The sequence below is a fragment of the Thioclava dalianensis genome, from assembly GCF_000715505.1.
GTDB classification, from domain to species: domain Bacteria; phylum Pseudomonadota; class Alphaproteobacteria; order Rhodobacterales; family Rhodobacteraceae; genus Thioclava; species Thioclava dalianensis.
The window spans coordinates 166,956-223,655 of the sequence record NZ_JHEH01000002.1; the positions used below are offsets into that span (position 1 = coordinate 166,956).

The 56,700-nt window shown below is 62.8% G+C and carries 54 protein-coding genes and 2 tRNA genes (1 of these 56 cut by a window edge); 22 read left to right on the top strand and 34 right to left on the bottom strand.

Going from position 1 to position 56,700, the window contains the following annotated elements; translation table 11 throughout:
* Positions 1-143: 143 nt before the first annotated feature.
* The 3 genes from DL1_RS02480 to DL1_RS02490 all read right to left on the bottom strand — a co-directional run bounded on the left by DL1_RS02480 (position 144) and on the right by DL1_RS02490 (position 2,254).
* The gene (locus DL1_RS02480; RefSeq protein WP_038061959.1) at positions 144-638 is read right to left on the bottom strand and encodes a hypothetical protein; all 495 of its coding nucleotides are present in this window, start codon (positions 636-638) and stop codon (positions 144-146) included.
* A gap of 355 nt (positions 639-993) precedes the next feature.
* A complete protein-coding gene (locus DL1_RS02485; protein ID WP_038061963.1) occupies positions 994-1,485 on the bottom strand; it encodes a hypothetical protein in 492 nt (163 codons plus the stop codon).
* 430 nt (positions 1,486-1,915) lie between these two features.
* Complete coding sequence (locus tag DL1_RS02490) at positions 1,916-2,254, bottom strand: hypothetical protein (protein WP_038061966.1); 339 nt, start codon at positions 2,252-2,254, stop codon at positions 1,916-1,918.
* Between the two features lie 274 nt (positions 2,255-2,528).
* On the opposite strand from DL1_RS02490, the gene ettA reads away from it, so the two are divergent.
* Entirely contained in the window at positions 2,529-4,184 is a 1,656-nt protein-coding gene (gene ettA / locus DL1_RS02495) for an energy-dependent translational throttle protein EttA (protein WP_038061970.1), read from the top strand.
* Positions 4,185-4,269: 85 nt separating this feature from the next.
* Here the strand turns inward: ettA and DL1_RS02500 are convergent, their stop codons facing one another.
* From DL1_RS02500 to DL1_RS02510, 3 genes are all read right to left on the bottom strand, one after another.
* Positions 4,270-5,607, bottom strand: coding sequence for an 8-oxoguanine deaminase (locus tag DL1_RS02500; protein WP_038062218.1), 1,338 nt, complete (start codon positions 5,605-5,607; stop codon positions 4,270-4,272).
* A gap of 69 nt (positions 5,608-5,676) precedes the next feature.
* Positions 5,677-6,495, bottom strand: coding sequence for a histidinol-phosphatase (hisN, locus tag DL1_RS02505; RefSeq protein ID WP_038061973.1), 819 nt, complete (start codon positions 6,493-6,495; stop codon positions 5,677-5,679).
* 119 nt (positions 6,496-6,614) lie between these two features.
* On the bottom strand, positions 6,615-6,977 hold the full coding sequence (locus DL1_RS02510; RefSeq protein WP_038061976.1) for a helix-turn-helix domain-containing protein: 363 nt from the start codon (positions 6,975-6,977) through the stop codon (positions 6,615-6,617).
* A 340-nt stretch (positions 6,978-7,317) separates the two neighbouring features.
* Here DL1_RS02510 and DL1_RS02520 point away from each other — a divergent pair, with 340 nt between their 5' ends.
* Complete coding sequence (locus DL1_RS02520; protein WP_038061982.1) at positions 7,318-8,274, top strand: NADPH:quinone oxidoreductase family protein; 957 nt, start codon at positions 7,318-7,320, stop codon at positions 8,272-8,274.
* Positions 8,275-8,287: 13 nt separating this feature from the next.
* Here the strand turns inward: DL1_RS02520 and DL1_RS02525 are convergent, their stop codons facing one another.
* Positions 8,288-9,139 carry a LysR family transcriptional regulator gene (locus DL1_RS02525; RefSeq protein ID WP_038061985.1) on the bottom strand — a complete coding sequence of 284 codons (852 nt, stop codon included), beginning with the start codon at positions 9,137-9,139 and terminating at the stop codon, positions 8,288-8,290.
* 111 nt (positions 9,140-9,250) lie between these two features.
* Here DL1_RS02525 and DL1_RS02530 point away from each other — a divergent pair, with 111 nt between their 5' ends.
* Together DL1_RS02530 and DL1_RS02535 are read left to right on the top strand one after the other, a co-directional pair.
* On the top strand, positions 9,251-9,484 hold the full coding sequence (locus DL1_RS02530; protein WP_038061988.1) for a DUF1127 domain-containing protein: 234 nt from the start codon (positions 9,251-9,253) through the stop codon (positions 9,482-9,484).
* 138 nt (positions 9,485-9,622) lie between these two features.
* Positions 9,623-10,381, top strand: coding sequence for a Bax inhibitor-1/YccA family protein (locus DL1_RS02535; RefSeq protein ID WP_038061990.1), 759 nt, complete (start codon positions 9,623-9,625; stop codon positions 10,379-10,381).
* Between the two features lie 82 nt (positions 10,382-10,463).
* Here DL1_RS02535 and DL1_RS02540 read toward each other — a convergent pair whose 3' ends face one another.
* The 4 genes from DL1_RS02540 to DL1_RS02555 all read right to left on the bottom strand — a co-directional run bounded on the left by DL1_RS02540 (position 10,464) and on the right by DL1_RS02555 (position 13,287).
* Positions 10,464-11,435, bottom strand: coding sequence for a type I glyceraldehyde-3-phosphate dehydrogenase (locus DL1_RS02540; protein ID WP_038061992.1), 972 nt, complete (start codon positions 11,433-11,435; stop codon positions 10,464-10,466).
* Positions 11,436-11,567: 132 nt separating this feature from the next.
* Positions 11,568-11,792, bottom strand: a complete 225-nt coding sequence (locus DL1_RS02545) for a hypothetical protein (protein WP_038061995.1) — start codon at positions 11,790-11,792, stop codon at positions 11,568-11,570.
* Between the two features lie 88 nt (positions 11,793-11,880).
* A complete protein-coding gene (locus DL1_RS02550) occupies positions 11,881-12,087 on the bottom strand; it encodes a cold-shock protein (RefSeq protein WP_038061998.1) in 207 nt (68 codons plus the stop codon).
* A 201-nt stretch (positions 12,088-12,288) separates the two neighbouring features.
* Positions 12,289-13,287, bottom strand: a complete 999-nt coding sequence (locus DL1_RS02555) for an MBL fold metallo-hydrolase (protein ID WP_038062001.1) — start codon at positions 13,285-13,287, stop codon at positions 12,289-12,291.
* A 224-nt stretch (positions 13,288-13,511) separates the two neighbouring features.
* Here DL1_RS02555 and efeU point away from each other — a divergent pair, with 224 nt between their 5' ends.
* The 3 genes from efeU to DL1_RS02570 are packed head-to-tail and all read left to right on the top strand — an operon-like array spanning position 13,512 to position 17,643.
* Positions 13,512-15,068, top strand: a complete 1,557-nt coding sequence (gene efeU, locus DL1_RS02560; RefSeq protein ID WP_051693255.1) for an iron uptake transporter permease EfeU — start codon at positions 13,512-13,514, stop codon at positions 15,066-15,068.
* 44 nt (positions 15,069-15,112) lie between these two features.
* Positions 15,113-16,315: an iron uptake system protein EfeO gene (efeO, locus tag DL1_RS02565; protein WP_051693256.1), complete on the top strand. Its 1,203-nt coding sequence runs from the start codon at positions 15,113-15,115 to the stop codon at positions 16,313-16,315.
* 20 nt (positions 16,316-16,335) lie between these two features.
* The gene (locus DL1_RS02570) at positions 16,336-17,643 is read left to right on the top strand and encodes a Dyp-type peroxidase (RefSeq protein ID WP_038062003.1); all 1,308 of its coding nucleotides are present in this window, start codon (positions 16,336-16,338) and stop codon (positions 17,641-17,643) included.
* A gap of 54 nt (positions 17,644-17,697) precedes the next feature.
* On the opposite strand, the gene DL1_RS02575 is transcribed toward DL1_RS02570, so the two are convergent.
* Together DL1_RS02575 and DL1_RS02580 are read right to left on the bottom strand one after the other, a co-directional pair.
* A complete protein-coding gene (locus DL1_RS02575; protein WP_038062005.1) occupies positions 17,698-18,813 on the bottom strand; it encodes a Gfo/Idh/MocA family protein in 1,116 nt (371 codons plus the stop codon).
* A gap of 11 nt (positions 18,814-18,824) precedes the next feature.
* Positions 18,825-19,538: a GntR family transcriptional regulator gene (locus tag DL1_RS02580; protein ID WP_038062008.1), complete on the bottom strand. Its 714-nt coding sequence runs from the start codon at positions 19,536-19,538 to the stop codon at positions 18,825-18,827.
* A 93-nt stretch (positions 19,539-19,631) separates the two neighbouring features.
* On the opposite strand from DL1_RS02580, the gene DL1_RS02585 reads away from it, so the two are divergent.
* The 4 genes from DL1_RS02585 to DL1_RS02600 all read left to right on the top strand — a co-directional run bounded on the left by DL1_RS02585 (position 19,632) and on the right by DL1_RS02600 (position 23,416).
* A complete protein-coding gene (locus DL1_RS02585; RefSeq protein WP_038062011.1) occupies positions 19,632-20,786 on the top strand; it encodes an LLM class flavin-dependent oxidoreductase in 1,155 nt (384 codons plus the stop codon).
* The gene (locus DL1_RS02590) at positions 20,786-21,679 is read left to right on the top strand and encodes an aldo/keto reductase (RefSeq protein ID WP_038062014.1); all 894 of its coding nucleotides are present in this window, start codon (positions 20,786-20,788) and stop codon (positions 21,677-21,679) included. Before DL1_RS02585 ends, DL1_RS02590 begins: the two co-directional genes overlap by 1 nt.
* Positions 21,676-22,200, top strand: coding sequence for a flavin reductase family protein (locus DL1_RS02595; RefSeq protein ID WP_245739549.1), 525 nt, complete (start codon positions 21,676-21,678; stop codon positions 22,198-22,200). Before DL1_RS02590 ends, DL1_RS02595 begins: the two co-directional genes overlap by 4 nt.
* A gap of 283 nt (positions 22,201-22,483) precedes the next feature.
* Entirely contained in the window at positions 22,484-23,416 is a 933-nt protein-coding gene (locus DL1_RS02600; protein WP_038062017.1) for a PHP domain-containing protein, read from the top strand.
* Positions 23,417-23,508: 92 nt separating this feature from the next.
* Here DL1_RS02600 and DL1_RS02605 read toward each other — a convergent pair whose 3' ends face one another.
* From DL1_RS02605 to DL1_RS02645, 9 genes are all read right to left on the bottom strand, one after another.
* Positions 23,509-24,162: a TetR/AcrR family transcriptional regulator gene (locus tag DL1_RS02605; RefSeq protein WP_051693257.1), complete on the bottom strand. Its 654-nt coding sequence runs from the start codon at positions 24,160-24,162 to the stop codon at positions 23,509-23,511.
* 19 nt (positions 24,163-24,181) lie between these two features.
* Positions 24,182-25,915 (bottom strand): aldehyde dehydrogenase family protein, encoded by a 1,734-nt coding sequence (locus DL1_RS02610; RefSeq protein ID WP_038062020.1) that lies wholly within the window; start codon positions 25,913-25,915, stop codon positions 24,182-24,184.
* A 1-nt stretch (position 25,916) separates the two neighbouring features.
* The gene (locus DL1_RS02615; protein ID WP_051693258.1) at positions 25,917-26,819 is read right to left on the bottom strand and encodes an AMP-binding protein; all 903 of its coding nucleotides are present in this window, start codon (positions 26,817-26,819) and stop codon (positions 25,917-25,919) included.
* An 11-nt stretch (positions 26,820-26,830) separates the two neighbouring features.
* Positions 26,831-28,477: a GMC family oxidoreductase gene (locus DL1_RS02620; protein WP_038062023.1), complete on the bottom strand. Its 1,647-nt coding sequence runs from the start codon at positions 28,475-28,477 to the stop codon at positions 26,831-26,833.
* Positions 28,478-29,089: 612 nt separating this feature from the next.
* Positions 29,090-29,166 (bottom strand) — tRNA-Arg (locus tag DL1_RS02625).
* A 41-nt stretch (positions 29,167-29,207) separates the two neighbouring features.
* Positions 29,208-29,666 carry a GNAT family N-acetyltransferase gene (locus DL1_RS02630; protein WP_038062025.1) on the bottom strand — a complete coding sequence of 153 codons (459 nt, stop codon included), beginning with the start codon at positions 29,664-29,666 and terminating at the stop codon, positions 29,208-29,210.
* Positions 29,667-29,783: 117 nt separating this feature from the next.
* The gene (gene catA / locus DL1_RS02635; RefSeq protein WP_038062028.1) at positions 29,784-30,707 is read right to left on the bottom strand and encodes a catechol 1,2-dioxygenase; all 924 of its coding nucleotides are present in this window, start codon (positions 30,705-30,707) and stop codon (positions 29,784-29,786) included.
* Between the two features lie 56 nt (positions 30,708-30,763).
* Positions 30,764-31,912 carry a muconate/chloromuconate family cycloisomerase gene (locus tag DL1_RS02640; protein ID WP_038062031.1) on the bottom strand — a complete coding sequence of 383 codons (1,149 nt, stop codon included), beginning with the start codon at positions 31,910-31,912 and terminating at the stop codon, positions 30,764-30,766.
* 134 nt (positions 31,913-32,046) lie between these two features.
* Positions 32,047-33,237: a BaiN/RdsA family NAD(P)/FAD-dependent oxidoreductase gene (locus DL1_RS02645; protein WP_038062233.1), complete on the bottom strand. Its 1,191-nt coding sequence runs from the start codon at positions 33,235-33,237 to the stop codon at positions 32,047-32,049.
* 98 nt (positions 33,238-33,335) lie between these two features.
* On the opposite strand from DL1_RS02645, the gene DL1_RS02650 reads away from it, so the two are divergent.
* The 3 genes from DL1_RS02650 to DL1_RS21140 all read left to right on the top strand — a co-directional run bounded on the left by DL1_RS02650 (position 33,336) and on the right by DL1_RS21140 (position 35,899).
* Positions 33,336-33,410: transfer RNA gene (locus tag DL1_RS02650), tRNA-Gln, on the top strand.
* A gap of 577 nt (positions 33,411-33,987) precedes the next feature.
* Positions 33,988-34,698, top strand: coding sequence for a sugar transferase (locus DL1_RS02655; protein WP_081856230.1), 711 nt, complete (start codon positions 33,988-33,990; stop codon positions 34,696-34,698).
* A gap of 13 nt (positions 34,699-34,711) precedes the next feature.
* Complete coding sequence (locus DL1_RS21140; RefSeq protein WP_038062033.1) at positions 34,712-35,899, top strand: polysaccharide biosynthesis/export family protein; 1,188 nt, start codon at positions 34,712-34,714, stop codon at positions 35,897-35,899.
* Between the two features lie 8 nt (positions 35,900-35,907).
* Here the strand turns inward: DL1_RS21140 and DL1_RS02665 are convergent, their stop codons facing one another.
* Both DL1_RS02665 and DL1_RS02670 read right to left on the bottom strand, forming a co-directional pair.
* Entirely contained in the window at positions 35,908-36,882 is a 975-nt protein-coding gene (locus tag DL1_RS02665; protein WP_038062036.1) for a glycosyltransferase family 2 protein, read from the bottom strand.
* A complete protein-coding gene (locus tag DL1_RS02670) occupies positions 36,879-37,937 on the bottom strand; it encodes a nucleotidyltransferase family protein (RefSeq protein ID WP_143081599.1) in 1,059 nt (352 codons plus the stop codon). The genes DL1_RS02665 and DL1_RS02670 overlap by 4 nt, the downstream gene beginning before the upstream one ends.
* A 406-nt stretch (positions 37,938-38,343) precedes the next feature.
* On the opposite strand from DL1_RS02670, the gene DL1_RS21490 reads away from it, so the two are divergent.
* The 6 genes from DL1_RS21490 (at position 38,344) to DL1_RS02695 (ending at position 44,067) form a co-directional block, all read left to right on the top strand.
* Entirely contained in the window at positions 38,344-38,484 is a 141-nt protein-coding gene (locus DL1_RS21490) for a putative RiPP precursor (RefSeq protein WP_143081600.1), read from the top strand.
* A 67-nt stretch (positions 38,485-38,551) separates the two neighbouring features.
* Positions 38,552-38,833, top strand: coding sequence for a PqqD family protein (locus tag DL1_RS02675; RefSeq protein WP_051693260.1), 282 nt, complete (start codon positions 38,552-38,554; stop codon positions 38,831-38,833).
* Positions 38,830-39,312 carry a lasso peptide biosynthesis B2 protein gene (locus DL1_RS02680; protein WP_051693261.1) on the top strand — a complete coding sequence of 161 codons (483 nt, stop codon included), beginning with the start codon at positions 38,830-38,832 and terminating at the stop codon, positions 39,310-39,312. The genes DL1_RS02675 and DL1_RS02680 overlap by 4 nt, the downstream gene beginning before the upstream one ends.
* The gene (locus DL1_RS02685) at positions 39,309-41,198 is read left to right on the top strand and encodes an asparagine synthase-related protein (RefSeq protein WP_038062039.1); all 1,890 of its coding nucleotides are present in this window, start codon (positions 39,309-39,311) and stop codon (positions 41,196-41,198) included. Before DL1_RS02680 ends, DL1_RS02685 begins: the two co-directional genes overlap by 4 nt.
* A gap of 59 nt (positions 41,199-41,257) precedes the next feature.
* Positions 41,258-42,193, top strand: coding sequence for a hypothetical protein (locus DL1_RS02690; RefSeq protein WP_038062042.1), 936 nt, complete (start codon positions 41,258-41,260; stop codon positions 42,191-42,193).
* Positions 42,190-44,067, top strand: coding sequence for an ABC transporter ATP-binding protein (locus DL1_RS02695; protein ID WP_051693262.1), 1,878 nt, complete (start codon positions 42,190-42,192; stop codon positions 44,065-44,067). Before DL1_RS02690 ends, DL1_RS02695 begins: the two co-directional genes overlap by 4 nt.
* A gap of 3 nt (positions 44,068-44,070) precedes the next feature.
* Here the strand turns inward: DL1_RS02695 and DL1_RS02700 are convergent, their stop codons facing one another.
* The 7 genes from DL1_RS02700 to DL1_RS02730 all read right to left on the bottom strand — a co-directional run bounded on the left by DL1_RS02700 (position 44,071) and on the right by DL1_RS02730 (position 52,244).
* The gene (locus tag DL1_RS02700) at positions 44,071-44,298 is read right to left on the bottom strand and encodes a hypothetical protein (protein WP_038062044.1); all 228 of its coding nucleotides are present in this window, start codon (positions 44,296-44,298) and stop codon (positions 44,071-44,073) included.
* Between the two features lie 138 nt (positions 44,299-44,436).
* Complete coding sequence (locus DL1_RS02705) at positions 44,437-46,791, bottom strand: Wzz/FepE/Etk N-terminal domain-containing protein (protein ID WP_162178730.1); 2,355 nt, start codon at positions 46,789-46,791, stop codon at positions 44,437-44,439.
* Positions 46,792-46,829: 38 nt separating this feature from the next.
* Positions 46,830-47,789 (bottom strand): glycosyltransferase family 2 protein, encoded by a 960-nt coding sequence (locus DL1_RS02710; protein ID WP_038062050.1) that lies wholly within the window; start codon positions 47,787-47,789, stop codon positions 46,830-46,832.
* Positions 47,789-48,766, bottom strand: a complete 978-nt coding sequence (locus DL1_RS02715; RefSeq protein ID WP_074854712.1) for a glycosyltransferase family 2 protein — start codon at positions 48,764-48,766, stop codon at positions 47,789-47,791. The genes DL1_RS02710 and DL1_RS02715 overlap by 1 nt, the downstream gene beginning before the upstream one ends.
* Before the next feature lie 21 nt (positions 48,767-48,787).
* Positions 48,788-49,945, bottom strand: a complete 1,158-nt coding sequence (locus DL1_RS02720; RefSeq protein WP_051693263.1) for a glycosyltransferase family protein — start codon at positions 49,943-49,945, stop codon at positions 48,788-48,790.
* A 227-nt stretch (positions 49,946-50,172) separates the two neighbouring features.
* Positions 50,173-51,486: an O-antigen ligase family protein gene (locus DL1_RS02725; protein ID WP_051693264.1), complete on the bottom strand. Its 1,314-nt coding sequence runs from the start codon at positions 51,484-51,486 to the stop codon at positions 50,173-50,175.
* The gene (locus DL1_RS02730; RefSeq protein WP_038062056.1) at positions 51,447-52,244 is read right to left on the bottom strand and encodes a family 16 glycosylhydrolase; all 798 of its coding nucleotides are present in this window, start codon (positions 52,242-52,244) and stop codon (positions 51,447-51,449) included. The genes DL1_RS02725 and DL1_RS02730 overlap by 40 nt, the downstream gene beginning before the upstream one ends.
* A gap of 201 nt (positions 52,245-52,445) precedes the next feature.
* Between DL1_RS02730 and DL1_RS02735 the strand changes: the two genes are divergently transcribed.
* The gene (locus DL1_RS02735) at positions 52,446-53,666 is read left to right on the top strand and encodes a glycosyltransferase family 2 protein (RefSeq protein WP_051693266.1); all 1,221 of its coding nucleotides are present in this window, start codon (positions 52,446-52,448) and stop codon (positions 53,664-53,666) included.
* On the opposite strand, the gene DL1_RS02740 is transcribed toward DL1_RS02735, so the two are convergent.
* The 3 genes from DL1_RS02740 to DL1_RS02750 form a co-directional block, all read right to left on the bottom strand.
* Entirely contained in the window at positions 53,660-54,400 is a 741-nt protein-coding gene (locus DL1_RS02740) for an anti-sigma factor (RefSeq protein WP_038062059.1), read from the bottom strand. The genes DL1_RS02735 and DL1_RS02740 overlap by 7 nt on opposite strands.
* Positions 54,397-54,927, bottom strand: a complete 531-nt coding sequence (locus DL1_RS02745) for a sigma-70 family RNA polymerase sigma factor (RefSeq protein ID WP_038062062.1) — start codon at positions 54,925-54,927, stop codon at positions 54,397-54,399. Before DL1_RS02745 ends, DL1_RS02740 begins: the two co-directional genes overlap by 4 nt.
* A 180-nt stretch (positions 54,928-55,107) precedes the next feature.
* Positions 55,108-55,926, bottom strand: coding sequence for a DUF4394 domain-containing protein (locus tag DL1_RS02750; protein ID WP_038062065.1), 819 nt, complete (start codon positions 55,924-55,926; stop codon positions 55,108-55,110).
* 280 nt (positions 55,927-56,206) lie between these two features.
* On the opposite strand from DL1_RS02750, the gene DL1_RS02755 reads away from it, so the two are divergent.
* Positions 56,207-56,700, top strand: the 5' portion of a protein-coding gene (locus DL1_RS02755; protein ID WP_038062067.1) for an aldo/keto reductase. The gene runs 460 nt beyond the window's last position; only the first 494 of its 954 coding nucleotides appear in the window; it begins with the start codon at positions 56,207-56,209; its stop codon lies off the right edge, out of view.

Consider the following 56,700-nt stretch of genomic DNA (forward strand, 5'->3'; position numbering starts at 1 on the left):
GTGGAGAGCCGACCGGCAGCAAGCGCGTGGCCCTGAATCTAGAAAGCGGCCCCCGGGGGGGACCGCTTTTCGGGCGCGCTACACTCGGATCCAACGGGGAGCCGACGCTGCGCCAAGGCACTGGTTACTCGGTGTGAGCGCGATCAGCTCGCAGTAGCGTTATCGATCACGTAGCTCACGTCAGTCATGTTGTCGTTTTGAGCCGACTGATTGATCCGCTCAAGCTGCGCTTGGGTGAAATCGGTCGGGTTCAGGTTCAACTCCTCAGCAAGCTGGGTTTTGCCCTGATTGGTTGCACCAACGCCGGGGCCACCGGGCAGACGGTTTTCGTGGTTGACGTAGAAGTTCACCTGCGAGATGTCGCCGTCGCGGGCGGCCCGGAGAATGTTTTGCAGCTCGTTCGCGCTGTAGCTGTCGGGGTTGATATTACCCAAACCTGCGAAGGTTTGCAGCTGAGCGGCCAGCTGGGTTTTGCCCTGATTGGTCGCGCCGAGCGTCGCGGTATCAGATGCAACCGAATGGACATACATGGGCGGAGCGATGACGCCATACTGGCTCGTTTCGGCAGATGCCACGCCAGCGGTGCCAGCGGCCAGAGCGAAAGCCGCGAGAGCGGTGTAAACAGAATTGCGGGTCATGATGACCTCCTTGGGTGATAGTTAAAATCTCGGCGGCGCTTCGTCGCCAGTGATCCTGATATAGGACAACAATTTCGATAGATAACCGCAAAAATAAACCAGAACTTGTGCGATAATGCGCATATATTTTGGGAACCAAATCCGACAGACGATTTGCGCTAAACCTCTGAAACGGAGCGCATTATCAGGAAACATCTTCGTCACGTCCGCGGCTCTGCGGACGCGGAACGCCCACTGTGCAAGGTGCGATGCCAAATAGTAGAAAGCGGCCCCGGATGGGACCGCTTTTCTGGTATGCCGTGCGTGGATCCGACAGGAGACGCAGGACATGTTTCGCTTGAGCTAGGCGCTACGATCAGATCGCGTTATTGCCGGTGAGCGCATAGCTGGCATCCGTCAAGTTGCTATGCATGGCCGAGTTATCTGCACGCCCGAGTTGGCTCATGGTGTAAGTCGTGGGCTGCAGTTTCATCTGATTCGCTAGCTGCGATTTGCCCTGATTGGTTCCACCGACACCGGGGCCACCGGGCAGACGGTCTTGATGCTGAACGTAGTAGCTCACTTGCGACGTATTCCCGACACGCGCAGCTTCCACGATGTTTTGCAGCTCGTTTGCGGTATAGTTGGCGGGATTGATGTTGCGCAGGCCCGGGAAGGTCTGAAGCTGTGCGGCAAGTTGGGTTTTGCCCTGATTGGTCCCGCCGAGCACCGTATCGCTGGCGGCAACCGAGTGGGCATACATCGGCGGTGCGATAACACCGAGCTGATCACCGGCCGAAGCCATGCCAGCGGTACCAGCGGTGAGGATGAAAGCGGCGAGAGCGGTATAAACGGAATTGCGGGTCATGATGACCTCCTTCGCATGAAGAATAACTATCTCGGCGGCATTTCGTCGCCAGTGATCCAAATATAGGCCTGCGATATCGGCAGATAACTGCCAGAAATGCCTCCGAATTGCGCTTTGACGCACATATTTCCCGGGAACTATTTTTAAGATCATTTTTCCGAACAAACATCTGATAATAAACAACTTAATCGGAACATCGTTACATCAGAAACAAGCTCCCACCGGATCGCCAGCCGATTGTTTCAAAAATTTCTGCACCAGTCGCGCGAATGCGACAGACCGTGTGCGATGCGATACCGGAGAAATGGGTGCAGCTCCGTTGCTTCAACGCGCCGCTTGACCGCAACACCGCAAAACTGGCCCGCAGCAGACATGGAAACGGCCCCCCGAAGGGAGCCGTTTCGTGCGTATAGTGCGAGACCCGTCTGGATCAGGCTTGCGAGCCGAGAACCGGCTGCGGAGCGACGTGAACCGGCACACGGTTGGTGTGGTTGATCACGTAGTTCGCCTCGGTGATGTTGTTGTTTTCAAGCGCACGCTGGATGCGGATCAATTCGGCTGCGGTGTAATCGGTCGCGTTCAGGCCGAGCTGAGCGGCGAGCTGCGATTTACCTTGGCTGGTTTGACCCAGACCCGCGCCTTCGCTGGGAGCCGAGATGGTGGCGTCCATCGACGGTGCGATCACGCCGAGCGCGTCGCTCGAAGAAGCGGCAGCAAACGAGGTGGACAGGGCAAGGGCAATGACGGAAGTCGTGATAAGCGTTTTCATATTTTCTCTCCTAAGAACCATACTGGTTAAACTGTGCTGCAGGCGGTGCGCCGGGGGAGGAGCGCCGTTGCTGCGAAGCGTGATAATCATCTAGGTTCGTTCATGTGTGCAGAAAACGGCAGCTTTACACAGCTTACTGTGCGCCATCGCGCAAAGTTTTTTTGACAGTTTTGCGAAGGCCCGACGTAGGCGGTTCGCAGATGCGACGCCCCCTTTCCCTGAGCCCGCTTTCCTAATAGAAGGCGCCAAATCCCAAATTCCCATGAGGTGCACGATGGCGTCCTATCAATATGTCTATCACATGGATGGTGTCTCGAAGACCTATCCGGGCGGCAAGAAATGCTTTGAGAATATCCGCCTGAACTTCCTGCCCGGCGTCAAGATCGGCGTCGTCGGCGTCAACGGCGCAGGTAAATCGACGCTGCTGAAGATCATGGCCGGCATGGACAAGGATTTTCAGGGCGAGGCTTGGGCTGCCAAGGGTGCCAAGGTTGGCTATCTCGCGCAGGAGCCCGAACTGAACGACGACAAGACCGTGCGTGAAAACGTCATGGAAGGCGTGGCTGCGAAAACCGCCAAGCTGGAGCGCTACAATGAGCTGGCGATGAACTACTCGGACGAGACCGCCGAGGAGATGGCCGCGCTGCAAGACGAGATCGACGCAGAAAACCTGTGGGATCTCGACAGCCAGGTCGATATCGCGCTGGAGGCTCTGCGCTGCCCGCCCGATGACGCCAATGTCGCCAATCTCTCGGGCGGTGAGCGTCGCCGCGTCGCGCTGTGCAAGCTGCTGCTGGAAGCGCCCGACATGCTGCTGCTGGATGAGCCGACCAACCACCTTGACGCCGAAACCATCGCTTGGCTGCAAAAGCACCTGATCGAGTATAAGGGCACGATCCTCTGCGTCACCCACGACCGCTACTTCCTCGACGATATCACCTCGTGGATCCTCGAGCTGGAGCGCGGCCGCGGCATCCCCTATGAGGGCAACTACTCCGCATGGCTCGAGCAGAAAGCCAAGCGGATGGAGCAAGAGGCCCGCGAGGACAAGGCCAAGCAGAAAGTGCTCGAAAAAGAGCTCCAGTGGATCCGTGCCGGCGCCAAGGCCCGTCAGGCGAAATCCAAGGCCCGGATCGCGGCCTATGACAAGATGGCCGATGAGGGGGTCAAGGATCGCGTCGGCAAGGCGCAGATCATCATCCCGAACGGCCCGCGTCTGGGCTCCAAGGTGATCGAGGTCGAGAACCTGACCAAGCATATGGGCGACAAGCTGCTGATCGAGGGGCTGAGCTTCTCGCTGCCGCCGGGCGGCATTCTGGGCGTGATCGGCCCCAACGGCGCGGGCAAATCGACGCTGATCAAGATGATCACCGGCGATGAGGCCCCCGATAGCGGCACCATCACCGTGGGCGACACGGTCAAGCTGGCCTATGTCGATCAGTCACGCGACGCGCTTGGCGCCAATCACAACGTCTGGGAAGAGATCTCGGGCGGGGCGGAAATGATCGATCTGGGCGATGCGCAGGTTGCCAGCCGCGCCTATGTCGGTGCGTTCAACTTCAAAGGCGCCGATCAACAGAAGAAAGTCGGTCAGCTCTCGGGCGGTGAACGCAACCGCGTGCATATGGCCAAGCTGCTGAAATCCGGCGGCAACACGCTGCTGCTCGATGAGCCGACCAACGATCTGGACGTCGAGACCCTGCAGGCGCTGGAAGCGGCGATCGAAGATTTCGCGGGCTGTGCGGTGATCATCTCGCACGACCGCTTCTTCCTCGACCGGCTGTGCACCCATATCCTCGCCTTCGAGGGCGATGCGCATGTGGAATTCTTCGAGGGCAACTTCGAGGATTACGAGGCCGACAAGATCCGCCGCCTCGGCCCTGATGCCGCCGAGCCCAAGCGCGTGAAGCACAAGAAATTCTCGCGCTAAGACCGACCTGTTCGACACAAAAACGCCCCGCAGCCACGTCAGACGCTGCGGGGCGTTTTCATATGCGGGCCAGGCTGTTTTAGGCCTAACCCATCAGAGCCCGCGCCAACCGGGTCTGCTCTTCGATCACGCGCGGCAGATCAATCGTGGTGATCTGGCCATCGCGCACGATCTGACGCCCCTCGACAAAGAGATCGCGCACGCGCGGCGGACCGCATAAAATCAAGGCGGCCACCGGATCCCAAGCGCCCGCCGCCTCCAGCCCCGAGATATCCCAGATCGCGATATCGGCGCGCTTGCCGGGCTCCAGCGTGCCGCAATCGGGCCGCCCGAGCACCTGCGCCCCGCCCAACGTCGCGATCTCCAGCGCCTCGCGCGCGGCCATCGCATCGGCGCCGTTTTGCACCCGCTGCAACAACATCGCCTGCCGCGCCTCGCCGATCAGCGACCCGGCATCATTGCTGGCAGACCCATCGACGCCCAGAGCGACCCGCACCCCCGCATCGCGCATCGCACGCACCGGCGCAATCCCCGACCCCAGCCTGCAATTCGAGCACGGACAATGCGCCACACCGGTTTTTGTCGCGGCAAAAAGATCGATCTCGACCGTATCGAGCTTGACGCAATGGGCGTGCCAGACGTCATCGCCCACCCAGCCCAGATCGCGCGCATATTCTCCCGGACGACAGCCGAACTGCGCCAGAGAATAGGCCACATCCTCATCATTCTCGGCCAGATGCGTGTGCAACATCACGCCCTTATCGCGTGCCAACAGGGCTGCATCACGCATCAACCCGCGCGAGACGGAAAACGGCGAGCACGGCGCCACGCCCACCCGGCACATCGACCCGTCCGAGGCATCATGGAAGGCATCAACCACGCGGATGCAATCCTCAAGGATCGCAGCCTCCCGCTCGACCAGACTGTCAGGCGGAAGCCCCCCGTCGCTCTCGCCAATGCTCATCGCGCCGCGCGTCGGGTGAAACCGCAGACCCAGCTCAGCGGCGGCGTGGATCGTATCCTCCAGCCTTGCACCATTGGGGTACATATAGAGATGATCCGAACTCAGCGTGCAGCCAGACAGGGCCAGCTCCGCCAGCCCGACCTGTGCCGAGACACGGATCTCCGCCGGCCCCATGCGCGCCCAGATCGGATAGAGCGTTTTCAACCAGCCGAACAGCAACGCATCCTGCCCGCCCGGCACCGCGCGAGTCAGGGTCTGATACAGGTGATGATGGGTATTCACGAGGCCCGGCGTGACGACACAGCCCGAAGCCTCGACGATCTCGCCCGCGCTCGCCAATCCGTGGCCCAGCTCAACGATCACACCATCGCGCATCCGCAGATCGGCCCCGGCCAACTCGCGCCGCGCGCCATCCATGGTAACCAGCACATCCGCGCCCCGGATCAAAATCTCTCGCATCATGCCCCCTTCATCTTGGCAAAAATACCTCGGGGTGAATTGGCTGCAAGGCCAAGAGGGGCAGCGCCCCTACCCTGCCAAAGCCGCCAATGCCTGCGCGTGAAGCTCAGGATTGGCCGCCGCCAAAACCTGCCCGCCACGATGGCAAGGCCCGCCCTGCCAGTTGGTGACGATGCCGCCCGCCGCCTCGATCACCGCAATCGGTGCCGCAATGTCGTAAGGATAAAGCCCCGCCTCGACGACCAGATCGATCTGACCTGCCGCCAGCAGCGCATAGGCATAGCAATCCATCCCGTAGCGCGTGAGCTGCACCTGCGCGGCGACGCGCCCAAAAGCTGTCCGCTCATCCGCAGAGCCCAGCTCGGGGAAGGTGGTGAACAAGGTGGCTTGGCCAAGCGTGGGCGTCGCGCGCGCGGCCAGCCTCCCTTTGCCCTGCGGTCCGCTCCAGTCGGCGCGCCCGAAGCCGCCCACGAAGCGCTCTCCGATATAGGGCTGGTCGATCACGCCCATCAGCGGCGCGCCCGGCCCGTCGGCCTCTTCATGGCACAGCCCGATCAGCACGCCCCATGTCGGTGTGCCCGACATATAGCCGCGCGTCCCATCAATCGGGTCAAGCACCCAAGTGAGCCCCGAGCTGCCCCGCGCAACACCGAATTCTTCGCCATAGATGCCATCTTGGGGACGCTTCGCCGTCAGGATCTCGCGCATTGCAGCCTCAGCGCCGCGATCTGCCTCGGTCACCGGATCAAAACCGCTCTCGAGCTTATTGGCCGCGCTGATCCCGCCCACGGGCCGGAAATGGCGCAGAGTGACCGCGCGCGCGGCATCGGCCAGTTCCTCGGCCAGAGTGAGCAATTCAAGGAATTGGGCTTGGTCAGGCGCGGACATGGCGGCCTCCTGTACTGCGCCCATCGCGGGCGATGCGTGGCGTCAATATGACAAGGGAGCGGTTAACCGCCCCCTTCGACCGGGTCAAGCTGCCCGGTTGTCTGCGCTGCACCGCCGCATCACGCCGCGCTGGACAACACCTTCGCCAATTCGAACAGGCGACGACGCTGCGCCTCGGGAATGGAATAGTAGGAGCGAACCAGCGCGAGCGCCTCTTTGTCCGACAGAATATCTCCAGCAACCTCGGGTTGAGCAGCGCTGCCCTCGGCGAGACCCTCGAAGAAGAACGAAATCGGCACTTCCAGTGCATCAGCGACATCCCAAAGACGCGACGCGGAGACCCGGTTCATCCCGGTTTCATACTTTTGGATCTGCTGAAATTTGATCCCAACATTCTCTGCAAGCTGCTGCTGGGTCATGCCAACCATCCAGCGCCGATGCCGAATGCGTTTTCCCACGTGTACGTCTACTGGATGTTTCATCTTTCGCCCTTTATTTTCGTGTCCCCAAGCGAAACTACCATGTGGCGAAGGTGGGCTTCCTTGAAAATCCGCAGACCTGTCCAAAAAGACAGGCTCGAAACCGGTCTCACTGACGTTTCCGTGAGCAATACGGCGATTTCACTGCTCTCCTTCTGCGTGTTTTTGCATTTTGCAATGCAGAATGCGGATGCCGTAGGGTTAGCGTTTTCAGGACGCAACCGGTAGGTAGTGTGTTTTGATTCGTACTCGCCCATTGAATTGAACGCTGCGGCTGCACGCTCCTTCGCTGGATCGACGCCGCCTGAGACGCTATCAAGGGGGAAAGTACAGAGGATACCCGATGCGCGCATACCGACTTCCCGAGGCCGACCGTCCCGCGGAGCTGACACAGATCCCGACCCCATCTCCCGCTTCGGGCGAATTGACGGTGGCGATCCGGGCCTGCGGTTTGAACTTCGCCGATCTGCTGATGATCGAGGGCAGCTATCAGGACACGCCCAAACGCCCTTTCACCTTAGGGATGGAATGGGCGGGCGAAGTGATGGCTGCGGACGATGGGAGCGATCTCGCGCCCGGAACGCGTGTGGCCGCCGTCACGGGTCAGGGTGGGCTGGCCGAGGCCATCACCCTGCGCGCAGATCGGTGCGTCGCTTTGCCGGAGTCGATGAGCTATGTGCAGGCGGCGGGCTTTCAGGTCGCCTATGGGACCAGCCACGTCGCCCTGAAGCATCGTGCAGCCCTGCGCCCCGGTGAGACCCTCGCGGTGCTGGGGGCCGCCGGTGGTGTCGGGCTGACAGCGGTCGAGATCGGCAAGGCGCTTGGGGCCCGGGTGATCGCCTGCGCGCGCGGCGCGGACAAGCTGGAGATCGCCCGCGCGGCTGGGGCCGATGAGGTGGTGGAGAGCGACACGCCAGACCTCAAGGCGGCGCTGCGCGCGCTTGGCGGGGCGGATGTCATCTATGATGCAGTGGGCGCCGAGGCCGGTGAAGCCGCGTTTCGCGCGCTCAAGCCCGGCGGGCGCTATCTGGCCATCGGATTTGCCGCCGGACGCCCGCCCAAGCTCCCGCTCAATCATGCGCTGGTCAAGAATATCTCGATCCACGGGGTCTATTGGGGCGGCTATGCAAAGCTTGACCCAGCGCTCCTGAGAGACTCGATGACAGAGTTGTTCACCTGGTTCGAGGCGGGGCGCCTGCATCCGCATATCGGCGCCACCTATCCGCTGGAGCAGGTCGAAACCGCGCTGGAGGATCTGCGCGCCCGGCGCGCCACCGGAAAGCTGGTGATCGAGATCTGAGAGCGAGGCGCGCTTAACGATAGGCCGCGCGGAGCTTTTCGCGCAGCCCATCCACCGGCGCGCCGCGCAGCTGGCCCGTATCATAAAGACAGATCCGCGTGAGACCGAGCGGCGGCAGCCCGCTCTCGGGCCCCAGCACCTCGCAGCCCGGCGGCAGATCGCGCGACATGCGCACCGCAACCCCCATATCAGCGGCCACCGCGGCGCTCGCCATCTCGTCGGAGTTGCCGTCAAATGCGGGCTCAGAGACAATCCCTGCCTGCTTCAGCGCCTTGATCGCTGCCGCATGAAACGCGCAGCCCTCTTCAAGTGACAGCCGCAACGGGCGCTCGCGCAAGGCGCGCCCATCCTTCGCCCCGATCCAGACCAGTTGATCCTCGCTCAACACCTCAGCACCCGGGCCGGGCTGCTCCTCGGTGGTGAGCACCATGTCGAACTCGCCCGCCTCGAACATGCGGCGCAATGTGCCTGAGCGGCGCGAGGCCAGCTGCAACCGGACCATCGGCCAATGAATCGCCAATTCGCGCAAGAGCCGGGGCATCTGCGGGCGCACGAGATCATGCGGCAGGCCGAAGCGCACGTTTGTCACCGCTTCAGGGCCGGTCAGGCGTGCCAGCGCCTCGTCATTCTCGGAACAGATGCGGCGGGCATGTTCCAGCAAAACGCGACCCTCGGGCGTGGGCTGCATCTTCCGTGCCGCGCGGTCGAACAGCACCTTGTCCAACATCTCTTCAAGTCGGCGGATCTGCATCGAGACGGCCGATTGCGTGAGGTTGAGCAGATGCGCCGCGCGCGTGACCGATCCGGTCTCGGACACGGTCAGCACCGCGCGCAACGCGGCAATATCGAGATTACGGCTCGCCATATATCACAATCCTTGATGCATAAGCGCACAATCATTCGTTTTCATTATCCCCGCGCTTCCCCCAAATTACAAGCATTGCTGATCGCGCACTGCCATCAAAGGAGGCTCAAAATGTCAGATCGCTCTCTTTCCCGGCGCGGCATCTCGCATGCGTCACATCGCCGCCTCTTCGCCACCCTGAGCGCGCGGATCGCGACCGCGCTGGCGCTTCAGCGCTCCCGCCGCGACCTGCGCAAACTCGATGCAAAATTACTGCGGGACGTGGGCCTGAGCGAGACCGAGGCGCATTCAGAGGCCCGCAGGCGCGCATGGGATGCGCCCGCCCATTGGCGCCAACCGCACTAATCCAGCTCGCATTCTGTGAAACCGGTGTGAAACCGTGCATTTCCGACCCGAAGCAATCTTGAATTATGCGTCCTCTCTGCCAATATCGAACACAAGACCGGCAGAGGGAACGCCGGGCGATTTTGTTGGAGGTTGCTGATGGCTGATTTTGAAACGATGCGGACCCCGCGGGCGGGCACGCGTCAGGCGGTGATCGATGAGGGTCTTCGCGCACATATGAACAAGGTCTATGGCCTGATGTCGGTGGCGATGCTCGTCACAGGCGCAGTTGCCTGGGCGCTTGCGAATATGGCTGCGACCACCGGGCCGGATGGCCAGATGCAGCTGACCCAGCTCGGCGCCCTGATTTATCAAAGCCCGCTCAAATGGGTCATCATGTTCGCACCGCTCGCCGTTGTCTTTGGCTTCAGCGCGATGCTCAACAAGATGTCCACCTCGACGGCTCAGCTCGTCTTCTGGGTTTTCGCAGCCCTCATGGGGGCCTCGATCTCGTCGATCTTCCTCGTCTTCACCGGCGTGTCGATCGCGCAGACCTTCCTTGTGACGGCGATCTCCTTCGCGGGTCTGTCGCTTTACGGCTACACCACGAAGCGTGATCTCTCGGCGATGGGTTCGTTCCTGATGATGGGCCTGATCGGTCTGATCGTCGCCTCGATCGTGAACATCTTCCTCGCCTCCTCGGCGCTGGCCTTCGCGATCTCGGTGATCGGCGTGCTGATCTTCGCAGGCCTCACGGCCTATGACACGCAGAACATCAAGAACACCTATCTGGAACTGGCCGCACGCGGCGGGGACGACTTCCTCGGCAAGGCTGCCATCCTCGGGGCGCTGAAGCTCTATCTCGACTTCATCAACCTGTTCATGTTCTTGCTGCAGTTCATGGGCGACCGCCGCTAACGGCAAGCCCGGCACAGATTAAGAAAAGCCCCGCCATCGAGCGGGGCTTTTTCATGGGCAGACGGCAGCTCAAGGGGAGAGCCTACATCCGGCAGGCCATATCGAGCATCCGGTTGGAAAAGCCCCATTCGTTGTCGTACCAGCCAAATACCCGGATCAGCCCATGCGCTGTCGCGCGGGTCTCGGGCAGCGCCATCACCACGCTTTCGGGTCGGGCGCGCAGATCGGTCGACACGAGCGGCTTATCGGTTACCCCGATCACGCCCCCTGCCGCCTTGAGCACCGCATTCACCTGCTCGGGCGTCGCCGCACGCGCCACGGTCACGGCCAGATCCACAGCCGAAACGCTCGCGGTCGGCACCCGCACCGCCTGCGCCACCAGCCGTCCGGCAAGATCGGGCAGGACCTGCTCCATCAGCACGCCTGCAGAGGTGGTCGTAGGCACCATCGAGAGCGCGGCCGCGCGCGAGCGCTCCATCGGTCCGCGTGGCTTATCGACCGTCGGCTGCGAGCCGGTATAGCAATGCACCGTCGTCATCGAGCCGGTCACGATGCCAAACTCCGCATCGATCAAGCGCGCCAGAGGGGCCAGCGCATTTGTCGTGCAACTGGCATTCGACACCAGTCGCTGACCGTTGAGATCCGCATCATTTGCGCCAAGCACGACGGTAATTTCGGCCGCTTTCGCAGGCCCGGAGATCAGCACGCGCCGCGCGCCGCCCGCCAGCCCCTGCCCCGCAATCTCGGGCGTATCGGCGCGCCCGGTGCATTCCATCACCAGATCCACATCCGACAGATCAAGCGCCGAGATATCGCGCGCCCGGTGCAGCGGAATGCGCCGACCGTTGATCACGAGCGCACCCGCCTCCAGCGCGACACTGCCGCGCCACGGGCCAAACACGCTGTCATATTCGAAAAGATAGGCCAACATATCAGGCGCTTCGATATCGTTGACACCGACCACCTCAAGCCCCGGCCAACGTTCCGGCGTCTCTGCCCAGGCGCGCAGCACCGTCCGCCCGATCCGGCCAAATCCATTGATGAAAACGCGCATAAGCACACCTCCTGAGAGGTCTCGGCTTACTGCGGCTGCGTCCCGAGGGGAAGAGCGCGATTGTCACCGATACGAAAGAGCGCGCCCGGGTCTCGGGGCCTCTCGCCCAAACCCGCGCCCCGGCGTTGCGCCCTATTGCGGATCGGTCTCGTCATTGGCCGCACCGTCATCTGGCACGGGCTGGCCGGTATCGCGGGCAATGCGGCGGGCCTTAAGCCGTGCGCTTTGGGCATCGCGTTCCGATTTTGCATCATCGGTGATCTGGCGTGCGGCGGCGGCGGTTTTGTCGTGCAGGTTTGCGGGGCGCTTTGTGGCGCTGGTCGCAAACAGGTCGAGGTTCTCTTTGGTCTTGGTCATCTCAACTCTGCGTTATATGGCCCGACATGCGGGCATGAAAAAGCCCGGTCGAAGACCGACCGGGCTAAACTGGACTAAGACCAGTGGATCAAGCGAGAGCGAGATCGCGTGCGGACTGACGCCCGTCGCGGCCGGTCTCGAGCTCGAACGTCACGGCTTGGCCGTCGTCGAGACGTGCAATACCGGCGCGCTCAACGGCCGAGATGTGCACGAAGATGTCTTTGCCGCCATCAGCCGGTGCGATGAAGCCAAAACCTTTGGTGGGGTTGAACCATTTCACGGTGCCTTCAGCCATCGTGAGATCTCCTATAATAAGTCTGCCTGCGACATGCAGCAGTTCGGCTCAGTCAGTTCGTAAAAGCAGCTGAAGCCGTAAGGAGACAGTATGCGGTAGAAAAAACGTAGCATGTCCTTTATAGAGAACACCCCGCCATTTGGCAATCGTGCATTTTCGCACGCCAAGCGGGTCACTATGCCCCTCCGCGCACCCAGCTGTCTAGGGCTGCGCCGTGATTGAGGCCGCTTGATGCACATCGCCGGGCCCGAAGGCCGCGAAACGCTCTGATGCGATTCTATCGCGTGCGAGCAATTCCGCAAGCAGCTCCTTGGGAGCATCGCGCGCCTCATCGGTGAGCTGAAACGTGCCCCAGTGAATGCCCAGTGCCTGGCGCGCGCCGATGTCGTGGAATATCTGCACGGAGTCCTCGGGCGCGACATGCTGGGCCGCCATGAACCAGCGTGGCTCATAGGCCCCGATCGGGATCAGGGCGATATCGGGGCTGCCGTGGCGCGCCCGAAGATCGTGAAAGATCGCGCCATCCCCATATCCAGTATCGCCCGCGAACCAGATCTGAGCCTGCGGGGCGTCAATCCAATAGCCGCACCACAGCGCCATTCTCCGATCGCGCAGCCCGCGCGATGACCAGTGATTTGCGCGCGTCAGCGACAGTCTGACATCGAGCGAGAGCACAATCTGATCGTGCCAATCGCCGATTTCGATACGCGCATCGGGCACCGCCTTGCGCACGGTCGCATCGGTCCCAAGCGGCATCACCATCCGTGGGGCATCGCGCCTATGCAGACGCTTGAGCGTCGCCAGATCCAGATGATCGTAGTGGTTATGGCTGAGCAGCACGGCATCAATCTCTGGCAGGTCATTGAACGCTATTCCGGGCGCGCTGACCCGCCGCGGTCCGGCAAAGGATAGCGGGCTTGCGCGCTCGGACCACACCGGATCGGTCAGCAGGTTGAGCCCCGCAATCTGGATCAGCACCGAGGCGTGCCCCACCATCGTCAGCCGCGCCGCCTGAGCGCGCGCAGGCGGTTTGACCTGCGTCACGGGCACGGTCTTGGGCCAGCGCGCCCGCGTGCCCGAACGGTGCCAACGCCAAAGATCGCGCAGACTGCGATCCGGTGCGGGCTGGCCCGGCGAATAAAACCGCACGCCATCAAAGTGATCGCTCAAGGGGCCAGTATAGTAGGGGTTCGAAGCCATGCTCTGCATCCTTGCATGCGGGTAGTGCCGCGCCGTGAGGGCCTGTGTCAGAGCCAAATAGGGCCTGCTCGCGAAGAGTACACATCCCAAAGGCCGTTTGCCGCACCGATCACACCTGAGTGAAAATATCAGGAATAGAGTTGCGGCCACGCGCCGCCGCTCCTAGGCCTATATCCGATAGTTTTACTCGAAATTAGCAGCAGCCCGAACTTCAGGACAGATCCATGCTCCCCACCTTCATCATCGGATTGCGCGAAGGCCTCGAGGCCGCTTTGATCGTCGGATTGATCGCGGCCTTTTTGCGCCAACGCGGTCAGGGCCTCGCGATGATGTGGCTGGGGGTCTTGTCCGCAATTGCGCTCTCGATTGGCGTGGGCGTCGGGCTGAAACTGGTCGAGCAGGGCCTGCCGCAGGCCCGCCAAGAGGCGATGGAGACCGTGATCGGCACCATCGCCGTGATCTTCGTGACCGGAATGATCGTCTGGATGACGCGGCACGCGCATCAGATGAAAAGCCAGATCCATGGAGATCTGGACGCGGCGCTTGGTCAGGGAAGCGGCATCGCGCTGGCGCTGATGGCGTTTTTGGCCGTGCTGCGCGAGGGGTTCGAAACGGCGGTGTTCCTGCTCGCCACGGTCTCGGCGGCGCAATCAGGCGCACTGGCCGCACTCGGCGCGGGGCTCGGGCTCGCACTGGCTGTGATCATCGGCTGGGGGATCTATCTGGGCGGCGTTCGGCTGAATTTGGGCCGGTTCTTTCGCTGGACCGGCGCGTTCTTGATCCTCGTCGCGGCAGGGCTTGTGATGTCGGCCCTGCGCACCGCCCATGAGGCAGGCTGGCTTCTGGCAGGACAGCAACAGGTGGCCGATCTAAGCTGGCTCGTGGCCCCCGGCTCGGTGCAATCGGCGCTGCTGACGGGCGTACTTGGGCTGCCCGCCAATCTTCATCTGATCGAGGCTTTGGGCTGGCTGGCCTATTTCGTGCCGGTCACGGCCTTTGTCTACTGGCCCAAGCGCTGGCGGGGCGGCGCGGATCAAGCGCGCCGGATCAAGCGGGCCTGCGCCGTGGCGCTGATCGCAGGCGCTGGCTTGCTGGCCGCGCTCTATCCACGTCCCAGCGCGAGCGTGCCGGACAAAGCGTCCCTGATCGAGGCCGATTCCGCAGGCACCGCTCTGCCCGGCGCCACGCTGAGCCTCAAGGACGACGCGGTGACCCTCACGCTTGCAGGTCAGACCCGGAGCCTGCCCTTGAGCGATACGCGCCCGCAGCACGAGCGCCATGCCGGGCTCGCCGCCCAGCGCTACGAGCTGCGCCACGAGAGCACACCTGCAAACGCCTCCCAAACGCTCAGCTATGCGCAGCTTGCGCAGATCACCGGTGGGCGCCGCCTTGTCGGGCTTAGCCCGGCGCGCAACCCGGGCCCCTTCACCGCGCACTGGACCGCACTTGAGACGGCGACGCTCTGGACGTCGCATGGCGCGCTGCTCGATGCGCAGGGGAAAGACAGCATGTTGCTGCGGCTATCGGGCGGCGGGCTGCAAACCTCGCGCAGCCTACGGCTTGCGCATGACCCGAGCGGCGGCCCCCTGCCCGATTGGCGCGTCAATCCCGCTCAGGTCACAGCCACCGCGCGGGCGCTGAGCACAGAGCGCCTTGCGCACATCGAGTTCCATTTCTGGGCGCGCAAGCTGCCGATCGTGATGCTGCTGGCCGCATTGGCCCTGCTGCTCTCGGGCGCACGCCTGCGGCCCCTCCTCAATTTCAAAGCCCGGTCCATGTGACCCAGCCACCGTCCCAACGCAAAACCATCAAAAGGAGAGTGACGATGCTGCGTTCCAACACATCCCGGATCTGGGGGCCGCAAACCGCCCTTGCCCTCACCCTAGTCTGCGCAACAGGCGCTGCCGCCGATCCCGCACCCATCACCAATGGCGTGTCACAGATTGCCGTCACCCTGACAGGCGAAAACGGCGGCGCCTGTGTGCTCGATCATGACAGCGCCAAGGCGGGGCCGGTGACCTTCACCGTCACCAACACCTCAGCCCCCGCAATCTCGGAGCTGGAGCTGCAAAGCGACAACCGGATCCTCGGCGAGAAGGAAAACCTCGCCCCCGGCCTTCCGGCGTCGAAATTCACTGTCACGTTGGATGGCGGCAGCTACCAGATCTACTGCCCCAATGCCGCGCAAGACACTGTCGCCTTCACCGTGACGGGGACGGCCAAGCGGGCCAGTGGATCGACGGCGGATCTGCTGAAGGAAGGCACGCAGGGCTACGCGAAATATGTCGATGGCACCGTCGATGCGATGCTGGTCGCCACGAAGCGGCTGCAAGCGGCAATCGATGCAGGCGATCTGGAAACCGCGCAGGCCGATTATGCCAAGGCCCGCCCCTTCTACGAGCGCATTGAATCGGATGTCGAAGGCTTTGTGCTGCCCGGTTTCGCGCCGACCGACAATGCGGGCAATCTCGATTACCTGATCGACATGCGCGCCTCCAATCTTGATCCCGATATCGGCTGGCATGGCTTCCACGCAATCGAGCGCGACCTGTTCCAGCGCCAGAGCATCGGCTCGGACACGCAAAAGCGCGCAGCAGAGTTGACGGCCAATGTCACCAAGCTCGACGCGCTGGCCAAGGGGCTGCATTACGCGCCCGAGGATCTCGCCAATGGGGCAGCAGGCCTTCTCGAAGAAGTCCAGAGCGGCAAGATCACCGGCGAAGAAGAGGCCTTCAGCCATATCGATCTGGTGGATTTCGCGGCGAATATCGAAGGGGCGCAGCAGGCCTTTGCCTTTCTTGAGCCGGGAATGATGCAGATCGACCCTGATCTGACCCGTACGATCAATGCACGGTTTGCCACGGTCGAGGGGATGCTCAAGGACTACCGCGATCCCAAAGCGCTTGGCGGCTATGTCACCTACACGCCCGAGCGGCGCAAAGCGGATGCGCGCAAGCTCAGCCAAGCGATCCAGAGCCTGCAAGAACCCCTCGCCCAGATCGCGGAAAAAGTCGCGACCGCAGGGTAATCAGCCAGAAGAGACCCACCATGAAAAAGACCCTTTTCCCCCCGCCCTCAAAACCTGCAGCCAAAGCCTCCGCGCTCACCCGACGGGGGCTGATGATGGGGGCCGCAGCCGGGGGGATGGGGGCGGCGCTTCGCCCCGCTGCGGCTCAGGCCGACGAGGCCATGCCGCCCGCGCCCGATCCGATGAGCGATGCGGCCAATCCCGCGATGCATGTGAGCTACCCGTTCTATCGCAGCGCCGGTGGCCCCCGCGCGCAGGCCGGGATCGCAACCCCGCCGCAGCGCTACACGATGTTCATGAGCTTCGATCTGAGTACGCAGGACCCGCGCGTTTTGCAGGTTCTGCTCGCGCGCTGGTCGGCGGCGATCGGACTGTTGATGCAGGGCGAGACGGTGGGCGCGGTCGAGCCCTCCCGCCCCGAGGCGCGCGGGCTCGACACCGGCGAGGCGCTCGATCTGGGACCTGCGGGGCTAACGGTCACGATCGGCTTTGGTCCCGGCCTGTTCCGCCCGGAGCTTGGGCTGAGCGCGCATCGCCCTGCCCTTTTGGAAGACCTGCCGGTGCTACCGTCAGACGCGTTTTCGCCCATTTTCACCGGCGGGGATCTGTCGCTGCAAGCCTGCGCAGAGGATCCGCAGGTGGCCTATCACGCGATCCGCGACCTCGCACGCATTGCCAAACGGACCGGAGCCGCAGTGACGCGCTGGACCCAGATGGGCTTTGGGCGCGCCTCGGCGGGCAAGGGGCAGGTCACGCCACGCAACCTCTTTGGCTTTCGCGACGGCACCCGCAATCTGCGCGAGCAGACCGAGTTCGACCGATATGTCTGGGTCAATGACGGCCCGGACTGGCAACGCGGCGGGAGCTATCAGGTCGTGCGCAAGATCGAGATGCGGATCGAGAATTGGGACAATGACCAGATCTCAGATCAAAACGCCGTCTTTGGCCGCCATAAAGCGTCCGGCGCGCCGCTCACAGGGACTGCGGAGTTCGACACGCCCGATTTTCACAAGACCGGGCCGGACGGTGCCTTCGTCATTCCCGACAATGCCCATATTCGGATGATGTCGCATGAGATGAATGACGGGGTTCGCATCCTGCGCCGCTCCTACAACTACACGGACGGGCTTGATCCGGTGGGACGGCTCGATGCCGGGCTGCTCTTTGTGAGCTACCAGAACGACCCGGCCCATTTCATCCGCCTGCAGCGCAAGATGGGCACGGCGGATGCGCTGGGGGAATATGTCTCGCATATCGGCTCGGGGATCTTTTTCACGCCCCCCGCCCCACGCGAGGGCTCGTATATCGGCGCAGAGATGTTTGCGTGAAGCGCGGGCGGGCAAGGCGGGCGGGCCTGCACCGACCCGACCCGCTTACGGAGCTTATCGCGCGGATGCGGCCCAAGGGTGGCTGTCGATAGAGACGGCCTGCCCGGTTGCGATGGAGCGCTGGACGGCTTGACCGATGGCGACCGCCGCCCAGCCATCCGCAAGAGTGACCTCGGGCGCGGCCACCGCGCCGCGCACCAACGCGAGGAACCCCTCATGCTGGTGAAAGGTCGAGCCGTTATGGTCGCCCGCCGCGAGCAGTTCGGGCGGCACGGGCAAGGCGCGCTCGACCGGGCCTTGCGGATGGCGCGGCGAGATCACGAGTTTCGGCACGGGCGGTGCGCCCAGATGATCGGGCCAGAAGCGCGTGGGTCCGGGCACCAGAGCCTCGATCTTGCCCTTGGGACCAACGGCGCTGACCTCTTCCTGATAACGCGAACCCTCGGCATACATGCACAGCTCCAGCATCGCGCGGGCGCCAGAGGCAAACTCTACAATCGCATAGCCCGCATCCAGAATATCGGGCGCGCCCGCCTCTTCGACATGGTTATGCGCAGGCGGTGCCGAGGCCATGACTCGCACCGGCTCAGAGCCCAAAGCCAAGCGCATCAGATCGAAGAAATGGCAGCATTTCTCGACAAATGTGCCGCCCGTGTAGCGGTTGAAACGGTTCCAGTTGCCGACCTTGGTCAGGAACGGGAAGCGATGCTCGCGGATGGTGAGCATAGTGGCGCCGCCTGTTGCGGCCTCAATCTCGTCGAGGAAGGCCGCAATCGGCGGCATGTAGCGATATTCCATCGCGACCCAGACAGGCGCTGCGTAGCTGTCGCGAAAGGCCGCCAGACGCGCGGCATCCTCGGGCGCGGTGAATAGCGGCTTTTCCACCAGCACCGGCAGCGGGCGCGTGGCGCCAATCTCTTCAAGCTGTTCGAGATGACGGAAATTCGGGCTGGTGATCACCAGACAATCGAGCGGCGCGCTCTCCAGCAGTTCCGCGATCGAGCCCACCAGCCGAGCCTGCGGCGCAAGGCTCAGCGCCTTCGCGGCCATCTCGGGATCGGGCTCAAAGATCACGCGGACCTCGGCCCCCTCCAGAAGTGCGATATTGCGCAGGTGCTCCTGCCCCATCATGCCGCATCCGATCATCCCGTAGCAGATCGTTTTGCTCATCGGCTTATCCTTCATCTCATGCGTTGAACGTAATGCGCCTGGCTCGTGTCGAACCATGTGCGCGAAAATTCGACCGGGGCTGCGCGATCGGCCCAGCTAAAACGCTCGATATACCCCGCGATCTCGCCGGGCTTGCAGGCAAGCTCGGGCGGCGCCCAATCCGGCACCGGCGCAAAGCTCACACGGTCCTCAGCCGAGACGATCCAGAAATTGAGCTGGCGCTTGTAATATTCATAGAGCGAGTCCTCGAGACCCTCGGCGTGGACCTTGCCCATCGACCCGTCGAGCCAGATTTCTTCGGCAGCAACCGGTGTGTCATCGAGCCTGCGCAGGCGGCGGATCCGGCTGGCCCGGCGCGAGATGCCAAAGCGTGGTAGATCGTCAGGCTTGTCGCAAAGATCGACACTCAGGATCTGCGCATGCGGGAAGCCGCCGCCTGCCAACAGCTCAAGCCGGAACATCGCGTAGAAATGCTCGCGCAGTTCAGAGGTGCGGATGTAATTGCCCGAGCCCTGCACCCGCTCCAGCAGCCTCTTTGTCTCAAGATCTGCCAGCGCACGGCGCAAGGTGCCAACGGCAATCCCAAGCTGCGCGGCCATCGCGCGTTCCGGCGGCAGGCGCTCGCCATCGGACAGCCGCCCGGCTGCGATGTCGCGAATCAGCATCTCCGAGATCTGCTGGTAAATCGGCAATCCGGTGCGTGTGGCCCCCTGATTTCCCTGCATGTTCTGGCAGCCTCGAAAATTGATACAACATTGATTTATATCATGGCGACTGCTAAGTGAAGGGAAATCGAACGGATTCGTCAGGAGCTCCCAATGACTGTTGTGCCGGTAAAATCGCAGGATCTCGATGCCGCGGAGGTGTCGTGGTTTTCGGCCCTCTGCTCGGATGATTATCGCCATCTGGGCGTGCCGGAGGGCGATCTGCGCTCAAGCTGGGCGCATTGTTCGGATATCGTGCGCGAGGCCGAGCGGCAGGGCTTTCGCAACATCCTGTGCCCGTCGAGCTATCAGGTCGGGCAGGACACGCTGAGCTTCGTCGCCGGGGCCTCGCAGGTCACCAACCGGATCAATTTCCTCGCCGCCGTGCGCTGTGGCGAGATGCAGCCGATCATGCTGGCGCGCACCATCGCGACGCTCGATCACATGCTTGAGGGGCGGTTGACGGTCAATATCATCTCCTCCGACTTCCCCGGGCAGAGCGAACCCAGTGAGTATCGCTACCAGCGCTCGCGCGAGGTCGTTGAGATCCTCAAACAGGCATGGACCCGCGACGAGATCAATTTCGAGGGCGAGATCTACAATTTCAAAGGGCTCACCACCGACCCGGCCAAGCCCTACCAGACCGGCGGGCCGCTGTTGTATTTCGGCGGCTATTCTCCGGCGGCGGTCGAGCTGTGCGCCGAGCATTGCGATGTCTATCTGATGTGGCCCGAACCCCGCGAGGATCTCGCCGCCCGGATGCAGACCGTCCATGCCGCCGCCGAGCGCTACGGGCGTGTGCTCGATTACGGGCTGCGAGTGCATGTGATCGTGCGCGACACCGAGGCCGAAGCGAAAGAATACGCCGACCATCTCGTCTCACAGCTTGACGATGAGGAAGGCCGCAAGATCCGCGAGCGCGCCCATGACGCAGCCTCGCTGGGCGTCTCGCGACAGGCCCGCAACCGCGACCTCGCGGATCAGAGCGGCTATGTCGAACCCAACCTTTGGACCGGCGTGGGCCGTGCGCGCTCGGGCTGTGGTGCGGCGCTGGTGGGGTCCGCCGATCAGGTGCTCTCCAAGCTGGAGGATTACCGCAAGATGGGCATTCGCTCCTTCATCCTGTCGGGGTATCCGCATATCGACGAGGCGCGCCAGTTCGGGCGGCTCGTGATGCCGCATCTCGACACGGTGTCCCTCCCCGAGGTCTATGGCCGAGCGCCGATGGGCCCGCCCGCAACCCCTCTGGCCGCAGGAGAGCGCCGCTGATGGATAAGATTTCGCTAACCGAAACGCTCGCACTGAGCCGCATCGTCTACGGGATGTGGCGGCTGGGCGATGATGCCGACACCTCGCCTGCCCATGTACGCGCCAAGATCGATGCCTGCCTTGACCAGGGTATTACCAGCTTCGATCATGCCGATATTTATGGCGATTACGGCGCGGAGGGCATTTTCGGCACCGCCATGCGCGAGGCGGCCCCTTCGCTGCGCGATCAGATCGAGATCGTCACGAAATGCGATATCGTAGCCCCGATCGGGCGCTACGCGGATCGCCCGGTCAAGCATTACGACACCTCCCGCGCTCATATCCTGCTCTCGGTCGAGACCTCCTTGCGAGAACTCGCAACCGACCGCATCGACCTGCTGCTGATCCACCGTCCCGATCCGTTCATGGACCCGCATGAGACGGGGGCGGCCCTTGACGAAGTGGTGGCCTCGGGCAAGGTCCGCGCGGTGGGCGTGTCGAATTTCCGCCCCTGGGACTGGAAGCTGCTGCAATCGGCGATGAAAACGCCGCTCGTCACGAACCAGATCGAGATCAGCCTGAGCCGGCTGTCCCCCTTCACCGATGGCGATCTGTCCTTCCACCAGCGCCACGCGCATCCGGTCATGGCATGGTCACCGCTGGGCGGCGGTGCGCTGATGACGGGCACGGGCACCGCGCAAGAGGTGCTCGACGAGATCGCCGCGGCGCAGGGCGTGGATCGGGCGGCCGTCGCCACCGCTTTCCTGCTGGCCCATCCCGCCCGGATCATTCCCGTCATGGGCACCAATACCCTGTCGCGTATCGCGAAGCTCTCGGATGCGCTCAAAGTCACGCTGGACCGTGAAACATGGTTCCGGCTCTATCAGGCCGGGCTCGGTCAGGAGGTGCCATGATGACCGCCGCTCAGCAGTTTGAACCGCCGCATACTTTCGTGCCCGGCCCCGAGACAACCCGGACGCTGCGCGACGCTTTTGGCCGTTTCGCAACCGGCGTGACCATCGTGACCGCGCCGAGCGAGGCCGGTCCGGTCGCGATCACCGCCAACAGCTTCTCGTCGGTGTCGCTCGATCCGCCGCTGGTGATCTGGGCGCCCGACCGCAACTCGCGCCGGTTCGAGCATTTCGAGCGCGCCGAGTATTATGCGATCCATGTGCTTGCCGCCGATCAGGATGCGCTGTGTCTTGCCACCGCGCGCAATGCGCATGCGCTGCAAGAGCATCCCCATGAGCTTAACGCACAGGGCGTGCCGCTGATCGCGGGCTGTCTGGCGCGGTTCGAATGTCGCCGCGTCGCCTGCCACGAGGGCGGAGACCACATTCTGGTGCTGGGCCATGTCGAACGCGCCGTTCTGGGCCATGACGGCGATGCGCTGACCTTCTTTCGCGGACAGATGCGGCGGATCGAGACCACCTGAACCGCCGCCCTCTCGCTGAGGCTCACGTTGCGTGGCCCCGAGGCCCCGCGAAGATCCCCACGCGCGCTGCTGCGGCGGGCGTGAGACTGCGGCTGCCTGCCACGCCAGCCCTTGCCCCGCGCCGCACAAACGATATGTCTATCCGGGCTCAGGTCGCGCCGAGCGACCAAACGGAGTTGGGCGCGCTCTTTGCCCCATCCCGTGCGTGCGCCACAGGGACCGAGGTCAATCTCTGGCGCGCCTGAACCGACCCGCCCGTCTTGCCACATTAGGATCGTTCTTCATGACATTCCCCGCCACCTTGCCCGCCTTCACCGCCCCCGGATCGTTCTGGCGCGGCAATCTGCACACCCATTCGACACTGTCCGATGGCGCGCTGTCGCCCGAAGAGGTCTGCCGCCGCTACAAGGCGGAGGGCTATGACTTCATCGCGCTGACCGATCATTTCGTGGGGCTGTTCGACTATCCGATTGCCGATACTGTGCCGATGCGGGACGCGGGTTTCACCACGCTGCTCGGGGCAGAGCTGCATTCGGGCGCGCAGGAAAATGGCGAGCTGTGGCACATCCTCGCGGTTGGGCTGCCTCGCGATTTTGCGCCTTCCAACACGCCCTTTTTCACCCCCTCCGCCGATCAGGAAACCGGCCCCGAGATCGCGGCGCGCGCCGTGGCCGCCGGAGCCTTCGTCGCGATCGCGCATCCGCAATGGTCGGGGCTGACGCTGGCCGATGCGCGCTCGGTCAGTGCCGCCCATGCCGTTGAGATCTACAACCATGGCTGTGCGACGGGCTCTGACCGTCCCGACGGGTTCTCGATCGCCGATCTGCTTTTGTCCGAAGGACGCGCACTGAGCATGATTGCGACCGATGATGCGCATTTCTCCGAGCCCGATCATTTCGGCGGCTGGGTGATGGTGAAAGCGCCCGAGAACACGCCCGAGGCGCTTCTCGCGGCATTGAAAGCCGGCGCGTTCTACTCCAGCCAAGGCCCAGAGCTGCGCGACATCCGCATCACCGAGCGCTACATCGAAGTGGAATGCAGCGCCTGTGCGAGCGTAATCGTGCAAGGCCCCGGCAATGCCGCCCTGGCCGTACATGGCCAATCCATGACCCGCGCGCAGATCCCGCTGTCGCGCTTTGCCAAGGGGCGCTGGCTGCGCGTGACGGTGATCGACGCGGCGGGCAAGCGGGCCTGGAGCAACCCGGTCATCCGCTGAAGCTCAGGCACGGCGGGCGGGCTGGGATAAGACCCATAGCCCGTTCGCTGCAGTTTCGCCAATGGCCCAATGCCGGATACCTGCGATGCCGGTCACACGTCCGCTCGTCCGGGCGCTGAGCCCTTGGAGGCAGATGTGATGATCGCCAGAATTTCTGAGGCCTGTTGTTCGAACCCGGCCGGGGCTGACGTACTGCCCGACAGGAATTTTTGTAGATGGAACCGGAAGATCGCATCCAGCATGAGATAGGCTGACCCCGGCTCTACATCCGTGTGTCCGGTGCGCGAGAGGAACACCGAGACAAGTCTGACGAGGCCATCTTCGATTTCCTCCACGACATCGTTGAACGCCGCGTCGAACAGTGCCTGCGACCGGATATCATACCACAATCGGTGCGTCTCGGCATCCCGGCGGATCGAGAGAGCCAATCCTTTCACGAGGCGGGCGGCAAGCTGGTCCGGTGCGACATCTCCGGAGAGGATTGACTGCATGTCCGCCATGAAGCCGGTCTTGTAGCGCCGGACGCAGTAGGTAATCAGGTCGACCTTATCTTCGAAATAGTAATGCAGCGTGCCGACGGCGACGCCCGACAGCTCGGCGATGTCGCGCAGGCTGGTGCGGGCATAGCCAAGCTGTTTGAGCGCCGCGATCGCGTTGTCGGCAAGCTCATCCTTTTTGCGGGCACGCTTGGCTGACTTAGCGTCGGCCTTCTCGGCCAGGCGTGCAATCTTGTCGAGTTTGGTCACGTCGCGGTCTTTCCCATGCTCACCCCCTCAAGGCATTGACGAAGATACGCGGAAGTTTCAACCATCCGGGGCTGTGCTGGAACCGGGTCAGAAGCCTGCCGAGAACATGCTGCCGCCTGTTGGTCACGAACCATGGCGGCCGCGGCAACAGCGTCATACTGCCTGTGGCCAGACTGCTTGGAAACGGCTTCCACGGCGCCCGCACGACAACGCGCTGAGGACGGTCGAACATGAAGGTGTTGTGTGCAAAGCCAATACCGCTGCCCACGTCGTCCAGCGTGTGACCGGGGAAAGCCCCCCAAGGGCAGGCGGCCGCCAAGAAGGCCAGACCGGTCCAGGCGTTGATCGCGATGGTGCCATAGCGCAGCTCGGCGATAATCTCCTCGAACCGTTTGTGGCCGACCTGCCGGATCGTGTCGGGATGGATCAGGATATTCGCGCCAAGCGTGCCGTGCAGCGTGTCGTTGGCGTAGCGGATGGCCTCGATCAGGTAGGCTGCGGGATCGGCGACGGCAATCTCATGGATCGACATGGCCGGGGCAAAGACCTCGGTTGAGGTAAACCAGCCCGGCCCGGCCCCCACGGGGGCCACGATGCAGGCGGGGGCAGTGCCGCGGTTGAACCGTTCGGCTTCGGGCGCCTCGCGGGCGAAACGCTCCATCCTGTCGGCAGCGCCGGGGTAATAAGCCTGCCGCGCGTCAACGTCACGCATCACTGCGCGCAACTCGGCCAGCAGAGCATCCTTCTGCGGCCACTCACCGGGCAGGACCAGCATCTGGCACGCCACGCAGTTGAAGCCCGAGTTGTGCAGTTTTTGCGTCGCAAGGTGTTCGGCCTGAAACCGCAGGTCGGCCTTCGACCAGTTGCCGGGGACAACGATCGTCGGGCAGACCGCACCGAGTTCCGACGTGATCGGTTTCGTCAGCTTCGGCGTGCCGGCGGCCTTGTTGTCTGCGCCCTCCTTGCCGGGCCCCCAGACGATAGCGTCGTGAGATGCGGCGGCGCCAGTGATATGGACCTCGTCCACCAGATCATGCGCACACAGATAGCTGCCAATCTCGGCCCCGCCCTTCACGATCCGCAGCGTATCCCGGTCGATCAGCGGTTTGAGCGCGGCTTCGAGATACGGGGTCAGATACTCGTTCACCGGGTTCATCTTGAGGATGACCACCTTGTGCTCCGAGAATGCTTTGGTGAACACGTCGAGCGGCGCGATGGAGGCGATGTTCCCTGCGCCCAACACCAGCGCGACGCCGCCTTCGCGGGCCTCGGGCGGGTCGTCATAGGCGGTGGCAGTATTGGCGGCGAGCGTCTCTTCGGTGACACCGGGCTCCATCCAAACGTCCGCCTCAACGCCAGACAGCAGCAGGCGATCCCAGATGGTATTCGGCACAACGCGCACGGCCAGTTGACCATTCGCGGTCTTGCGGGTCTTCAGGTGGTTGAGAAAGCTCTTCCCCTCCATCCCCGCCAGTGTCTGCATCAGCCCGTTGCAGGCGGACATAACCGCATAGGGACCCGAAATCCATTCCTCGCCTGCCAATGGCGAGCCGGGCGGGATCAGCTTGTGCCGGGCCGCCGATTCGGCCCAGCCGTCAGCGACCTCCAGCAGGCGATCCTTGATCTCCGACAGCACCGCGATGCGCGCGTCCGTCGTTGTGCGCGCCCAGCTGTCCTTGGCCGCGGCAAGCGTTTCGAGGTCGCGGTCGAGCGAGGACAGGTTCGGCGTGATATCTTGCTTGATCTGATTCATATCATGCGTCCTGCATCAGCGCGCCGCCATAGGTTTCGTGCAGCTTGTTCTTCAGCACCTTGCCCGTCGCGCCAAGGGGCAACGCTTCGACAAAAATCACGCGATCCGGCACCTGCCTATGGGCGACCTTGCCATCGTAGAAGACCTCAGTCTCAAGCTCCACCGTCGAGATCCTTTCGCCCCCGGACTTGATGATGTCCTTGGACCTGTCGCAGATTACCATGTAGCCATCGGCATCCAGCGTTGCGACATCACAGGTGCCGAACCAACCGTCGTCGGTCAGTGCACTGCCGTCTTGTCCGAAATAGCTGTCCACGATCCAGTGACCCCGGATCTGCAATTCGCCCGGCGTAGCCACGTCGCGGGGAAGTTCCGCCCTCGCCTCGTCCACAATGCGCAGGTCCATGCCCCAGGGCGGGCGCCCCTGTCCTTCGCGCAGTTTGGCCTGCTCATCCTCATTCAGCCCGGAACGCTTTTCCAACAGCTGGTTCAGCGGGCCAAGCGGCGAGGTTTCCGTCATCCCAGAGGCGTGGATCAACGCCACCCCGTATTGGTCACGGAATGCGCGGATCAAGGATGGCGGCAGCGCCGAACCACCGACCACCGTGCGTTTCATCGAGGTCGGCTTGCCCCCGGTAGCCTTCAATCTGACCAGCAAGCCCATCCAGATCATCGGCACGCCAAACGACAGTGTCTCCCCTTCCGCATCGATCAATCTGGCAGGGCTTTCTCCATCCAGTTGGGGCCCCGGCAGCACCAGCTTGGCCCCGACCTCACGCCATGTCGAGCGGGTCAATGAGCCGTCGGTTTCGACCGAAACGATCTCGGTTCCGGCATGGTATTTTTCGGCATCGGCGATCAGCGACCCGGTCGTCAAGGCTTGCCACATCATCGTTCCGGACATGCTGTCTTCCTTCATTCTGCTGCGATCGCTGCAGGGGTCTTGCCACGGATCATGTCGGCCGCGCGCTCCGCGATCATGATTGTCGGGGCGTTGGTGTTTCCGCCGATCAGCGTCGGCATGATCGAGGCATCGACCACGCGCAGCCCCTCCATCCCGTGCACCTTCAGTTCGGGGTCCACAACGGCCATGTCATCCGTGCCCATCTTGCAGGTGCCGACAGGGTGATAGATCGTGTCGGCGCGCGCGCGGATATGGCCCTCCCAGTCCTTGTCGCTCATGCCGTCGGTCATGCCGAAGAGCTCCTTGTCGCGATAGGGCGTCATGGCCGGGGCCTTCAGGATTTCGCGCGTCATCTTCGCGCCCTTGATCGTCGTCGCAAGATCGCGCGGGTCTGACAGGAACTGCGGATCGATCCCCGGCGCTTTCATCGGGTCGCCGCTTTCCAAGAAGACCTCACCGCGGCTGTAGGGCCGCAGGGCGCAGACGTGGCATGAAAATCCATAGCCCATATGTAATTTACGCGCGTGATCGTCCACGATCGAGATCACGAAATGCAACTGGATGTCGGGTCTGTCCAAGCTGGGATCGGTCTTCAGAAACCCAGCGCCTTCGGCAAAGGGCGTCGCGATCATCGACGCGCCATCCCTGCGCCATTTCAGGATATGCTTGGTCAAGCCGATAGCGCCTGCCAGACCAATGCCGAAATTGTCGGTGTCCTTCGACGTGTAGGCAAGGATGAAATCCAAGTGATCCTGCAAGTTCTTGCCCACGCCGGGCAGGTCATGCACGACCTCGATCCCATGGCGCTGGACCTCTTCGGCAGCGCCGATGCCGGAGAGTTGCAGAAGCTGAGGCGAGTTGAACGTCCCGCCGCACAGGATAACTTCTCTCGTGGCGCTCACATGCGCGTCCTTCCCGCCCTTGCGATAGGCGACACCGGTGGCGCGCTTGCCTTCGGTCAGGACCCGCGTCGCATGTGCCCCGGTGATCACCGTCAGGTTCATGCGCGTGGTCATGATCGGGTGAAGGTAGGCCGCCGCAGCCGAACACCGCTCGCCGTTGCGGGCTTGGTCGTGAAACTGTGTGACTTGGTACAGGCCGACGCCCTCATTGTCTCCGGTGTTGAAATCGGCGGCCCTGCGGTGCTGGCATTCCGTGGCTGCCTGAACGAAGGCACGGCTGATCGGTCGCGGAGCCTTCTGATCCGAGACATGCAGCGGACCGCTGTCACCATGATACGCACCTGCTCCGGCGTCGTTGTTTTCGGATTTCAGGAAATAGGGCAGGCAGTCGTCCCAAGCCCAGCCCTCGCACCCCATGTCGGCCCAGCCGTCATAATCAGACCTGTGCCCCCGGACGTAAAGCATCGCGTTGATCGCGCTCGATCCTCCCAACCCCTTACCGCGCGGCTGGTAGCCTCGGCGTCCGTTCAGCGCCGGCTGAGGTACCGTGTTGTAGGCCCAGTTCGAGACCTTTCCATGCCCCGGCAGCATGGCCACGACCCCTGCGGGGGCGCGGATCAGAATGTGGTCGCCCTTGCCGCCCGCCTCAAGCAGGCACACGGATACTGAAGAGTCCTCGGACAGGCGGGACGCAAGGACCGACCCCGCCGAACCGCCGCCCACGATCACGTACTCGAATGACGTCTTAAGTTGCATATTGTCCTCCCTAAGCGGAGCCTCCGTCTCCACATAAAAAGATGAACACATTCACTGGACAGTCGTCCAATAAATATTTCAAAACAATATAAAATACTGAAATACAAACTTAATTTATCGAAATATGCGCCAAAATCGATTATCGGGAAACCGTTTCAGAGGTTCGGCAGGATTGCCCTTTCGTAGAATCTCGCCCTTGGGCGGCGGGGCAAGCGTTGCGTTTTGCACAAGACCAACAGCAGCGTGCGGAACTTCTTCGGCGCGAACCGATGACCTATCGGACCAACAGCGACGGGCCCGCCCTGCCTTTCAGAGCGCCACCACATCGGCGATCCCGAAGCCTGCCTCGTGTCACCCCGGAACATCTTGCGTTCATCGTCATTGCCAAGGGACAGTCACGCTCACGGGCTGCGTGCCCTGCGGGCCGCAATGTTTCGGGAGAACCGGGCGAGACAGGATCCGCGCATGACGATTCTGGACCAAAGGACGATAGAGGAGGCGGAGCATTCCGATAAATCGGCCGACTTTCCGTCGGTGATGCGCGCGATCAAATATCCAGATCAATGTCCAACTCAAAACAAAGACATTGTATTTATTGAAAAAATTTCAGACTGGCGATCCCGGAAGGACTCGAACCCTCAACATCCTGATTAGAAGTCAGGTGCTCTATCCAGTTGAGCTACGGGACCGCGTTGCTCCTAAATGCTGCAGATTGCGGTAGCGTGCAAGTTCAGATCTCGCGCGTGTAGAAGACGGAATAGGGATCAAGCCGATAGTCCGCGAAGGGCGGACATTCCGCAAAGCCCGCCTTTTCGTAGAGCATGCGAGCGGGGCCAAACGCATCTTGTGTCCCGGTCTCAAGACTCAACCGTACGGCCCCCTCAGCGCGAGCCTCCGCGACGAGATGGTCAAGCAGGCGACGCGCAAGGCCGCGCCCGCGCAGTTCCGAGAGCACATGCATCGATTTGATTTCGGCCAGCTCGGGGGAATGGCGCTTATAGGCGCCCATGCCGATCACGGCGCCGTCCTCGCGCATCACGAAAAACGAGATGCCGGGGGCTGCGAGTGCGTCTGCAGGCAGCATGTGGATTGACTCAGGGGGCGACTCGGCATGCATGGCGGCCCGGTGGCGGGCGTGCAGCTCGGTGAGTTCGGGGCTCAGCGGGGTTTCGCGGGCAATCGTGATCATCGTCGGCAGCTATCCTTGCAAGTCGCTGAGATCTGCCCGCACCGCCGCGCTGATGTCAAGCGCGCCCGACCTGATCGAGCGGGCGCGTCTGTTTTCAAGGTTTGCTCTAAGGCGCGCTTAGCTCAGCGCCTCGACGCGCGCACGGCTCGATTCGTGCTCTTCATCATGATCGGCGGCCTTCACCATCGTGAAGTCGAACTCGATCTCGGCATAGGGGCCAGAGACGCCCTCGACACCGCTTTTGGTGGCGTCCTCGTGATGCGTCACTTCCGGGATCAGATCGTCTTTCGTGGCATAGGCGAAATCGTCATGCAGGTAGGGGTCACCGTCGATATTGATCTGGGTCGTCAGGTGGCGCTGCCCATGTGCAGAGACGAAGAAGTGGATATGGGCCGGGCGTTTGCCGTGGCGCCCGAGGGCTGCAAGATAGGTCTCGATATTCGAGCCGGGCGGGCAGCCATAGCCCGAGGGAAGGATCGAGCGGAACTTGTAGCGCCCCTCGGCATCCGTTTCGATCCGGCGGCGCAGGTTATAGTCGCTCTGCGTCTGGTCGAAATACGAATAGTTGCCCATCGTATTGGCGTGCCAGACATCGACGATCGCCCCCGCCAGCGGTTTGCCATCGGCATCGCGGACCTGACCGTGCATGATCAACAGCTCGCCCTCGTCGGATCCGTCATCGAGCCGGGCAAAGCCTTTTTCGAGCGGCGCGCCGGGCACGTAGAGCGGCCCTTCGATGGTGCGCGGCGTGACGTTTTCGATCCCGGCTTCGCGGTCCTTGATGTCGTTGCGAATATCGAGCATCGCCTCGATCCCGACACCTGCGGCCCAAAGACCATATTCCGGAGCGGCAGCCGCCATGTAGTTGAGCGCGAACCAGAACTCGTCGTCGCTCACGTCGAACTCGTCCATGGTTTCGAAAATCGCCTCGATCAGCTTACGGCTGATCTGCTTGAGGCGCGGATTGCCGCCCGCCTGATCGAGCCCTGCGATCTTGTCGAGAAACTTCTGCATCTCGGCGCTTTGTGTCAGTTCAGTCATGGTCTCCTCCTTCGGTCTGGTCAAATCATCGGGGCATGCGCGCATCCCGCGCGGCCCTATACTGCGTGAATCCGTCGGGCAGTGCTTCCGTCACGGCGAAACCGGTCGATCTTCTCGGCGTCGAGCGCGATCCCGAGACCGGGGCCGTTGGGGACGCCAAGCGAGAAATCTGAATAGTCGAGCGGTGTCTCGAGGATTTCCTCGGTCAGCAAGAGCGGGCCGAACAATTCCGTGCCCCAGGCCAGATCGGACAGGGTCGCGCAGAGATGCGCTGAGGCCACGGTGCCAACCCCGCCTTCGAGCATCGTGCCGCCATAGAGCTCGATCCCTGCGGCCTTGGCAATCGCACAGAGTTCCTGTGCCGCGAGCAACCCGCCCGCCTGCGCGATCTTGATGGCAAACACCCGCGCCGAGGATTGCATCGCAAGGGCGAACCCGTCTTCGGGGCCCTGAAGCGACTCGTCGGCCATGATCGGCAGGCTGTGCCGGGCCGAGAGCCGTTTCATGGCAGCATGGGCATGGCCGCGCACGGGTTGCTCGACCAGATCGCATCCGGCCTCGAGAAGCCCGGCCATACCGCGATCCGCGTCGGTTTCGCTCCAGCCCTGATTGACGTCGACGCGCAGGCTGACTTCATTTCCAAGCGCAGCCTTGATCGCCGCGACATGGGCCACGTCTTCATCGACGCTGCGTTTGCCGATCTTGAGCTTGAATATGTTGTGCCGGCGCGCGTCGAGCATCGCTTCGGCCTCAGCGATATCGGTTGCCGTCTTGCCTGAGGCCAGCGTCCAAGCCACCGGCAGGCGCTCGCGCAGGCGTCCGCCGCCCAGCAGTTCCGAGACAGACACGCCCAGCCGCTTGCCCTTGGCATCGAGCAGAGCCGTCTCAAGCGCGCATTTGGCGAAGTGATTGCCCACAACGCGCTTGCTGATCGCGGCCATCGTGGCCCCCACCTGCGCCAGATCGCAACCCTCCAGAATCGGCCGCATATAAGTATCGAGTGTGAGCTTGATGCTTTCGGGGCTTTCGGGGCCGTAGCTCAGCCCGCCAATCGTCGAGGCCTCGCCGATGCCCTCGACCCCATCCGATGCGCGCAGCCGCACGATGACGATGGATTGCGCGCGCATCGTGGCGACCGACAGCACATGCGGCCGGATTGTGGGCACATCGACAATAAATGTCTCGAACGTCGCCAGCTTGATCACGCGTGCCTCCCTCCAGCATTGCTGCCAGAGTATGTCGCACCGCGGCGGCGTTATGCCATGCCGCGCCCGGTCTGATGTCATACCTCAAAGGTATCACGTAGTCGCATTCAATGCCGCGTGAGGCATGGGATGCGTCAGGCTGCCTGCCCAGCGGCCCAGCCCGACGCCCACGCCCATTGGAAGTTATACCCGCCGAGCCAGCCCGTCACATCGACGACTTCGCCGATGAAGTAGAGCCCCGGATGCGCCCGCGCCTGCAGGGACTTGGCGTCGAGATCGGTTGTGTCGACACCGCCCAGCGTGACCTCGGCGGTACGATAGCCCTCGGAGCCTACCGGTTTGAGCTGCCAGCGATGGGCACGCTCTGCCAGAGCCGCAAGCGCCTTGTTTGACTGATCCGCCAGCCGCCCTGTCAAACCCGCCTGCGCCACAAGATACTGCGCAAGCTTGTCGGGCATCGCACGCGAAAGCGCGTTATGCACCGCCTGCCGCCCCGTCTCACCGCGCAGGTTGGCAAGCTCAGCGGCAATGTCGCGCCCGGGAAACAGGTCCACCTCAATCGCATCGCCCTCGCGCCAATAGCTCGAGATTTGCAGGATCGCCGGCCCCGACACGCCGCGATGAGTGAACAGCAACGCCTCGTCAAAGCTGGTCTTGCCGCGGCGCACCTTTACATCGAGCGCGATCCCCGCCAACGCCGCCGATTGTGCCAGCTCTTGCTCGGCGAAGGTCAGCGGCACCAGCGCAGGTCGGGTCTCGACCAGCTTCAGCCCGAAATCGCGCGCGATCTGGTAGCCAATGCCGCTGGCCCCCATTTTCGGGATCGACTTGCCGCCCGTCGCCACGATGACTGACTGCGCGAGGATCGGTCCTTGAGAGGTCTCAACCCTAAAGGACTCGCCCGCGCGCGCGAGCGAGTGCACCGAAACCTCAAGCCGCAGGTCGCCCCCAGCCGCGCGCAGATCGCGCACCAGCATGTCGACCACCTGCGTCGCCTTGCCGTCGCAAAACAACTGACCGAGATGTTTCTCGTGCCATGCGATCCCCGCGGCATCCATCCGGGCAATGAAATCCTCAGGCGTGTAGCGCGACAGCGCCGAGAGCGCGAAACGCGGATTGCGCGACAGGAATCGCTGCATCGCATTCTGCCGCGTCAGCAGGCGATTGGTGAAATTGCACCGCCCGCCCCCGGAGATTCGGATTTTTTCACCGGGGCTGCGCGCATGATCAATCACGATCACCCGACGACCGCGCCGTCCGGCCTCGATCCCGGCCATCAGCCCTGCGGCCCCAGCGCCCAATATGACTACATCGGTCGTTTCCATCTTTGCCCCTTGCCCGAGCACGCGATCGCACGCAATCGAAATTTGTCGGATTTTCCTCTTGCAGCGCCGCGGCTCCTTGGCTAGAAACCGCGCCAAGTTGGGATGTAGCCAAGTGGTAAGGCAACTGTTTTTGGTACAGTGTACCGTAGGTTCGAATCCTACCATCCCAGCCAAACTTTCCCTTTTCCGAGATAGTTATTTGCCAGCGCCCTGAGGGCTTGGCAGACAAGCGTCTTTTCGCGCATGCAGCATCTGGGTGCCTTAGCCGAGAAATACCGCAGGTGCCGCTCATGAGCATAGGACCGCCAAGGCTCGTGAACCCCGCACCTTGCGCGCGATCGCATCCACCTCGATCCGTCGCTTCATCGTTCCAGGTCGCGCAACTACCTCATAGGACGACATAGTTTCGCCGCCCCCCTAAGGAAGACTGAACGAACGCGGTGCTCACGTGATTCTCATCGTCACGCGAGGAGTGTGATGTAGGCCTCTCACTCGGATCGTTGATCCTGTGCCGAAAAATTAACCATTTGAGCTACCGCAGCGTCAAGAAGAGCGGCGGGTTTCCTCAGCTCGGCGTGTTTTCGCCCAGATTCCGTCACAATCCATTTGAAATTTCTGCAAGTGCGAATAGCCTCTGGTACAAGATGATAACTCTGGGTTAACGGAGTATACCGAGGCAGTAGAAATCCAGGCTAGCGATCTCACGCGGGTTGTGCGGGGAAAATACGGTTAGTTTTAGGGAGCCGAAGAATGTCATTCGATCTTTTCCGGATATTCGAATCCGGAGGAACTTCTCTTGTCGAGGTTCCCTACACTGTCAAAAAACCGAAACAGTATTTTTACACACCCGTTGGCGGTGGCACGAAACGCTGTATAGATCTGGTTTTGATCGCGCTTTTTATTCCGCTTTTTCTGCCCCTGTTGGCGGGATTATGCCTATTGGTGAAATTAAGCGATAAAGGGCCGATTTTTTATGGCCATAAACGGATCGGATTTAATGGCCGAGAATTCCGTTGCTGGAAATTCCGCACGATGGTGGTCGATGGCGACGCGGTTTTGGAGCGCCATTTGAAAGCCAATCCCCAAGCGCGCGCCATGTGGCTGCGTGAGCGCAAGCTGGACGATGATCCGCGCGTCACCGCGCTGGGGGTCGTGCTGCGGAAACTCAGCCTCGACGAGCTGCCGCAACTCTATAATGTACTGAGCGGCGAGATGAGCATTGTCGGTCCGCGCCCGGTCGTTCACGCCGAGCTGGCCAATTACTCGGGCTCCGTGAAGCACTATCTTCGCACCCGTCCCGGCGTGACCGGGTTGTGGCAGGTCTCGGGACGTTCGGACATGTCCTATCGTGATCGCGTCAAGCTGGACCGCTTCTATGCTTCGCGCTGGTCCAATATCCTCGATTTGTGGGTTCTCGCGCGCACTGTGCCTGCGGTCCTCATGAGCCGCGGCGCGCGCTGAACAACAGGATCTCATGAAACATCTTTGTCTTGCCCTCCTCGCCTCCGTGCTGTTCGCAGGCTCGGCGCTCTCTGCCACGATTGCCCCCGAGGACCAGCTGACGATCTCAATCGTCGATTGGGATTCAACCACCGGGCGCGTGCAGCCTTGGCAATCCATGCCCACCGCGTTCAGCGTCGACACTGATGGTGAGATATCCGTTCCATTTCTGGGCCTTATGCCCGTGGCCGGCATGTCCCCGGATGCACTCGGGCAGACCATCGCGACGGGATTGTTGCGGCAACTGGCCCTCGCAACTCCGCCCTCTGTGACCGTGACGATCTCCCAGCGCCCGCCCGTTCTCGTGACAGGCCTTGTGCGTGACAGTGGCCCGCAGGTCTATCAAGACGGGCTCACGGCGCGCATGGCGATGGCGATGGCGGGCGGCGTGCCGCTCTCGGGCCTGTCCGCCTCAGATCCGATGCGCACTCAGGCACAGGCGGTGGCCGATCTCAAAGGTTTGCGCCAAAGCGAAGACGAACTGGCGATGCGCGTCGCTCGCCTTCAGGCCGAGCGCACGGGCGCAGAGACAATCGAATTCCCGCCGCTACTGCTGAGCGGCGCACATGGCACGATGCTTCAGACGCAGGAGACGAACCTGCTGCAACTCCATCAGGAGCAAACCAAGCGGTCGCTGACGCTGATCGCGGGGCGCATCAACAATCTCAACAGCGAGATCGACTCGCTGAACAAGAAATCCGAAGTGCTCGAAGAGCAACGTACGCTGGCCCAGAAGCAGCAAGACGCGATGACCCAGCTTGCGGATCGCGGCCTTGCCGTCAATTCCCGACAGTTTGATGCGCAGCGTGCCCTGTCGCTGATCGAGACCCAGAGCTTGGACGTTCAGACCTCTATTTTGCGGGCAAAACAAGATCTTGCGAAAGCCGAGGCTGACCGGCTGGAAGCCGTTGAAGGGCGCTCGGCGGACCTTTTGGGGCAGTTGCAGACGGCGCAGGCCAAACTCGCCGACACCCAGACCAAACGCGTATTGCAAGAGCAGCTCGTGGCGATGCTTGGTGCCGCGCAGGATCCCGATGCCTATGTGCATGTCACACTGCGTCGGCGTGGCGAGGCCAAGCCAATCGAGGCGGATCTCGACACCGTTCTCAAACCCGGTGACATCCTCACGATCGGCCTCGACCCGAAACAGGTCGCGGGCTGATTGGGCCCCTAACCGACCGGCAGCAGGTAGCGCCGCTCCACCACTTTGGGCTTGATCACAACGCGGATCTTGTCGCGCAAAACGCCCCGCGCGATGGGCATGAAATTCTGCGGCGGGGCGAGCGCGAACTGGATCGCCGCCCCAAAGCCATCCGCCCTCTTACGCTCTAGAAACGCGCTCAGCAGATAGCGATTGCGCAGGCTGCGGGCATGGGTCTCAAGGGCGCTGCGTGCCTGCGGCTCAAGGCCCGGAAGCGCAAGATGCGCCCGGGCAGCCGCCAAAAACCCTCCGAGATCATGGGTGCGATGTTGACCGCTGAGGCTATTGGCGCGCACCCGGGCGGCATATCCGACCCGCGCGCTGACCTTGAACCGCGCGCCCGCCGCAAGCATGCGGACATATAGGTCAAAATCCTCGCCCAATCGCAGCGCGGGATCGTATCCAAGCGCGTATTTTTCGATGAATGTCCGAGAAATCAAAGGCTTGAGAAAGCCCAACTCGCCGCGAGACACGCCCCGCCTTGGCAGGTTTCCGATCGCGAATTCCGCCAGACCCAGACCTGAAAGCGGCCCGTCCGAGGCGCTTGGCAGCTCATCGGGGGCGATCAGATCCGCGCGGCTCTCCGGCACAAAGACGATATTGTCGGCGATCATGTCCCAATCCGACTGCGCCAACAGCGCCGCGAAGCGCCCCGGCAGCAGGTAGTCATCCGCATCGAGGATCGCGAGGATCGGCGCGCGCGAGGCGGCGATTGCGAGATTGCGCGCGGCGGCGGGGCCGATATTGCTGTTCTGGCGCAGCACCGTGAGGCGCGCATCGCCCCCCGCCGCCGCGCGGGCGCATTCGCTCGTGTCATCGGTTGAAGCATCATCGACGACGAGCAGCTCGGCAAGCTCGGGCTGCGCAAGGGCCGAACGCACCGAATCGCCAATCGTGGCCGCCGCATTATGCGCCGGGATGATCACACAGACAGTCGCGCTCATGGCTTGCTCTCCTGTTGTCTCAACGCGCCGGCATTCCACGAGCTGATCGCCTTATGTGACAGCTCGGACAGCCCGGCTCGCAGGCTTTCGCGGAGGAACCGGGGCAATCCGGGACCACACAGCGCCTTGAGGAAATGCCGACGGCGCGGCCAGCACAAGCCCTCGATCCAAGGGGTGCAGAGCATACGGCGCAAATCCGCCTCTGAAACCTCAGGAAAAATCGCCTGTGACAGCGCGGGCGTGCGCGGCAGCTCAGGGAAAACACTGTGCACGGCCCGCATCGCCAGCGCCAAGGTGCCCGCCATCCCGTTCTGCGCCGCGTGACCCGCAAGGGCAGTGTGATCGGCAGGCGTCAGGCTGTGCAACGCGGCGCGCATATCGGTGACATTGCCAAGCGCGGGCTCACGCGCCAGCATTGCCTTGCTGATCGAGATCGCGGCCAGCAAACACCGATCCAGCGGTGAGGGCACCTGAAAAGTCATCTCCTCGAACACAAGCTCGGAGCGCCGCTGCAAGAATCCCTCAAGATTATAGGGTCTTGGCAGGCCCGCCTGCTGAAGCCCGTGATGCAGATCGACGACGATGCCGCTCTCCGGGTCGCGCAGATGGATCTCGCTGAGAAACCGCGTCCACCACAGCGACATCGCGCGTTCGGTCTCGTCATATCCCAGCTCGCGCAACAGCTCTGCGGCCTGTTTGCGATGGGCCGGGTGCACGAGGATATCGATATCGCCCGAGGGCTTCTGAAGATAGCTGCCATAAAGCGCTATCTGCTGGAGCGGCCCTTTGAAATGAACATGCGGGATCTCTGCGCGGGCCAGACAGCGTGACACGGCCGCACCGCTCACGATCCCACGGCGATTGAGCGCCAAGATCCGCAGGCGCACCTGATCGACTTTCGGCGCGAGCCCCGCACAGCCCGGCGGCAACGCCTCAGCGCGTGCGGGCAGAAAGGCCAGCATCTTGTTGAGCCGCGCGACATCGAAGAGGCGCTGCGGGTCAAGCCCCGGATGCGTCTTTCCCGCATCAACGCCGCCAAAAACCTGGGACGCCAAGGCCGTCAGATACCGAACCTCAGTCTCACACTCATAGGCGCGCACGTTTTTGAATTGTTCGGGCGTGTAAGGCAATTGTTCGCTCCCACGAAGCTGGTCGTCTCAGGTCACCATAAATCGATGAAATTTGATTCGGAATAAGCGATTCGTTTTGCCCCTGTATGTGAATTATTTAAGTCATATTTTTTTCAAATGTGCCCGTTTTTTAAACAGGTATTTTTTTGAATCTCCCAATGGTGCGAAAATAAAAACAATCTCGTTACCAATGCAATTTAGGGTTGTAAAATCGGGTAAGGTATTCCTGAGAATCTTTTGGTCACGTTGACAGATCTCCCCCAGTCTCGGAAGCATTTATCTTGGCAAAAGCCAACGACTTGAATCTTAAATCCTGAAGGGGGAATTTCAGATGCAAAAGAAAACCTACTCCACCCCGATGCTGCAGAAGCACGGTAAGCTTGAAGCCCGTACCCATGGCGCTTCGACCGGTTCGTCGCTGGACGCGGCTTTCCCGTCCGGGACCGACTTCGGCGATCTCACCTTCTCGTAAGGTCTGAGAAATGACTGTTCGAGGCGGCCTCTGCCGCCTCGGGCAGATGCCATGGGGAAATTCTAAAATGCTCGATCAAGATATTCAGGGCTACCGGCCCGCGAAGGACTGTGTCGTGTGTTCCTACGGCGATGGACTTGCCGTGCTCGACATGCGCTCGAATCAATATTTCAGCCTTGATGCCGTAGGCGCTGTCGTCTGGGAGGTCATCGCGCGCGCGGGCAATCGCGACGAGATGATCACGGCTGTGACAGAGGCGTATGATGTCACGCCCGAAGTGTGTGCCGCCGATATCGCTGCCTTGCTCTCAGAGCTACACGCCCAGAATCTGATTGAGCCGGTCCAGTGATTTTCGACCTCGCGCGCGGACGAACCGTTGCGCATAAGCTGCAACTGGGACTGGTCGCGCTTGCAACGGTCCTGCGCGTACGTATCGCGCTGAGCCTGAACCGCGCCGATATCTGGCGGGCCCGCAATGCGGCACTCTGTGCGCAGGTCCCGTCCGGCGCGCCGCAAAACTGCGATCACCATCTGCGCGAAATTGCATGGTCGGTTGGTGCCGCCGCGCGCCTCGTGCCGGTGGCAAGCTGTCTGACGCAGGCGCTTGCCGGGCAATATTTGCTCGCGCAGCGCGGCGTTGCCAGTGACCTGCGGCTCTCGCTGCCCGCCGGGCAAGGCGATGCGTTTCGCCCCCATGCCTGGCTGCTGCATGAGGGACAGATCGTGCTCGGAGGCTCTGCCGAGATGTTGCGCACCCACCAATTCTTCGTGCCCCCGGACCGCAGCCGCCCGGCAGAGGGCCGCACCCTGAGGGCCGTTTCGAAATGAGCGGCTTTGCGATCTGCCAGATGCTGTCAGGCAATCCCGCGCAGCTTCCAAGCCTGTTGCAGGCGGTCACCGCCGCGATGGCAGATCGCGGCCCCGATGGCATCGCAAAGAAGACCGACGGCAAGGTTGCGATGAGCCACCTCTATCTCGACAGTGCCGGGCAAGGGCCCTCCGGTCTGGGCCCGTGGCAGGCCGAGGATCACGGCACGCTGCTGACGGGCGATCTTGCAATCATCAACGGACGGGAGCTCGCGCAGGAAGCGGGCGCGGCCTATCGCGGGGATGCGGAGGCGATCTTGCAGGCCTATGCCCGCTGGGGCCTCGACGCCATCGCGCGGATCGAGGGCGAGTTTGCCTTCGGTCTGTGGGATCCGCGCAGCGCACGGCTGATCGTTGTGCGCGACCGGTTCGGTGTGAAACCCGTGGCGTATCGGGTCGATCCTGATCTGATCTGCGTGGCCAGCGCGCCCTACCCGCTCGCGCAGCTCGGATCTCAGCCCGCCCGCCCTGACGCCGCTTGGATCGCGGAATACCTGACCGACCGAACCTTCGACACGCAGCGGACCGCTTATGCGGATGTGCAGCGCCTGCCACCCGGCCATATGATGATCGTCGAGCGCGGGAGCGTTCTGATGCGGCAATGGTGGCAGCTTGAGGCCAGCGAGCTGTCCGCGCGCGATGCCCCCGAGGCTCTGGCCGAGGCGCTGCGCCGTGCCGTTACCCGCAGAATGCGGGGCCGCACCGCCTGCCTGCTGAGCGGCGGGCTGGATTCCGGCTCGATCACGCGGCTGGCGGCAGATCACGCGGCGCGCCCAGTCCCGGCCTATTCGCTGCGCTTTCCGGGGATGCCGGAGATGGATGAGGGGGTCTATATCGACGCGCTGCGGGAGACGGGCAATATCGAGGGGATCGACCTGCCCGCGCTGATCGGCGGCGCGTTCGATGACCCCGACACGCTTCTCGACGAGCATCATCAGCCTGTTCTGGGCCTTGGCCATGTCACCACGCGCCAATTGCACCGCAGGCTGGCTCAGGATGGGATGCGCACGGTGCTCGACGGGCATGGCGGCGACGAGGTGATCGGCATGGGCACATGGCATCTCGATACGCTGGCGCGCAACGGGAACTGGGCGGCGCTTTATCTCGCCTGCCGCGCCCATGCCCGCTTTAGCGGCGATCCGCGCGGCCCCCGTGGGCTGATGCTGGAATTGCTCGGCCATCACGCCCCCCGCCCCTTGCGCGGCGCGTTGCGGCGTCTGGGACGCGCCGAGCGGCCCGACACGCTGAGCTGGCGCGCGCTGGTCGATCCCGATCTGGCCGAGCGCAGCGCTATTGTTGCGAATATCCAAACCTCCCTGCGCGACACCCACGCCCATCTGCCAGAGCATCAACGCTTTCACGCGGCGCTGCTTTCCAATGCGGGCACGGCGGATGCGTTCGAGTTCTTCGACCGCGCGGCCTCTGCGCAGGGGATCGAGCTGCGCTTCCCGTTCTATGACCGCGAGGTCGTAGCCATCGCTTTGGGTCAGCCGGACGCGGCGAAGATCGCGCAAGGCCGCACCCGGGCGCCCTTGCGCGCGGCGATGCAGGGCATTTTGCCCGATCGCGTGCGGCTGCGCCCGGACAAGACCGACTTCACCCCCAATCTGATGCGCGGTCTGCGCGCGGATCCGCACGGCCATCTGAGCCGCTACCAAGGCGCAATGCCTGAGGTTCTTGAGGGCTATGTCGCCCCCGATGCGCTCAGCGCGCTGGCCGCGCGACTGACGCAAGATCCATCCGATACGACCGCGATGCGCAGGCTGTGGCGCGTGTTCTGGCTTGAGCAATGGCTCATGCGCCTGAGCGCAACTCGACAAACACTGGCATATGAGGGACGGGCATGAGTAATTTTGGTCAGGTAGCTGCGCAATTGGAACGGCACGCAGGGACCGCTCGAGGCCCCATGCATCGCTACCAAAGCTACGGGCTTTTGTTCCTGTCCGATATCGAACTGCCCGAGCTTTCGCCCGCCGGTCCCGACGCGCTGCCCGAGGACGGCTCGGTGCGCATTCACCGCCGCGCGATTGAGCTGCCCGCAGGGGTGCGCGATCTGCCGACATGGACGGCCTTTGGCCCTGAAGGCGTGCGGTTCTGGTGGCAGACCGTGGGCGCATTCGAGGTCTGCGATGGCGGGCGCACGATCCTGGTCGATCCGGCCCCCGATGTGAGCGACGATTTGATCGCCTTTCCGTTGCTTGGCCCGGTGCTCTCAGAATGCCTGCGCCGCTGCGGCTATTTCGTGCTCCATGCCAGCGCTGTCGATCTTGACGGTCAGGGCATCGTGCTGATGGCCGACAAGGGCACGGGAAAGTCCTCCAGCAGTGCCGCATTGCTGCGGGCGGGCGCGCGCCTGCTGGCCGATGATCTGGTCGCCATCGATCCTGCGACGGGGTTGATCTGGCCGGGCTTCGGGCAGGTCAAGCTGGCCCAGGAAAACCTCTCGCATCAATTGCCCGGTCAGGACTGGCAGGCCCGTCCGCAGGTCCATGAACAGATCGACAAGGTGCGCGTGATGGTGCCCGAATTGCTTGCGCGCGCACCGATCCCCGCAGCCCGGCTCTGCCTGCTCTCGCGCGGACGCGGCGAGATCCCGGAGCTAAGCCCGCTTGCCCTGCAGGATCGGATCTCCGCCGTTCTCGATTTCTCCTACGCGGTCCGCTTCGGCAAGGACGGGATGACCGGGGATCTGGCCGCACGCCACTTTCAGGGTGCCGTCATGCTGGCCCGCAGCGTCCCTCTGCGCCGGCTCGAGCTGCCCTGCGGCATCGACCGGCTCGACACGCTTGCACCTGCCTTGCGGCGCGATCTGGACACCCAATCGGAAGATCGCAGCGAATGACACGCGCCCCCGCCCCGCCTCAACCCGAACCGCTTGCCCCGGGCGAGGCGCTTAGAAACGCGCTCAGCCTGATCCGCGAGCTGCGTGCCACTGGGGCGGGGCGGTTCTGGATCGCGCTGGTTTTGCTGGTTCTGGGCAGCCTGACCGAAGGGCTCTCGGTGCTGCTTCTGCTGCCGGTCCTGCATCTTTTATCGCAATCCGATGGCGGGCTGGGTCGGATCGAGCTGGGGCAGCACCATATTGGCGCGCTCAACCTGCCGGACTGGAGCATCGGGCTACCGACCTTACTGCTGATCTTCGTCGGGCTTGCGGTGTTTCAGATGCTCTTCAATCGCGGCAAGAGCGTCTATCTCAGCGATGTGCTACTGGATTTCACCAATCGTCAGCGGCTGTCGCTGTTCCGCGCGCTCTCCAAGGCGCGCTGGGACCGGGTCAGCCGGATGAGCGGGGCCGAGCTGGAGCATGCGCTCACCGGCGAGATCGAGCGGATCTACATGTGCGCCTTCTACGTGCTCTCGATCCTGCAGGCGATGATCGGTCTTGCGATCTACCTCGCGGTCTGCCTTGCGATTTCGTGGCCGATGACGCTTATCACGCTGGGCTTCGGGACGGTGGCGCTGCTGGTGATGCGCCCCTTTCGGCGCCGGGCCGCGCGTTTCGGCCATCGGCTGCAAAGCCGCCGGATGGAGCAATTCCGCACCGTCGCGGATTTCTTGGGTGGCCTGAAAAGCGCACGCGCCTCGAACCGGGAGGCGCGCCACCTCGATGCTTTCGCAGCCTCGCTCGATCAGACCAAACACGACACCCGCGAGTTCACACGCTCCAACGCGACCGGATCGGGCCTGTTTCAGCTGTCTCTGACGACCGGGGCCGCCGCTTTCATCTTTCTCGCGATCACCTGGGCTGGGCTGGATCTGACGCGTATCGTGGCCCTTTTGCTTGTCGCGATGCGCATCGCGCCGCGCTTTTTGGGCCTTCAGGGACAGGCCCAGCAATTGCTGGTCTCGCTGCCCGCATGGCGCCACGTTCGCACGCTGTCGCGCAAATTGACCGCAGCGCAGGACGACTCTGCAGGCGAGGCCACACATGTGCCGCCGCTGGCGCGCTCGATCCAGCTTCAAGACGTGTCTTACAGCTACGAGGATAGCGCGCGCGCCGCACTGGACGGGCTGTCGCTCACCATCCGCGCAGGCGAAGTCACGGCCCTGATCGGCGCCTCCGGTTCGGGGAAAAGCACGGTGGCGGATCTGTTGATGGGGCTGATCCGCGCGCAATCCGGCACACTGAGCGTCGACGGCACCGTGCTGGACGCCAAAGCCCTGCGCGGCTGGCGCGAACAGACCGCCTATGTCGCGCAGGAGAGCTTCTTGATCCACGGCTCTGTGCGCGCCAATCTCGAAGGCGGCGCACATGGGCAGCTCGCAGATACAGAGATCTGGCACGCGCTTGAGATGGCCAATGCTGATGCTTTCGTTCGGGAACTGCCCGAGGGGCTTGAAACGCGGATCGGCGATCGCGGCGTTTTGCTATCAGGCGGTCAGCGGCAGCGGATTGCGCTGGCGGCGGCCTTCCTGCGCAAACCGGCCTTTCTGGTGCTCGATGAGGCCACCAGCGCGCTGGACTGGCAGGCGCAGGACTGTATCGCGCATTCGGTCAAACGGATCGCGCGAAGCGGCACCACCGTGGTCACCATCGCGCATCGCCCCTCGATGGTGCGCTTTGCAGATCACATCTATGCTTTGAAGGACGGCCGCGTAGTCGAGGACGGCCGCGGGCCGGAGCTGATGGCGCGCCCGGACGGCACGTTCCGCCTGATGCTGCAGCATGAAGGCTATGAGAATGTGGTTCCGCTCAAAACCGGCGAGAGCCACTGAGGCTTAATGGGCCTCGTCATGCCGGGTCTTGATGACACTGCCCGAGCTCACCTTGCGCCGCACCGGATCGACCTCCTCGCGGGAGCGCTGTTCGCCCCGAGCCATCACGGCAATCCATCCAAGATAGAGGAATTGCGCCAGAACGAGCGCCGCGAGGGCCAATGTAACGATGGTCCAAAAGCCGAACCCTGCCAGCGCGCAGACCACGCAAAGCACAGCGATAAACGCCAAAAGGCCTCTGATGAAGGATGAAAAATTCACAAATTCCCCCCCGGCAAACGCAGACTCGCCGTCGTTACGCTAAGGTCACCCTACACAAAGCTGACACAAAAATGAACCTCGAAACCGCGCGCGGTTCCATAAGCTTGATCAGCTGTGTCCGGTCTGCAAATAATCTCCGTATTCTTCCAGGTAGTTAACGCTATCTTCACTGTCGACGTAGTCACGCAGCTGCGTCAAATCGACCTTGCTCAGAACGACGCCGAGCAGTTTTTCCGGGATCTTGGGATGCGAGCTGATCAATGATCTCAGCAGCGCGCGCGTGGTTTTCCCCCATTCTGCGACGAACAAAAGCTGGTCCAGCTCTCCGATCACGATGCGCACATCGACGACCGGCCCAAGCGGCGGTAGATCGAGCAGGACATAGTCATACTCCCCGCGCAGCTCGTGCAGGAAGCGCCGGAACCCCTCGCCGCCAAGCATTTCGCTGGCCTGCACGAATCCCTCCGGTGTCGGACAGGACAGGAACTCGACGCCGGTATCGCCAATTTCCTTCGTGCTCGAACGCCAGCTTGCCACCCCGGTCAACACCTCAAGCAGACCCGCCCCCGTGGTCTGCCCCAGAACACGGCTTAGCCCCTGACGATGCGCATCGGCATCGATCAGCAAGACGCTCGCGCCGGTCGATGCGATCACCGCGGCCAGATTGAGCGATGTCGAGGTCTTGCCTTCCGCAGGCCGCGCCGAGGTGATCCCTAGGATGCGGGTGTCTGTAGAGCTGTCGGACAGACGCATCGCAAGGCGAATATTGCGCAGCGTCTCGGTATAGAGCGAACGCGGATGCGACAGTGCATAGATCGCGGAGCGTCCGCTGATGCGTGCCAGTTGACGCGACGCCTCGCCCGGTCTGGACAGGGGAACTTGCCCCCGCGCAGGCGTTTGCGGCATCCCTTTGACAAGGCCGGGGCGGTCGGTCGTGCGATAGATCGGCAGGTAGCCAAGGAACGGCACCCCGACGCTCTCGGCCAGCTGATCGCCCGTACGCAGCCAGCGGTCGCGCCATTCGCCGATCGCGGCCAGCACAAGCCCCATCATCAGCCCCACAAGGATCGTGAAGGCCAAGACGAAACGCGCACGCGGCCCGGCTGCGGCTTTGGGCGGCTCGGCCCGAGACAGCATCCGCACATTCGACACCGGGAAACTCTTTTGCTGATCGATCTGCTGAAACTTCGCAAGGAAGGTTTGATACAGCGTCGAGAGCGTCTGGGCGCGTTGTTCCAGCGCACGCAGCTGCACCTGCGCCGAGCCAGAGCTGGCATCCGTGTCTACCGCCCCCTGAACACTATCGCGCAGCGCCTGCACGCGGGCCTCGGACAGGCGTTCCTCGCCCTTAGCCTGTGCCAATAGCTGTTTGATCTCGCCGTAAAGCTGGGTCGCACTTTCTTGCAGACGCGCCTTATAGGGCGCGAGTTGCGGATCGTCGGGGCCAAGCTGGGCCTTGATCCGGTCAAAGTTGGCAATCGCGTTGGACAGGCTGCGCTGCAACCCGTCAAACTTGGCAGAGCCATCCGGCGAGAGCCCGCCCGGCACGCCTTTCATCAACGCGTCCGGCCCCGCATCGACCGCCGCCTGCAAGGCCACGACCTGCGCCTTGGCCCGCGCCGCATCGCTGACGGCATTCGACAGATCGGAGTTCAGATTGACGACGGAATCCTGCGAAATCGTGGTGTCACGGGTCGTCACGAGCCCATTTTGCACGCGGAAAGTTTCGGCGGCTTCGGCGGCCTTCTGGGCATCCTGCTGCAGATTGCTCAACCGACCCTGCATCCATTCCGTCATCCGCTCCGTCGCGCTGTAATTGGCGTTGAGCACGTCCGAAATATAGACATCGGCAAAAGCATTCACGACATTGGCCGCAAGCACCGGATCGTTCGATTTGAACGAGATCGAAAAGGCAGAGCTGCGCCCGATCCGACCCACGCGCACGTTTTGCTGCAAGTAGCGGGCCACCGCCTCTTGCTGGCGCTCGGTGATCTGCGCGGGCGTGAGCGGGGTTCTGGGCGCGCTTCCGGTTGTCGCCTCGGGCGGGGCCCCGCGCAGCCAGCCGATGGGCTTTTTGATCGCCCCCATCACCGTGCCCATCACCTTTGACAGCAGCGATTGCGGCGGGTTGGTGAAGGACGGATTGTCTTGCAGGTTCAACTGCGCCGCCACCCGATTGGCCACGTCATCGGATGTAATGACCAGCCGGGCGCTCTCGAGCGCGGACTCATTCGTGGAGAGATCTTCGGATTGCGAGACCTGCTGGATCGTGCGGCTGATATTGCTATCGAGCAGGATCGACGACCCCGCGTAGTAATAGCGCGGCGTCGTCGCGAGATAGACGATCCCCAGCACGATCCAGACCGCCACACAGACAAAGATCACACGCCGCCTACGGCGCAGCGCCGAGATCAGACGCGACAGATCAATCGGATCGGGTTCATGGCGGGTGGGTGGTGTCATGGAATTCGGACTATCCCCGATCTGAAATCGCAATTTTGTCATGTCCGCGCCCCTTCAGTCTCGGGCGCGTCACCAGAGGCACCATAGAGAGTTATTTCCTCATTGCCCAAACATGCAGAGATCACGCCGATATGGAGCGCCCCGCGTGTCAGCGCCGTATTCCGCCCCAGCGGCGCGCCCAGATGGCGCACGTAAAGCCCACCGCAGGCCAGCGCCTTGGCACCTGCCACCAGTGCATGTTTCAGCCGCGCACCGCCGCCCGCGCCCGCGCAAAGCAGGCGTCCATGGGTCTGCCCCATCCGGTAGCGGCGTGCCAAAAGCCAGCTCAGCCGCGCGCGCTCGGGCGGGACCGTTTCATGTACGACAGCCGCATCGGTGTAGAAAATTTCGCCGCCCCGCTTACGGATCTGATCGAAGAAGACCGTATCCTCACCGCCGCTGCGCCCACGCGACAGATCGAAGCGCAGATCGCGCAGCGCGTCATCCTCAAGCGAAATCAACGTGTTGCAGGTGTACCCGGTCTGCGCACGGCTCTGCGCATCGCAGCGCGCGACAGTATCATGCACCGCGCCGCGCACCATCCATGGCGGCGCATCTTTTGCGTAATGCGCGCGCACCGGGCCGATCACCGCGGCAGAGCCCCGCGCCTGCCAGCCGTGCCACAACGCGACCAACCATCCCGGCTCGACCGTCTCATCATCATCGATGAAGACCAGCGCCTTGGCCCCACGTGCTCGCGCTGCATCGAGGATCGCATTGCGCGCAATTGAGATGTTTTGCGAGGGCGCATGAAGATAGGTGCCGGGAAATGGCAGCCCTGCGAGCACCGCCTCGATCTCCGCGCGCGCCTTGGGCTCGATATCATTATCCGCGACGATCACTGAGAGCGCGGCCTCCGATGGCTGCTCGATCGCAGCCAGAGACTGCAGCGTCGCCGCGATATGGGCGCGCCGAAAGGTGCAGATGCCGATGATGATGTCGCAGGCCTCGGAGGTCATCAGATGCCCCGGCTCGGGGTGAACCGCTGGCGCAGGACTTGCACCCAATAGCCCGCCGACCACGAGACCTGCATCAGCCCCGCGAGAAAGCCGGTGGCAAGGCTGCGATGGTCCTTATGCGCAATCGCGAGTGACAGCCCCGCCACGAGACACCCAAGAACCCAGACCAGAAGCGGCCAGATAAAGATCGCGCTGAACGGCACGAAAACCGTCAGCAGCAAGGCGGGCACAAGCGCCATCACCAGACATTGGCGTGCCCCCGGGCGGGCGTGGTGCTTGGCGAAATTGCGTGCCCGCCCCTGCCCGAAAAAGAAATACTGGCGCATCAGCGGCTTGATGGATTGGCGCGGATGGTACTCCATCTCGGTCTTTGCGGTCAGCCAGATCGAATGCCCGGCAAGGCGCAGCCGGTAATCCAGCTCGGCATCCTCATTATGGCTGAAGCTCGGGTCGTAGCCGCCGACGATATTGAAGACCGGCAGGCGCATGAGCGCATGGTGCCCGTGATCGACCCAACGCCCGTCGCTTGCGTTGCGATGGGCCGCGCTGCCATTCCCAAAGCGCGAATTCTGCGCCTCCGCGATCAGCTTTTGCAGCGGTGTTTTGCCCACCGCGCGCATCGAGACGACAACGCTGTCGGCAGATTGCGCCTCGGCCTCGGCCACCAGAATGTCGCAGAAATCCGCTGGATAATCGGCATGGGCATCGATGCGGATCAGCAGTTCGCAATCATTGCCATATTGCGCGACAGCCCGGTTGATCCCCGCCGATTGATAGCGCTCGGGATTGTCCAGAAGATGCAGCCACGGGCGAGCGCGTTGCATTCGCTTGACCGTCGCCCGGGTGCTGTCTTGAGAGCCACCATCGACCACCACGACCAGCGCAGGATGGCGCCCCACAAACCCGCGCAGCCCATGGATGGTCTGTGCGATATGTTCGGCTTCATTGAGCGTCGGAATGACAACCAGCGTTTTCAAGATCGATCCCTTTCCCCTGTTTCAGGCGACATATTTTTGCGGCGGATCAGCCGCGTCTTGGGTAGGAAGACATTCACGCAGGCGTTCTACGAGATCGGCGCAGTCCGTCGCATCGGCATACCAAGTCTCGCGCGGGAGGCCCGCCAGTGTCGCGCGCAGCCCCGCCAAGGCCTCCGGCGTGACGGCGGCCAGCGAATCGATCGTCGCCTCGGGAGACGTCACGCGCAATCCGACGCCGCGCGCGGCAAGAGAGTGCCCCAGCTCTGTGTCGCTCAGCGAAATCGGCACAGCACCGAACAGACAGCCTTCATACAGGCGATTGGGCAAAAGCCAATCGGAATTGGCGCCAGCGTCGTAGCGATCGATCAACATCGCCATGTCACAGGCGGAATAAATCTCGGGCAGGTCATCAGGCCAGCGATACGCCCCCTCAAAAGACATGTCTGGATTATCTGCCACGGTCTCATGAAATTTCGGCAACACATCGAGCGCCGGTTTGCCGCGCAGCACGATATGGAAGCGTCCCGGATGGCGGCGGGTCAAAAGATCCAGCGTCTCAAGCGTCCATTGGCAGCGCAGAATACCGAACCAGCCAATCGTGATGCAATTTGGGGTGATCGGCGCGGTGCGAGCCGTCGCGGGCCCCGGACCGTTCAGCATCAGCGGCTTGTTCTCGACCAGCGCCACGGCGCGCGCAGGCTGACGGTAGCGCTCAAGATAGTGGCGCACGAAGCCTTGCGACGAGACCAGAACCAAAGCGCAGCGCGCCATCAGCCACGCCTCGATCTTGCGCAAACCACGCGCCACGCGGCCCTGCCCGATCATCAACCGGTGAATATCGAGCAGCTCATAGATCAGCGGGATCGCCGCACGACCGCGCAGATAGGACCGCCCCAGCGCCAGCATCTCGAGGTTCCGGGCCAAAACGAGATCGGGTGTCTCGACCCCAGACGCCTCAAGACGGGCGCGAATCTGCGGCACAAGTGCTGCGACCGAGCGCATCCGGGCAACCATCCGGCCATTCGCAGTCTGCCCGAGAACAAGCGCGGGCCGCTCAAGCGCCCCGCTGCCCCGACGAAACCCGGCAACCGAAACAGAGGCACCGCCCGCCTCCAGCATGGCCACACGCCGCCAGATTGCCGCATCGTCGAGATCATGTGCGAGATAGAGTATTCGCACGTCTTCTCCTTCACCCATTGCAGCATCGCGCGACGCCGCGCATCGAGGCTTGCGCCCCTTGCAAACCCCACTGCACCTCGTAGCAGTTTCTGCACCTGCAAACAGACAAACAAGCTTGCACAGCGTTTAAGTGAGCGAGAAGGCGCGCATCCGCCCGTTTGTCATCATTTTCAACACGCCGTCGAAATTAATGCCTGTTTTTGTGGCAGATGGGGCCGGCTACCTACTCAGACGGCGGTCCGTTGCGCGCGCTCTTGCCAGCGGGCCTGATTCCGACGCTGCACCAGCACAACAGACAGCACCGTCAGCACTGTGACCGTCATGAACTGGTTGAACGCGACCAGTTCGGTATTCATCAAGATCAGCTGGCGCAGCATGAACCCCGCAACAAACAGCGCCTCGGCGCAGGGATCTTCAATTGCCCAGCGCAGCGCACCCCAGAGAGCGTAGAAAATCAGCCCCGCCTGAAGGATGACGCCAATCAAGCCGATCTCGACCGCGTTCGAGATCAGGGTGTTGTGGAAGTGAAAGCCGGTCCGCGTGGAGATGCCAAACTGGGCCCAAAGCTCCTCTGCCAGCGGATTGCCAATCACCCAAAACCCCTTGAACCCCTGCCCCAGAAGCGGATGCTCGGCGATCTGCCCAAAGGCCACGCGCCACAGATCGGTCCGTCCGGTCAGCGTCGCGTCCTTGCCCGTCAGCTCAAGAAGCAGATCGGATAGCTGCGTGAAAAATCCACTGACCAGCAGGATCGTGGTCAGGGTGAGCAAGATCGCGGAAAAGCCCAGAAATACCCGTTGCCACGGCGTCGTGCGGCGCAAGGACCGGATCATCACGAGCAGCGACAGCGTCACCAGCATTGCGATTGTCCCGCCCGCGGAATCGGCCTTGAGCAGCAAAAAGGCACTCATCAGAAAGGTGATCACCGCCGCGAGGCGCCACGTGCGCGAGCCCAAAAGTAGCGCGCTGCTGGCCACGAACACGACCGTTGCCGCCTGCGATAGCGCGTTCTTGGAGGCGAAGATCCCAAGCCATGCGCCATCATCCCCACGCACCCGGCCAAAGACAAAGCAGCCAAGGCACATGATGATTCCCGAGACCATGACAGCCTTGAGGAGATTGGTCGGCGACATCCTGTAGCCCGCTGAAATCCCGATTGCGAAGGTAAAGGCAAGCTGGATCGCATAGCGCAATGTGACATCGGGATAGTTCGACCAGAACACCGACAACAGGCACCAGCCCACCAGCAGCCACAAGGCGCGCGCCGCATAGACCTCGCTCAGGATCTCTTTCGGGCGGCGCAGAACGAAGAGCAGCGTTGCCACGAGAAAGAGCAACGCCGCCTTGCTGTTGAATTTGCTGATATAATCGAGCGCCACGAGGGCTGTCCCGAAAAGCACAGCATTGGGGCAGATGCCGATTGTGTAGGCCTTCGTATCAGGCCATCGCACGGCGCGCCCGCTGATCGGGTGAAAGGCCCGGTTATGCGGCAGGCCCGGGATCACGGCTGAGCGCAGGTGATGGAGCCCTTGAAGGCGCATGTCGTCCCCAAAGGCGTGTAGGTCAGGGATTTGATCTGCATGACAACCGGGGCCGCGGGCATCTCAAACTTGCCCATCCAGTCGGACAGGGTATCGGTGCCCCAATGGCTGAAATAAATCTTCATCGGATGGCTGGGGATGTTCTGCGTCTCGCTGCGCACCAGCTTGCCGTCAATATACCAGCGCAGGCTGTCGGGCGTCCAAGTGAAGGCGAAATCATGCCACGCCTCATTGATCGGGCAGGAGAGATCCTCAAGCCGCCCCTCGCCGAAATCCTTGCCAGACACGTAGCGATTGACCCAGACCTTCGAGGGGTAACGCGTGAGCAGTTCGAAATCGATCTCGTCATGGGGCTGGTTATGCACCGGGCCGATATAGGTGAAGAACGCCGCGTTGAGTCCAGAGGCCACCTGCGTCTTGATCCGCGCCTCAAACGTCCCGTAGAGGAAGCGCGGCTTGGTCTGGATCTCGCCACACAAAGCCTTCCCGCCGGCCGTCGCGGGCGGCAGATAGCTCAGCGTCAGCCCATCGGGGCCGATGCCCACTGCCTTGCGCGACCAAGTGCAGTTTTGATGCGCGCCATTGCTCCAGCCATCGGAAATATACCAGAAATCCGGTGTCAGCCGCTGGAATGTCTCGTTGAGCGGTGTTTTCCGGATCGAATCCTGCGCCATGCTCATGCCGGGGAGGCCGCATAGCATCAGAAAACTCGCGGCCCGCAGACCCCGACCCAGAACGGTCCTAATCCTCGTGGTCATAACAGACCCCTTTTCCGTTCGTCCTCGTCATATCCGCCGATTCGTGTTTTGAGTGATACCAAATTCGCTAGAACGTGCGGCAATAGCGACAATCTGCACAATAAACAGGCACCTCACAGCATGGGCGATCATGTCCGTTGCAAGGCCACGCCAAAGCTGCGCGAACAGGCTAGGGTTCGAGGGGCACAGAGGGAAGGCACGATGCAGTTGATCTCCGTCATCATGGCGAACTTTCGCGCAGTGCAGCATTTGTCCGCCGCCATCGACTCGGTGCTGCGGCAGACGCATGACAGGCTCGAGCTGATCATCTCGGACGACGCCTCGGGAGATGGGTCGCTCGACGTGATCCGCGCGGCGATGGCACGCGATCCCCGGGTCATCCTGATCGAGGCCGAGACGAATGGGGGCGCGGCGGCCGCGCGCAATCGCGCGCTTGAGGCCGCAACAGGCGACTGGGTCGCGATCATGGACAGCGATGACGTGATCCATCCCGACCGCCTGCGCCGGATGCTGGCGGCGGCAGGACAGAGCGGGGCTCAAATCGTCTCGGATGATCTGGTGTTTTTCGGCGAGACGGAGGCTGCGAGCGGGCGCACCCTGCTTCAGGCGCTGGACCTCGACGCGCCGCAGATGCTGGACGCAGCGCGCTTGATGGCCTCGGAAGGCGCAGATCCCACGCTTCCGAAATTCGGCTATCTCAAGCCCCTGATTGCGCGCGCAGCGCTGGGGGAGATGCGCTATGACACTTCGCTGAGCATCGCCGAGGATCTGGATCTCTACCTGCGCCTGCTAATGGCGGGGCATCGCTGGGTGATGCTGCCGGACCCGATGTATCTATACCGCAGGCACTCGGCCTCACTGTCCTACCGGCTGAGCGCGGCCTCGATCGCCGCGATGATCGCCGCTCAAGAGCGGCTTTCGCTCTCTGATGCCCCACGCGCGCTGCAAGAGGCGGGCCGGGCGCGCAGCGCCCATCTGCGCCATCAAGAGCGCTATCTGCATCTTGTCGACGCGATCAAGGCCCGCAAGATGTCCCGCGTAGCAGGACTTTTGTTGCGCGCGCCCGGCTTGCTGGGTGATTTGACTTGGTCCGTGCGCGATCGTCTGGCGCGGCGCAGCGAGAGCGACGGGGCGCGCAGCGCGCAAACGCTGTCGCTCGGCGGTCAGGCGACACCCGGCGAGGGGCTCTCCCTGTCCCCGCCCAGCGCGCCGGAACCAGCGGGCACATGGTCCGAGCCGCCGCATCGGATGGCAGCCCAGCTCAGCGCTCTGGCCGCGCGTCACGATCTGTCGGTAGAGGTCACCGACCGCGCGGCGCTGTGGGCGGCATGGCTCCTGCCGCGCTACGCGCAGATGCGGATCGATTTCGATACAGGGGAGGACGCGGACGGGCTGCCCCTGCCCGCCCAAACGGCTCAGTAGACTGGCGATTTGGCAAAGCCCTTGCCGTAGATCGGGCCGGTTGGCAGGTTCGTGGGCGATCCGCCCGAGGGCTCGAAAGTGATCTCATAGAGCTGATCGGGATGCGGCGGCGGCAGGTTTTCGCCCGAGAGCGTGCGCGATGCGCCCGGATCCAGCAGGCCCAGCGACACGGGTGGGCCGTCGTCGCGCGGCTTCGTCCAGACCTGCATCACCTGCCCGCCCGGCACATTGGCGGCCTCAAGCAGCGTCACCAAGGTCGTGTTATCCTTACGCCCGTCGATCACCGCGACCGGCTGGCCCTGCGCATCGAGCAGCACGGCCACGACGGCGGGCTGCGTCGGCGTCATCAGCGTGGCGCCAAGCACAGCGACCATCAACAGCGCCGCAGCCACCCCGCTCAGCGCAACCGCGCGCCAGCGTGTCGCGGCCCGGCGCAGCGGTGCCAGCTCGATCACCTCGGCGGAGGCGGGCGGCGCGGGCTCAAGCGGCGCGCTTTGCGTCATCTCCTCGGGCGCGCCCTCAAGAGAAGCCTCGATCCGATCCCAGAAATCCGCGGGAATTGAGAGCGGCTCGGCGGTTTCGTCAAGCGCGGCAAACCGGGCACGGACCCGCTCGACGCGAGCTGCCACCTCGGCGTCGCGCTCGCATAGCGCCTCGAGCGCCTGCGCCTCGGCCTCACTCGCAAGCCCCAGCACCCATTCGTCGATCCGTTCCTCCAAAGCGCGCTGCGTCATGACAGGCACTCCCGGAGCTTGAGCAGACCACGCCGCACCCAAGCCTTCACGGATCCCAGCGGCGCGTCCATGCGCCCGGCGATCTCGCCATGGCTGTAGCCGAGGATATAGGAAGACAGGATTGCCATGCGTTTTTGCGGGTCCAGAGTTTCGAGACACAGGCGCAGATCATGCGCCTGATCCAGTCGGTCAAACGCGGCCTCAAGCACGGTGGCATCGCCCTCGCGCTCCAGATCCGCCGGGTCCATATGGATCTCGCGATCCGCATTGCGCAGCAAAGTCAGGCACTTATTGCGCAAGATCGTATAGAGCCAACCCTTGGCAGAGCCGCGTGTCTCATCAAACTGATGCGCCTTGCGCCATGTCAGAACAAAGGATTCCTGCACCGCGTCTTCGGCAAGATCCTGACGGCGCAGCATGCGACGTGCGACGCCCAGCATCCGTCCACCCTCGGCATCCATCAGATGCTTGAGCGCGGATCGATCCCCTGTCGCACAGGCTTTGATCAAGGCGGCATGGTCCGTCACGGTCGGGCGGGTCTCCTGCGCGCAACGACATGTCGCGCCCTCGCGCAAAGGGTTACGTATCGGGGCCGCCCCTGTCAAATCGTGTGTTGCGCTCGGCGTGGCCCACGTATCTTTCATCGGCATCATTCGCGTCTTGCGCCCGGGCCGCAGGTCTTCCCCCGGCCCGGGCGCTTGATCTGCTTACATGTCGTGCTTGGCGGTCATGAAGGTGATGTCGCGCACAGACGCGCCATCGGCCCCTTTCAGCTCCCAGCTATCGCCAACCTTGCCGGTCTCAAGCGAGACATTGTAGAGCATCCCGCCCGACACCAGCCATGCAGTGTTCATCCCTTCGGCATCGGTGGCGATGTCGAACGCATAGGGCTCGGAGCCGTCAATGCCCAGCTTGCCAATCGCGGCCAGCGTCCCGTCATTGGGCGAGATCTGCTGGATCAAGGCCACGATCGTGCTGTCGATGTCATACATCGCCGTGCTGTCTGGCTTGCCATAAGAGTTAATATAGGCGGCGGCTGCGATGGCGGGCATTTCGCCTGCATGCATGTCCTTGTCCTCATAGGCGAGGCTGCCATCGACCGTCACAGCGCCGCTTTCGATATCGACGCGGTGGTTGGTCGTGCCGGACATGAAGCGCAGCTTGTCGGCCATCGGGTTGAAATCGACGATCACCGGCGCACCGGCCTCAATCGGCAGTTCCTTGTCCATCTTGGACAGCACGGTCGCCTTGCCCGTCGCGGGGTCGATCTCGACGATCTCGAAACCATCGGTCACACCGATCAGCTGACCGGTGGCGGGGCGCAGGTCGATGCCGAGCAGCTTGTCAGCGCCATCGACGGCCATCGAGCCGGTGACGGTCGCAGTCTTGGCGTCGACCATGTGCAGCATGTTGTCGCCCGAAAGCGCAATCGCGGTCAGGCCATGATCACCGTGGCTTTCAGCGAATGCGAAGGTGGTGGTAGCCATCAGGGCAGCGAGCGAAAGCGCGGAAGTCATCTTGGTCATGATATCGATCCTTTTGCGTATCGGACCGCAGGCAATCTGCGGCCTTGATATACTGAAGACTCACGCAAGGACGGCTTTGGATGCACCACCCCTCAAAAAACTTTCAAAAAGTCGCGGCGCGGATATTTTGGGGGGCCATAGCCTGCGATCTCGCAGTTTCCCCCTGTCTTTGGCCCAAACTGCCCTAGGTGAAGAGAAAGACGCGGCGTCCGGGACTGCCCCTCGGACACGAAGACGCCCCCGACGCCTCGATTTCGAACCAGATCGCAGGAGCACCCGGATGCAGCGCAGACCTCTCGGAACCACAGGGCTTTCGATCAGCCCGATCGTCTTTGGTGGCAATGTCCTTGGATGGACCGCCGATGAAGCCACGAGCTTTCGTGTCCTCGATGCCTTTGTCGATCATGGCTTTGATACGATCGACACGGCCGATGTCTATTCCCGCTGGGCCGAGGGTCACTCGGGCGGCGAGTCCGAGACCGTGCTTGGGCGCTGGTTCGCGGCGCGTCCGGGGATGCGCGGGCGGATCACGCTGTTTACCAAGGTCGGCTCGGATATGGGCGGGCCGGGCGAAATGGGGCTTGGGCCGACATGGATCTCGCAGGCTATCGACCGCTCGCTCAAGCGGCTCAATCTTGAAACGGTGGATCTTTATTTCTCGCATTGGCCCGATGCCGAGGCTGACGAGGCCGACACGCTTGGCGCCTATACCCAGTTGATCAGCGCGGGCAAGATCCGGGCGATTGGTGCATCAAATTACGATGCCGAACAGCT

Bases quoted from the DNA above. Each gene is read 5' to 3' on its own strand.
- DL1_RS02685 (WP_038062039.1), top strand. From the start codon at position 39,309: ATGAGCGGCTTTGCGATCTGCCAGATGCTGTCAGGCAATCCCGCGCAG.
- DL1_RS02665 (WP_038062036.1), bottom strand. From the start codon at position 36,882: ATGAGCGCGACTGTCTGTGTGATCATCCCGGCGCATAATGCGGCGGCC.
- DL1_RS02735 (WP_051693266.1), top strand. From the start codon at position 52,446: ATGCAGTTGATCTCCGTCATCATGGCGAACTTTCGCGCAGTGCAGCAT.
- DL1_RS02550 (WP_038061998.1), bottom strand. From the start codon at position 12,087: ATGGCTGAAGGCACCGTGAAATGGTTCAACCCCACCAAAGGTTTTGGC.
- DL1_RS02725 (WP_051693264.1), bottom strand. From the start codon at position 51,486: ATGCGCCTTCAAGGGCTCCATCACCTGCGCTCAGCCGTGATCCCGGGC.
- DL1_RS02610 (WP_038062020.1), bottom strand. From the start codon at position 25,915: ATGAATCAGATCAAGCAAGATATCACGCCGAACCTGTCCTCGCTCGAC.
- DL1_RS02615 (WP_051693258.1), bottom strand. From the start codon at position 26,819: ATGTCCGGAACGATGATGTGGCAAGCCTTGACGACCGGGTCGCTGATC.
- DL1_RS02740 (WP_038062059.1), bottom strand. From the start codon at position 54,400: ATGACGCAGCGCGCTTTGGAGGAACGGATCGACGAATGGGTGCTGGGG.
- DL1_RS02645 (WP_038062233.1), bottom strand. From the start codon at position 33,237: ATGGAAACGACCGATGTAGTCATATTGGGCGCTGGGGCCGCAGGGCTG.
- DL1_RS02500 (WP_038062218.1), bottom strand. From the start codon at position 5,607: ATGCGAGAGATTTTGATCCGGGGCGCGGATGTGCTGGTTACCATGGAT.
- DL1_RS02530 (WP_038061988.1), top strand. From the start codon at position 9,251: ATGTCAGATCGCTCTCTTTCCCGGCGCGGCATCTCGCATGCGTCACAT.
- ettA (WP_038061970.1), top strand. From the start codon at position 2,529: ATGGCGTCCTATCAATATGTCTATCACATGGATGGTGTCTCGAAGACC.
- DL1_RS02655 (WP_081856230.1), top strand. From the start codon at position 33,988: ATGTCATTCGATCTTTTCCGGATATTCGAATCCGGAGGAACTTCTCTT.
- DL1_RS02525 (WP_038061985.1), bottom strand. From the start codon at position 9,139: ATGGCGAGCCGTAATCTCGATATTGCCGCGTTGCGCGCGGTGCTGACC.
- DL1_RS02630 (WP_038062025.1), bottom strand. From the start codon at position 29,666: ATGATCACGATTGCCCGCGAAACCCCGCTGAGCCCCGAACTCACCGAG.
- DL1_RS02480 (WP_038061959.1), bottom strand. From the start codon at position 638: ATGACCCGCAATTCTGTTTACACCGCTCTCGCGGCTTTCGCTCTGGCC.
- DL1_RS02555 (WP_038062001.1), bottom strand. From the start codon at position 13,287: ATGGCTTCGAACCCCTACTATACTGGCCCCTTGAGCGATCACTTTGAT.
- DL1_RS02710 (WP_038062050.1), bottom strand. From the start codon at position 47,789: ATGACCTCCGAGGCCTGCGACATCATCATCGGCATCTGCACCTTTCGG.
- DL1_RS02675 (WP_051693260.1), top strand. From the start codon at position 38,552: ATGCTCGATCAAGATATTCAGGGCTACCGGCCCGCGAAGGACTGTGTC.
- DL1_RS02540 (WP_038061992.1), bottom strand. From the start codon at position 11,435: ATGCGCGTTTTCATCAATGGATTTGGCCGGATCGGGCGGACGGTGCTG.
- efeU (WP_051693255.1), top strand. From the start codon at position 13,512: ATGCTCCCCACCTTCATCATCGGATTGCGCGAAGGCCTCGAGGCCGCT.
- hisN (WP_038061973.1), bottom strand. From the start codon at position 6,495: ATGTCCGCGCCTGACCAAGCCCAATTCCTTGAATTGCTCACTCTGGCC.
- DL1_RS02620 (WP_038062023.1), bottom strand. From the start codon at position 28,477: ATGCAACTTAAGACGTCATTCGAGTACGTGATCGTGGGCGGCGGTTCG.
- catA (WP_038062028.1), bottom strand. From the start codon at position 30,707: ATGACTGAACTGACACAAAGCGCCGAGATGCAGAAGTTTCTCGACAAG.
- DL1_RS02730 (WP_038062056.1), bottom strand. From the start codon at position 52,244: ATGACCACGAGGATTAGGACCGTTCTGGGTCGGGGTCTGCGGGCCGCG.
- DL1_RS02510 (WP_038061976.1), bottom strand. From the start codon at position 6,977: ATGAAACATCCAGTAGACGTACACGTGGGAAAACGCATTCGGCATCGG.
- DL1_RS02750 (WP_038062065.1), bottom strand. From the start codon at position 55,926: ATGACCAAGATGACTTCCGCGCTTTCGCTCGCTGCCCTGATGGCTACC.
- DL1_RS02590 (WP_038062014.1), top strand. From the start codon at position 20,786: ATGGATAAGATTTCGCTAACCGAAACGCTCGCACTGAGCCGCATCGTC.
- DL1_RS02600 (WP_038062017.1), top strand. From the start codon at position 22,484: ATGACATTCCCCGCCACCTTGCCCGCCTTCACCGCCCCCGGATCGTTC.
- DL1_RS02520 (WP_038061982.1), top strand. From the start codon at position 7,318: ATGCGCGCATACCGACTTCCCGAGGCCGACCGTCCCGCGGAGCTGACA.
- DL1_RS02705 (WP_162178730.1), bottom strand. From the start codon at position 46,791: ATGACACCACCCACCCGCCATGAACCCGATCCGATTGATCTGTCGCGT.
- DL1_RS02485 (WP_038061963.1), bottom strand. From the start codon at position 1,485: ATGACCCGCAATTCCGTTTATACCGCTCTCGCCGCTTTCATCCTCACC.
- DL1_RS02570 (WP_038062003.1), top strand. From the start codon at position 16,336: ATGAAAAAGACCCTTTTCCCCCCGCCCTCAAAACCTGCAGCCAAAGCC.
- DL1_RS02580 (WP_038062008.1), bottom strand. From the start codon at position 19,538: ATGCAGGGAAATCAGGGGGCCACACGCACCGGATTGCCGATTTACCAG.
- DL1_RS02535 (WP_038061990.1), top strand. From the start codon at position 9,623: ATGGCTGATTTTGAAACGATGCGGACCCCGCGGGCGGGCACGCGTCAG.
- DL1_RS02595 (WP_245739549.1), top strand. From the start codon at position 21,676: ATGATGACCGCCGCTCAGCAGTTTGAACCGCCGCATACTTTCGTGCCC.
- DL1_RS21140 (WP_038062033.1), top strand. From the start codon at position 34,712: ATGAAACATCTTTGTCTTGCCCTCCTCGCCTCCGTGCTGTTCGCAGGC.
- DL1_RS02695 (WP_051693262.1), top strand. From the start codon at position 42,190: ATGACACGCGCCCCCGCCCCGCCTCAACCCGAACCGCTTGCCCCGGGC.
- DL1_RS02690 (WP_038062042.1), top strand. From the start codon at position 41,258: ATGCATCGCTACCAAAGCTACGGGCTTTTGTTCCTGTCCGATATCGAA.
- DL1_RS02575 (WP_038062005.1), bottom strand. From the start codon at position 18,813: ATGAGCAAAACGATCTGCTACGGGATGATCGGATGCGGCATGATGGGG.
- DL1_RS02545 (WP_038061995.1), bottom strand. From the start codon at position 11,792: ATGACCAAGACCAAAGAGAACCTCGACCTGTTTGCGACCAGCGCCACA.
- DL1_RS02490 (WP_038061966.1), bottom strand. From the start codon at position 2,254: ATGAAAACGCTTATCACGACTTCCGTCATTGCCCTTGCCCTGTCCACC.
- efeO (WP_051693256.1), top strand. From the start codon at position 15,113: ATGCTGCGTTCCAACACATCCCGGATCTGGGGGCCGCAAACCGCCCTT.
- DL1_RS21490 (WP_143081600.1), top strand. From the start codon at position 38,344: ATGCAAAAGAAAACCTACTCCACCCCGATGCTGCAGAAGCACGGTAAG.
- DL1_RS02585 (WP_038062011.1), top strand. From the start codon at position 19,632: ATGACTGTTGTGCCGGTAAAATCGCAGGATCTCGATGCCGCGGAGGTG.